A 57,671-nucleotide genomic window follows, 5' to 3' on the forward strand; every position below is an offset into this window, starting at 1 on the left:
CGAATTTTCTTCTTGCCATAATAAACCTTTCCACGATTTCTCTTAACTTTGTGTCTAGTTTATTATAACCTTTCCAAATGTCGGCAATTACTTTTATTTCTTTATTTTTTGGTTATGGTTCTCGTTTAGGATTAACTTGGCTTTGGCAACATAATTACTTACCAGCGGGTAGAAAACATATTGCATGGGTTTTTAGAAAAAAATATTTAAGAAAACAAAAAGAAATCATAGACCAAGTTCAAGAAATTTTGAACAGTGAGATGATTATAAATTCCGAACTTCCTAATGATTATATGAATACTAAAAGTCTTAATTATATTATTGATTGTTTGAAGGCGGGGGAAGTTAGTACCTTAGAAGGGGCAACAAATTTATTAGAATTAGAATCACGTGATTCTCATGTCTATCATCTGATTAAGACTGAAAAAAATACAATAACCAGAGCACAACTATTAATTAAAAATGATGAAGAGGAAAGGAGTTAAATGAATAAAATTAAAAAAAGAATTTTAGGATTGTTCTTAGTGATTTTTGCTATCGGAATTTTTCCAAATATTACGTTTAACCCTTTTTCTTCCAATCATGATAAAATATTTAATCAAAATAAAGTTTTTGCCGAAGAGATAAATCCAGTTGCTTCAAAAATAATGCCTACACCAAGTACTATTAAACAAGAGACTGTGACAATTAATTTTCTTAATGTAGATAACCCAGCAGTTAAAGTTCAAAAGTCTGAGATGATGACTGTTAATGTTGGAGATTATGTATGGGTTGGTCTAGAAACTCTACCAATGGCTTCAACAAAATCACTTCATCATATTTACTATATCCCGAAGATTTCAAACTATTCGTATCAATATGATGATGCAGTTACCCCACTTCTAGTAACTGAGAACTCAGCGACAAATGTAATCAATCTATACTATAAAAGAGATACTAGCCAGGTAACTATTAATTTCTTAAATTCGGATAATGTGCCTATTCAACCTTCTGAAACAATAACTGCTAATGTTGGGGATTACATTTGGATTGTCTCGCTTGGTGTAAATTCTGAACAAGAGAAATTTGGAATTCAATGGTACTTCGCGCCTGAACTTGATGGATATTCGTTTCAATCAGGAACTCCAATTAAAGTAAGCAAAGATTCAGGAAGTAATGTAGTTAACCTTTATTATGATACTAAGTACTCTTTTGAGTATGAATATGATAAGAGAACCCCTAATCAATCTTCTCCTTTGCCAGCCTCCTTTGTTGCAAAAAAAGATGATATAATAATGTCTAATCTTCCTGAGGGCTATTTCATTTCAGAAGTGATAGATAACAATGGAAAATCTTATGCAAATCCTGAAGTAGCGATTAGTCAGCAGCAAGATAGTAGTCCACAATCATTTAAAATCATTGTTTCTGCAAAACAAAGTAACTTAAAGCTCACGGTTAACAAACCAGAGGGTGGCGAATTTATAAAAGAATTTTCGGGTCTCTATGGAGAAATTTATCAAATACCAATTGATGAGATTTTAACTGCGAATGGGAAAATATATCACGTCATTATTAAAATTCATAAAGTTGATTGGAAAAATGGAATCACTAGAACAATAATTGAGGATCCTGAGGAGATTGCTTCATTATTAAAGGGAAATTTACTAGTCGGAAAATATGATAGTGCAACTACTTCAATAAGTATTTCTTATAAAGAAAAAGCTGCGATTATTCCAATTCCACCTGCTAATGGAAAAGGAGAGGATAAATCTCCACAAGTCCCTTCAAAAAATTCAGAGGAAAGGATAACTGAAAAGAAAGAAATCTCTCAGGTTTCCGTAAATCAATCCAAAGAAAAAGTGGAGGAGAAACCTAAACAATCAACTACTGTTCGGGCAAATGATTTACCAGAAAAACTATTAAAAGCTCCATTAGCACCTCCCCGTCCTTCTTTTCCGGCGACACAAGGTGTGATTGCGAATCGTTCAATAACAGATAATATTAATCAAAAAGCACATATTCTTAAATTAAGAATTGCTGGAGCAGCTGGTTTAGCGGCTGGGACAGCATCGGCTTATGGAATCTTACGTGCCTTAAAAATGATGTTGCAACATTTTGGAAAATTAAGCAATTTAATTAAATAAGAGTAAGTCATCTCTTATTCATTCCAATAAAAAAAACACCGTAAGGTGTTTTTTTTATTGTTAGGCATTTAAAACTTTTGATAAAAAGTCTTGTAAACGAGGATGTTTAGGAGTGTCAAAGAGTTCTTCAGGAGTACCATCTTCTAGGATTACTCCACCATCAGTGAAAATCACACGATTAGCAACTTTACGAGCAAAGCCCATTTCGTGAGTAACAATCAGCATTGTCATTCCTTCTTCGGCCAATTTTTGCATAACGGCTAGAACGTCACCAACCATTTCAGGGTCAAGCGCTGAGGTTGGCTCATCAAAGAGCATAACATCAGGGTTCATTGCGAGGGCACGAGCAATCGCAACACGTTGTTTTTGTCCCCCAGAAAGCATTTCTGGCATCGCGTCTTTTTTATCTACCAAGCCAACTGTTTCAAGAAGTTGCATGGCTTTTTCATTTGCATCATCTTTAGATAATTTTTTCAACTCAATTGGGGCATAAGTAATATTTTGCAAAACAGTCATGTTTGGAAAAAGATTGAAATGTTGGAAAACCATTCCAACGTTTTGACGAACGAGATTGAGATTTGTATTTTTATCAGTCAGGTTAAATCCGTCAATAATAATATCGCCAGAAGTAGCTGTTTCAAGCCCGTTTAAAGCTCTAAGAAAAGTTGATTTTCCCGAACCTGAAGGTCCAATGATGCAGACTACATCGCCTTTTTCAAATTTTGTAGTAATTCCTTTTAGAACTTCATTTTTTCCAAAAGATTTGTGAAGATCAGTGACTTCAATTTGAGTATTGATTCCCATGTTAGTATGTTCTCCTTATTTATTATTTCATTCTTTTTTCTACACGACGTCCAACCCACATCAAGAAGAGAAGAACAATCATGTAAACTAAACCAATTAATCCATAAACGCGGAAGGCTTGGAAGTTACGGGCCACGATGATTTGACCTGTTTGGAGTAATTCAACAAGTCCGATAACTGAAACCAATGTGGTATCTTTCAAAGTGATGATGAATTGGTTAATCAAGCTAGGAATTGTGATTTTAATGGCTTGAGGCAAGATAACCTTACGCATTGAAGTTAGGTATGTCACACCAAGTGAACGGCTGGCTTCCATTTGTCCAGAAGGGACTGCTTGGACACCAGAACGAACGATTTCTGCGATATAAGCAGAAGAGTTTAAGGTAAGGGCAATCACACCGGCCGTAAATTCATTGAGTGGAGATTGATGACCAGTAATGATTTGTAGAAGGTTAGGAATTCCGTAGAAGATAAAGATTGTTAACACTAAAAGCGGAATTGAACGGTTAAGGTCGACATAAATTCGTGCAATTGTACGAAGAATCTTGCTTGGAGCTACAGAGAAGAGTCCAAAGATAATTCCGACAATCATTGCTAGGATAAATGAGAGAACAGCAAGTTCAAGTGTAACGAGCAACCCGCGTCCGATTTGTTCCCAGTTGTTTTGCAAAATACCAAAGAAAGTATTTTCTTTTGCACTTGATTGAATGGTTTTAGCATCACTAGCTAAATATTTATCAATGATTTTATCATATTCACCATTGGCACGGAGATTAGCTAAACCATTATTAAACATTTCAATCAGTTCAGGATTGCTTCCTTTTTTAACGGCAAATCCATATTGACCGTCAGGGATTGGTTTAATTGGTGTAGTGAATTTTTGTCCTTGTTTAATGGCGTATTTGATGACAGGTTCGTCGTCCATTAAAGCATTGATAGAGCCGTTATTTAATGATGAATACATGGTTGTTGCATCAGTAAATGTTTTTACAGTATAACCGTATTCTTTTGCGTGAGCATTAAGATAATCGAAAGAGGCAGTACCGTTTTTAGCACCAAGTGTTTTACCTTTTAGGTCTTTCCATGATTTGATAGAATCATCAGTACTTGATGTAGCAATGGTTAAGTTGGATGAATAGTAAGGATTACCATAATCAAAAACTTGTTTACGGGCATCGGTAATTGACATCCCTGACATCATTCCGTCAGCATGACCAGATTGAACAGAGTCAACAGCTGCTTGGAAACCAATGAAATTCCATTTTAGTTTGAAACCTTGGTTCTTGGCGATGGCATTTAGTAAGTCAACGTCGATACCAGTGAATTGTTTGTTGTCATTTTGAAATTCAAAAGGGGCAAAGCTATTATCTGAGGCAATGGTATAAACATCTTTTTTCGGTGTTGCTTTTTTAGAAGCTGTTATTCCATATTTTTTCAGGATTTTATCATAATCTCCATTTGATTTCATTTCAGTCAATGCTTTATTGAAACCATCCACGAGCGTTTGGTTTTTGCCTTTCATCACAGCAAAACCATAACCTCCTGAAAGAGAGATAGAAGGGAAGTTTGTAGCTAAATCTTGACCTTGTTTCATAGCATAAGAGATAACTGGAACTTCATCCATTGCTCCTACGATGTTTCCTGAACTAAGTGCGGCAAACATATGAACACCATCAGAATAGGTTTTGATGGTATAGCCATATTTCTTTTGATTTTCTTGAAGCCAAGTTTGAGCGGCAGTTCCGTTTTTTGCTCCAACTGCTTTTCCTTTAAGTTCACTATAATCAGTAAGCTTAGAATCTTTGGTAGTCGCAATAGTTAGTGCAGATGTATAGTAAGGATTAGAAAAATCAAAAGTGTCTTTACGTTCATCGGTGATTGTCATTCCAGCAATTACACCGTCTACTTGTCCAGCTTTGAGATTTTGAAGTGCAGCATCAAAACCTGGGTAAGACATTTCTAATTTCCAATCATTGATTTTTGCAACTTCTTGCATAATATCAACGTCGATGCCTACCCATTTTTTCTGACCATTTTGAAATTCAAATGGTGCATAAGAGCTATCAGACGCGATTTTGACAGTCGTCTCGGCCTTGACCGAAGGCGCTACTAGGAAAGCTGTAACAGTGGCAAACATGAGTGCCAGAGCGAAAAATAATTTCTTCATTATGTCTCCTTGAATATGAGATTTGAACTTATCCCTTAATATAAAAAAATGAAATTAAAAAAATGTTCTTCTGAATAAAAATCGGAATAACATTCTTTTAGTTTCCTATATTTAGGAGACAAGCTCAGTTTATTTTATTCTGGGAAAATTATATCACAAAAATTGTCTAGAATCAAGTTGATGTTAGGTTTTCTGACATTTTGAATTTGTGAAATTTGAGAGTTCTCTGATAAAATATAAGAAAGTTGTTATTGTCAAAAAGTCCTTTTTGTTGTAAAATTGAACGAGTGCTTGATAGAGATATTTATGTATTCTATTTAAGTAAACAGAACTACTGTAAGAATTTTTAACTTTTGAAAAGGAATATTATGTTTGTACAACTTTCGATTTTTGGTTTCTTTAATGAATGGATGGCGAATTTTGCCCAGATGCCTAATGGTCATATTTGGATTTATGTTGTTTTAGGAGCGATTATCTTTATTGAAACAGGTTTAGTAATTTTTCCCTTTTTACCTGGGGATTCAATTTTGTTTTTCGTTGGTTCATTGGCGGCGATGTCAAACGGAAAATTATCAATCGGTTTACTTATTTTAGTGATGGGGATTATTGCCTTCGTTGCTAATCTATTGAATTATGAAATTGGACGACGTTTTGGCGATGTGATTCCAAAACATAAATGGCTTTCTCGCTTTTTAAAACCAGAATATATGGAAGAAGCTCATCAATTTTTTGAAAAATGGGGTTCTTGGGCAATCTTCTTAGGACGATTCATGCCAATCATACGGACGGTTGTTCCTTTTACGGCTGGTGCTGGGAAAATGCCGCATAAAAAGTTTATCTTTTTTAACTTTATCGGTGGATTTGCTTGGGTTATTGTCGCTTTGGGGGCAGGTTATCTATTTGGCGGAATTCCATTCGTTAAAAAACATTTTGAAATCATTATGATTGCGATTGTTTTTGTTTCATTATTGCCAGCGATAATTGGAGTTTTAAAGCGCGTTCTTAGAAGTCGCAAGGAAGCTTAACTTTATGATAAAATAGGACTTACAAAATTGTCAGTCCTTTTTTTATTGAATTGACAATTCAAAAACAAGAGAAGTTACTGACGAAGCCTTTAGCACCTGCTGGAAGAACAATCAAGTTCTTTGAGTGGGAGCTTAGGACATGACCAAAACGTTTGTCAGTAATTTTGGAGAATCTTTATGAAAATTGACGGTTACACGCGGATGGCTGCTGTGGTGGCAAACCCTATTAAACACAGCTTATCTCCTTTTATTCATAATTTGGCCTTTGATTTAACTGATGAAAATGGCGTTTATTTAGCTTGGGAAGTTGAGTCTAAAAAATTAGCGGCTATTGTTGAAAATGTTCGTAATTTGGACATGTATGGTCTGAATATCTCTATGCCTTATAAAGGTGAAATTATTAAATTTATGGATGAATTGAGCCCAGCGGCCGAACTAATCGGAGCGGTCAATACGGTAGTTAATCATTCAGGAAAATTAATCGGACATAATACTGATGGAATCGGATTTTTCAACAGTTTAAAAAAATATGATTTTAAGATAGAAAGTAAACAAATACTTGTTCTTGGCGGCGGTGGAGCAGCGATTGCCCTTATTGCTCAAGCAGCTTTATCAGGAGCTAAAAAAATAGTAGTGGCGGCGAGAAAATCTGCTTCTTATGGCCCTTTAAGTGAGAAACTGGCAAAGCTGTCAGCAAAAACAGGAGTAGAAATTTTACTGACAGACTTATCTGTAGCTGATAGATTACAAAAAGAGTTAAATCAGACAGATTTATTAGTGAATGCAACTTCTGTCGGAATGGACGGGGTGTCTTTTCCTCTAGAAAAAAGCTTGCTTCTTCCTGACAAACTCTTGGTGGTGGATGCTATTTATAAAGTAAGAGAAACACCATTTTTACGCTGGGCCAAAGAGCAAGGAGCACGAACAGAAAATGGGCTCGGTATGCTCATTGGACAGGCGGCGGAAAGCTTTTATTTATGGACAGGCAAAGAAATGCCTGTGGACAAAATTACATTAGAAATGGAGAGAGAAGCATGAAATTAAATGTAAATCTACCAGACCATCCCTATGATGCCATCATTGAAAATGGGGCCTTGGCTAATATAGGAAATTGGGTTTCTTCATTGTGGAAAAAGCAAAAAATTGTCTTGATTTCGGATAATCATGTCAACGGGCTTTATGGTCAGAAAGTTGTTGACCAACTTGAAAAATCAGGTTTTGAAGTAGAAACTTTTGAATTTCCAGAGGGTGAAGCCAGTAAAAATTTACTGACAGCCGAAAAAGCTTGGAATTTTTGTGCTGAGTTTGGACTGACACGTTCTGACGGAATTATTGCACTCGGTGGTGGAGTGACAGGTGATTTAGCTGGTTTTGTTGCTTCAACTTATATGCGTGGCATTCATTTCTTACAAATTCCAACCAGTTTAACCGCGCAAGTTGATAGTTCTATTGGCGGGAAAACAGGGATTAACTCTAAAATGGCTAAAAATATGATTGGGACTTTTACACAACCAGATGGGGTGCTGATTGACCCTGAAGTTCTGCAAACGCTCGGTCAAAGAGAGTTCCGTGAAGGACTGGGAGAAGTCATCAAGTGCGCCCTAATTGCTGATAAAGACCTGTGGAATTTACTGACAGACCTGTCAGCCAAAGAGCTACTGGAAAATTTTGTAAAAATTGAAGAAATTATTTATCGTTCTTGTGAAGTAAAACGAAAAGTGGTTGTTGATGATGAGCTTGATAATGGCGTGCGACTTTATCTAAATTTTGGACATACGATTGGGCATGCTGTCGAAAATACGGCGGGTTATGGAAAAGTCATGCACGGCGAAGCCGTTGCCATTGGGATGGTACAAATCAGTAAAATTGCTGAGAAAAAAGGTCTAATGCCTCTCGGAATTACTGATAAAATCCGAAAGATGGTCAAAAAATATGGTTTGCCTGATGACTATCAACCTTGGGACGAGGCGCTTTTGTTTAAAGCGCTCACTCACGATAAAAAAGCGCGTGGAACAATCATCAAAACAGTTATTGTCCCTGAAATTGGCACTGCCAAAATCAATGAAGTGACTTTTGAAGAAATGAAAGAATATCTCAAAAAATAAGTTGATTTAATTGAAAGAAAAAATCTTTCTAAAAAATACAAAATGTGGTAGCATTGAAAAACTCCCAGCTTAGATAAAAAAGCTGTTAAAACACTTAATTATAAGGAGAAACGATGTATATTTACCTAGCTTTTGCTTTAGTTGGTGGATTTTTACTTGCTAATCAAAATCCAATCAATGCGGATTTACGCAAAATTGTGGGCTCACCATTTTTAGCTTCGGGCATTTCCAATTTTGTGGGTTCAATTTTTTTAGGAATCATTACTTTAGTCACGACACAAGAACTTTTTCCAAGTTTTCAATTTGTCAGCAATCACCCAGCTTGGCTTTGGATTGGAGGGATTTTTGGAGGAATATTTCTGACTTCCAATGTCCTATTATTTCCTAGATTAGGGGCTGTTCAAACCGTAATTTTGCCAATTTTGGGCCAAATATTGATGGGGACATTCATTGATTCTTTTGGTTGGTTTCACGCGATGCAACTTCCAATGACTTTGATGCGTTTTATGGGAATTGTCATTACTTTAATTGGGGTCATTATTGCGGTTGTTCTACCAAATTTAAAAGAAAAAGAAGCCGAAAAGCCTAAAGGTAATTTGCTGGGTTGGCGAATTTGGGGAGTCATCGTCGGGGCAATGTCAGCTGCACAACAAGCCATTAATGGCAGACTAGGAGTCTTGCTTGGAAATACCGCACAGGCAGCTTTTGTTTCTTTTCTTATCGGATTTTTAGCCATTTTCATTGTGTCACTTTTTGTAGACCGCCGATTGCCGAAAATTTCAGATTTGAAAAAAGCAAAACCATGGAATGGAATTGGTGGGTTTTTAGGGGCTTCATTTGTCTTTGCAACAGTCGTTGCTGTTCCACAAATCGGAGCCGGTTTAACAATTATGATGGGCTTAATCGGACAAATTCTCGGCAGTATGCTTGTTCAACAATTTGGCTGGTGGCGTTCAAATAAATATCAAATTCAAGTCTGGCAAGTGATTGGAATTTTGGTCATGTTAGCAGGAATTGTATTTATTAAATTTTTATAATGTAGCTAGTAATATGGAAAAGGGGTTCACGCTCACTAACTTCCTGCTCCTATTAAGAGCGAATGAAGCGTAGGATAGCTTGCCAGTTTACTGGCTTACAGATATGCTAGTTGCTCCACCTAGAAATGATAATTTTCCGCTGAGTGAGTAATAAGGGATCTAGGAAGTTCGCCATAGTGACTTCCGTGCTGAGCCTTCATGCTTTAGCGTGATATAAGTGATACTTATAAAAGAACTTAGAAAAAATTGGGGATAATCAATAAAAAATGTTTACTCAAAAATCATTTGAAATTTTTAGTATAGATGGCTTGGAAGCTAGAATGGCCGAAATTCGTTCGGAAATTCAGCCTGTTTTTTCGGAAATTGGGCAAAAGTTACTGACAGAACTGTCAGCAAAAATTTCAAATCAAGAATTTTACTTTCATATTGCTCAACATCGTAGAAGAACAGCGAATGCTCCAGAAAATACTTGGTCAGCAATTTCAACTAAAGCCCGTGGTTATAAAATGGAGGCCCATTTTCAATTAGGAATCTGGGAAGATTATGTTTTTATTTATTTATCAATGATTGACCAACCTAAAAAGCAAAAAGAATACGCTGAATTACTGACAAATCTGTCAGTAGAAAAAATGTTGACAGAAGATTTCATCATCTCAAAAGACCATACAAAAGCAGAAGTTTTCCCTCTGTCAGCATTTTCAGAAGCAGCTGAGCGTTTAGGGAAAGTAAAAAAATCAGAATTAGAAATTGGACGTCTTTGGCCTAAAGAACGATTTGATGGCAAAGAAGATTCCAAAATCTTAGCAGAAATGTTAGAAACAATTGACCAACTTTTGCCGATTTATCAAAAGTTAATGGAGGTCTAATCTAATGACGACATTTATTTGGGATTTAGACGGAACACTAATTGATAGTTATGATGTTTTTTTAGAAGCTTTGTCAGAGTCATTTGCAAACTTTAAGCTACCATTTGACCGGCAAACAGTATATAATTTTATAAAGGAAGAATCAGTTAATTCATTACTCGAAAAACAAGCTGTTTCTTTTGAAAAAATCAAAGAAGATTTCACAAAAAATTCGACATTTAAAAATGACAAAATAAAATTAATGGTAGGTGCTAAAGAAGTTTTGGACTGGACTCAAAAAGAAAACATTCAAAACTTCATTTATACTCACAAAGGCAAAAATGCCTTTGATTTACTCAAACAACTTGGAATTTCGTCCTATTTTTTGGAAGTTGTTACCTCTGAAAATAATTTTAAAAGAAAACCAAATCCTGAGGCAATCAATTACTTAGTAAAAAAATATAATTTAAAGACTGATGAAACCTACTATATTGGTGACCGAAAATTGGATATTGAAGCCGCGCATAATAGCGGTCTTGGCTCAATCAATTTTCTTTCGTCAGCAAATTCACAAGAAATAAAAAAATTGACAGATATTATTGAAATTTTTGAAAGAAAATAAAAGATAAATTACTATAATTGGAGGTATAATATGCGTTACTTTACAGCGGGAGAATCCCACGGACCAAGACTTACAGCAATTATTGAAGGAGTACCAGCTGGACTTTCTTTGTCAGCGGAAGATATTAATATTGAACTAAAACGACGCCAAGGAGGCTATGGACGTGGTGGACGTATGAAAATTGAGTCTGACCAAGTTGAAATTACCTCTGGAGTTCGTCATGGAAAAACAATTGGTAGCCCGATTACGCTCAACGTGACAAACCGTGATTTTAAAAATTGGGAACAAATTATGGCAGCCCAAGATGTTGAGGATAAAATCAAAAAACAACGCCGTTTGACTAAACCACGTCCTGGACATGCTGATTTAGTTGGTGGAATGAAATATGAATTTGAAGACTTACGAAATGTTTTAGAACGCTCATCTGCGCGTGAAACAACAATGCGTGTTGCGGTTGGAGCTGTAGCTAAAAAACTTCTTCATGAATTAGAGATCGAAGTAGCCAACCATGTGGTCAACTTTGGTGGAAGAGAAATTTCAAGTCCAGAACACTTAAGTGTTCAAGAAATTCGCGAAACTGCTGGCCTAAGTGATTTATCTATCTTTGATGAAAGTCAGGCCGAAGACTTACGGACTTACATTGACAAAATCAAAAAAGCGGGCGATACAATTGGTGGAATCATTGAAACCAGAGTCGAAGGAGTTCCTGCTGGACTTGGTTCTTACGTACAATATGACAGAAAACTTGATGCAAAAATTGCGGGTGCAGTCGTTTCCATTAATGCCTTTAAAGGGGTTGAATTTGGACTTGGATTTGAAGCAGGAAAACGTCCAGGGAGTCAAGTAATGGATGAAATTATCTGGTCTGAAAACAAAGGCTATACTCGTTCAAGCAATCAATTAGGTGGATTTGAAGGTGGAATGACAAATGGCGAACAGCTCATTGTTCGTGGAGTGATGAAACCTATCCCGACGCTCTACAAACCACTGATGTCTATTGATACTGAAAGCCACGAACCTTACAAAGCTAGTGTCGAGCGTTCTGATCCAACCGCACTTCCTGCTGCAGGTGTGGTAATGGAAAATGTCGTTGCAACGGTCGTAGCTCAAGAAATTTGTGACAAGTTCAATTCTGATACCATCAATGAGTTGAAAAAAGCACTGGTTGACTACAAAAAACGTTTATCAGAATACTAAAAATTAAAAAGCCTATTAAGGCTTTTTTTGTATTCAAAAAAAAGTAACTTACGAATTTGTAAGTTTTCAGACCGAAATTTCTTGTTACAATAAATTTATCAAGAAAACATAAGGAGAACACAATGAAAAAAATACTTTTTGGAATAATCGCACTCATCTTAGTAGTCGGTGGAGCAGGATTTGCTTGGTATAAAGTCAGCTACGGCGGTGGAACTTATTATGTACAAATTACCAAAGACGGAAAAGAACAACAGGATACAGCAAATGGTCAAAAATATACAAGATATTCATATCAAATGAATGCTTATAAAAAAGACGGTAAAGAAAAGAAAGTTGAATTTACGGCAGACCATAATCTTCGTAAAGAAGCTTATTTGGAATTAAAAGTTAATTCCGTTAAAGGTGTCACTTCATGGGAAGAAGTAAAAAAAGCAGAAGTTCCTAAGGAAGCACTCAAGAAAATTAATAGCAACTCATAAACCTAAGATTCAAAAAGAAAGCAGGAGAAAGAACCATGACATTTTTACAAATCAACCTTACGCTAATGACAATTACAGTAATACTTGCCACGTTAATGGGCTCTTGCTTACTTTATACGATGAAGACTATGAGAGCACGTCTAGCTAAATTAAACGAAAATAATCAAACAGAAAGATAAGTATAGGAGAAAATATGTTACTCGAAGTAAAACATCTCAAAAAAGTTTTTAAAACAAGATTTTCAAAAGAAGAAACAACTGCTCTAGTTGATATTGATTTTGGAGTAGAAGAAGGCGAATATATCGCGATAATGGGAGAATCTGGTTCAGGTAAAACGACCTTGCTGAATATCTTATCAACCCTAGAAAAACCAACTTCTGGACAAGTTCTTTTAAATAAAGAAGACATTACAGCCATTAAAGATAAAGAAATTTCCGCATTCAGACGTGACCATCTCGGCTTTGTATTCCAAGATTTTAACCTACTAGACACGCTTAATGTCAGAGATAATATTTACCTTCCGCTCGTTTTATCAAAATCAAGCGTAGAATTAATGAAGAGTAGACTAAAAGTTCTCGCTCCAAAACTTAATATTGAAAATCTCTTAGAAAAACAACCTTTTGAGCTTTCAGGTGGTCAAAAACAACGTGTAGCTGTGGCTCGGGCATTGATAAGTCAACCTGATTTAGTACTTGCCGATGAACCTACAGCGGCTTTGGACTTCAAAAACTCAGAAGATTTGCTCAATCTTTTTGAGGAAATTAATGACAGTGGTCAAACCATTATCATGGTAACTCACTCAAGCTTAGCTGCGAGTCATGCTAAACGTGTTCTTTTTATCAAAGATGGTGTCCTCTATCATCAACTCTATCGAGGTGAAAAAACCTCTACGGAGTTTGCCAAAGAAATCACACTTTCAATGACCGCATTCCTAGGGACCTCAGAAGAAGAGGAGGGATCATTAAATGCTTAGTTTAAAGCTTGCGGCCAATAATATTAAAAAAGGTTTTAAAAGCTTTGCTCCATTTTTAATGGCCTCAATCACGATGTTTGTCATGATTTTCGTTACTGCATCCATCGCTTTATCTCCTTCAATTCATAAGTTGAAAGGAGGAGAAGCCCTTTCGCAAATTATGGGCTTTGCCTTAATTGTTTTATCTATTTTTGCAGTACTTATTCTAATCTATAGCTATCGTTTCCTTCAAACTCAACGTTCACGAGAATTTGGACTCTATGATATTCTTGGTTTTGGTAAAACGAGAATTGTTGGTGTAGCCTTTTTAGAATTGATTTTGAGCTATCTCATTACCATAGTCGCTGGAACAGTTTGTGGGATTGCATTTTCAAAATTTCTATTTTTGATTTTTGTAAACATGATTGGTGGAAATTATTTTAATCTAGTCATTAGTCCTACGGCGATTATCTTACTTGCTTTTCTCTTTCTTATTTTCTTTTTAGTCTTAATGATGATTGGTGTTTGGATTATCTGGCGCTCTTCAAGTTTAGACCTTTTAAGAGAAGAATCTAAAGGGGAAAAAGAACCAAAATCAAATCTATTTTTTGCAATTGCTTCAGTAATTCTTCTGGCTGCTGGTTATTACATTGCCTTAACTGTCGATAACCCTATTTCAGCCCTAATGAAATTCTTTATTGCTGTTTTACTTGTAATCTTTGGAACTTACCTTTTCTATATCAGTTTCACTGTGTGGTATCTGAAATTAAAGAAAAAACGCGCAAGTTATTATAAACCAAATAATTTCATCACAACGAGCTCAATGCTTTACCGAATGAAAGCCAATGCTGTTGGGCTTGGGAATATCACTATCTTATTATCGATGACGATTGTAACAGTCGTTATCAGTTGGGGAGTTTTCCTTGGAACAGAAAATGTAGTTAAAACATTTTACACAAGAGAAGCTCAAGTCTTCACTGTTTCCCCAAATGAAAACAGACAAGAAGATATTGAACGGATTAAGAGCGCTGCAGACAGTAAAAAGATAGAGATAAAAAATATTTCTGACCTATATTTTGTCCAAGATTTAGCAGTAGACAGACAAGAAACGGCTAATGATAAATTTGCTACATCAACTAAACAAGGGGTTATGTTTGACAAGAGTACTTACTACGCAACTTTAACAACTGCTCAAACCCTTAAATCTTTAGGAAATAAAGAGATTCCTACTTTAAAAGATGACCAAGTTTTAGTTGTAAATTTAGCTAAAAATAATAAAAATAAAACCTCAGAGAACCAATTGCAGTCACTTCAATGGTATGGTGATAATTACCAAGTTAAAGATACCCTTAAAACAGTTAAAGACTTTCCAGCGAGTGGTGTTACAACGATTTCTTCTAAAGTGATGATGATTGTCTTTGCGAATGACCAAGCCTTTGACAAAGCGCTTGCTAATTATAATAAAGTAATTAGTGCCGGGCAAGAATTTTCAAATCTTGCTTCATCATCAATCATTTTTGATATTAAACCTGTTGATGAAAAAAGATTTACTAAAGCTTTCAAAGAAGAGTTTAATGATAACAAAGATTTAACAATCTCTTATCGTAGTGAAGCTTTGCAAGACCAACGTGCTAATGTTGGAGGTTTAGTTTTTGTTGGATTTGTTTTAGGAATTAGCTTTATTCTCGGAGCAGCTCTCATTATTTACTACAAACAACTTTCTGAAGGGGCACAAGACAAACGCTCATTCAAGATTTTACAAGAAGTTGGACTCTCAAAAGAAGAAGTTCAAAAAACAATCAAATCACAAGTTCGTATGATTTTCTTCCTCCCATTAGTGATTACAATCTGCCACTTTGCAGGTGCTTATCTCATGGTTGAGAAAATAATCATGTTGTTCGATATTAATGACCGTTCGGCTATTCTGACAATTTCATTAGGAACCATTGCGATTCTTGCTTTGATTTATTATCTTATTTATAAAGCGACAAGTCGTGTTTATTATAAGATTGTTGAAAGATAAAAAGGAAAACAGGCACTTAGATAGGCCTGTTTTTTTTATATCACCTCAATATAATTTAAAATGATAACTCAAAAATCATGATAAAAAATAAAACATTCTTAAAGGATTGAAAAGCGGATAAATAATTTAAAGATACAACTTTGGAATATTTAGATTACTTAAATGTAAATATTGACATAAAAATGAATTAATTATATAATTGGCATAGCAATTTGGAAAACTACTAAATTAAATCCTTATGAAGCAAAAGAGGCTCTTTCATAAGGAGCAAGATCAAAATTCCAAAGCTAATCTAACCAACGAGGATTGCCTATGAAATACATCAGCATTCATGAAAAAGATTATGTCGCAAAACAGCAAAAACTCGCGAAGTCAGCCGAAAAAAAGACCTCGCATTTTCGCGCATGGAAAGTCGGGAAGTCATGGCTCTATGCTGCAGCAACTTTGACCTTAGTCTTGTCAAACACTCAGCTTGCTCAAGGGATTGTCGTGTCTGCGCAAGCGATAAAGTCCCTCGCCCAAGAGGAAGAACCAGTCGCAAATGCTGACGATTTGACCCCACCCCTTCAGTCTTCAACGACGGTCAATGACAGCTCACAAACGCAAGGCACGTCGCCAACCATCTCCAGCACTAACAGCACATTGGGTCCTGACCACACTGCTGGCGTTTTAGATGATGCTACAGGTGCTTCATCCTCATCAGGTTCTACAAATATGAGCTATGGGTCATTAGTAACGACAGGCTCAGACTCTGGAGCGACAGGGAACTCTACTCAGGTTACAGGAACTTGGGCAAGCTCACAGTCCACAGGATACAATGGGAATGCTTCGGGCTCTTTCGAGTCTGGTTCGGGTCAAACCTTGAGTTCTTCAGGTTCGGCAACTACATTTACTACAAACCCCAACTACCCAGGCTGGATAGGTACGGCTATCACAAGCTCAGGCTCATCAGGCTCCTCTTTTGCTGGTTTAGGAACTGGAAATGTGGATATCAACTTTTCTTCTAATCAAACCGGAAGTGCAATCACAGGAATCTCTAATAACCCAACTTCGCCAACTCTGACGGTTACCTCAACAGACACAAACGGCTCAACAGGGACAGCCACCACTCAACTTACTGCGCCAGCAACAACAGGCTCAAGTATTACATCATCAACAGGTTCGACCAGTTCAGGGGTTACCTTTACCCTTGGTTCTTCGTCAGGTTCGACACTCTCCTACATCGCAACGGGTTATACAAATTCAGATGCACCTGGTTATTCCTTAAATGACGGTGGATGGAATAGGAACCAATATTCCGGTTTTGTGGCAACAGGAACGACACTTTCAGGCGCCACAGAGCAGACAGGTGCGACAGGTTCTTGGACAACGGCAACCACAGCGACCGCCTCATCGACCATCAGTACCGCTTCGACCTTGACAGCACAACCACCGACTGACTCGACAAGTAGCAGCGATACCTTGGGTGGCGAAACCAACGCCACAGGCACGACCAGCTGGACCCACTCGAGCTGGACTTACTGGGCAAGCTCAGGCACGACCGCCTCAAGCGGCTCAACCGTCAACTCCACCTTCACAGGCTCGACCGCCTCATCAGCGACCATGGACAGCGATGGCAACTGGGTTTACGGCGCACCGACTGATACAGCGGCGACCGCTACAACGCAAAACTCCGAAGAATCCTCAGGCTCTTGGGGATTGACCGCTGAGTCCTCGACCGCATGGTCTGAAGCGACAAACATTACAACAGTGACAGAAACTTCATCGAGCACCAACTCGACCAGTACGACCGGTTCGACAAACGGTCCTTCAGGCTCAAGCTTTACCTCAAGCACATCACAAAACTCAAATTCGACAGGTACGACGAACAGTTCGTCATCTTCTAGCTCTACTGGCTCGACTTGGACGACAGGCTCCACAGGTACGACCAACTCAACCTTTAGTTCTACCTTCTCAACAGCCAGCTCAACCACGAACTCAACAGGAGGTACAGGCACAACAGCCAGTACATTGTCTAGCACAGGCACGACAGACTCTACCTTCTCATCGACAGGTACGACTGGGACAAGTTCAAGTGTCAGCAGTGGTTGGTCCGAAGCGACAAACACAGGTATTACCATCACCAATAGTTCAAGTTCAAGCAGTACAGGTGTGACATCCAACTCGACTGGACCAACAAGTTCAACAGGCACCTCAAATTCATCAGGTTCAACGTGGACAAACACCTACTCATCAGGGACATCTAGCTCTTCGTGGACTTCTGGGACGACTTTTAGTACAACTTCTAGTGAAAGTTCTGCTACCACGAACTCAACAGGAGGCACAGGGTCAAGTACTTGGACAACACAAACAACGGGTTCAACAAGTACCACAGGTTCAAGTAGTAATACATGGGTAAGTTCTTCGACAGGCTCATCCTCTATTCCACCTACTAGCCCGACGAACTCGACAGATTCAACTCCACCGACAACTCCGACGAATCCAACGAATCCGACGAATCCGACGAATCCAACGAATCCGACGAACCCAACAACTCCGACGAATCCAACAAACCCAACGAATCCAACAACTCCGACGAATCCGACGAATCCGACGAACCCAACAACTCCGACGAATCCAACAAACCCAACGAATCCAACAACTCCGACGAATCCGACGAATCCGACGAATCCAACGAATCCGACGAACCCAACGAATCCAACAAACCCAACGAATCCAACAACTCCGACGAATCCAACAAACCCAACGACTCCGACGAATCCAACAAACCCAACGAATCCGACGAATCCAACGAATCCGACGAATCCAACGAACCCAACAGGTTCGAGTTCAACTCCGACAAATTCGACCGGCACGACAGGTTCCAGCTCAACACCAACGAATTCAACCGGCACGACAGGTTCCAGCTCAACACCAACGAATTCAACCGGCACGACAGGTTCCAGTTCAACGCCAACGAATTCAACCGGTACGACAGGTTCCAGCTCAACGCCAACGAATTCGACAGGTACAACAGGTTCAAGCAGTAGTCCGACTACTTCTACAGGAATGACGACAATGGTGAGCAATAAAACGCCATCTTCGTCAGGCGCTGTTTTGCCAAAAACCGGAGATAATTCCTTAGATAATACGCTCACAATGGTTGGTGGTGCAGCAGTCATTGCGACAGCCGCAGGATTATTGTTTAAAAAACGCAAAGAAAAAGGTAAATTTAAGAAAAATTAAATTTGTATAAAAAAGAAAGCTCTCCAAAAAGGAGCTTTCATTTATGAGAGGAAAATATGGCAACAGAAGAAGAACGTCTAAAAAAACATAACGATGACCCAGATTTTTTATCTTTGGTACGCGCCGCCGATGAAATGTATATGCGCAATGCAAATAAAGCCAATCATGTTTCTTTGAAACGTGCGATTGAACTTTATCAATCAGCATTTAGCTATCTTGATGATAGTTTTGAGTTTGATAATTGCGAGCTTTATCGTAAAATCGGTGATTGCTACTATGCGATGGACGATATGGACAAGGCGCGAGTAAATCTGGAAAAAACCTTAGATTATTCAACAAGCAATGCGAGCATTTATATGCGTTTGGCAAGTATTTATTACTCTTTTGACCAAGATAAGGGCATTGAGTACAACGACCGCGCCTTTCAGTTGGATAATAACTTCTCAAACTATGGCGGACGAAATTTCCTGACAATCAAGACAGATGCTTATACACAATTAGGAATTAAAAATAAACTCGAAGAGTATGCCAGCGATTGGCCAATGAAATTTCAAGCCAATGGTACAGTCTATACTTATGAAAAACCTGCAGATGCCCAAGCACGCAAAGAAATGTTAAATAAAAAATTGCGGATTGGTTACATTTCATCAGACTTTTATAATCATACGATGATGAGTTTCATCCTGCCTTTGTTGGAACACCATGATACAAAAAAATATGAGATTATCTTATATTCGGCGGTTGACCGTCAGTATGATGATACGACAACACGAGTTATGGCTTGTGGCAATCGTTTTGTGGACGTAAGCAAGTTAAATAATTTTGATTTGGCCAAGCGGATACATGATGATGAAGTCGATATTTTAGTGGATTTGGGCGGGTTTACGCATAATCGTAGCTTCGCGATGCTTTTCAAACCCGCACCAATCCAAGCACAGTATATGGGCTTCCTCAATACTTATGGTTTCAAAGAAATTGATTATATCATGTGTGATGAGTTTACGATTCCAAAAAATAAAGCGGATTTATATACTGAAAAACCTTTGTATATCGAAGCAGGAATGGACAGATTTAACTTCACACGCAAAAATATTGATTTGCCAGAAGTGACTCCATTACCTATGGAAAAAAATGGTTACATTACTTTTGGAAGTTTTAACGATATTTCTAAAATCACGACGTCAACGATTCGTTTGTGGTCGAAATTATTGCTTGCTGTGCCAACGGCCAAACTTTTGATTTATCGTTACGGTCCACAGTTGACCGATGATAAGATTGCCCAACTCAAAGAACGTTTTAGAAAGCTTGGAATTTTAGAGTCGCGTTTGGAATTCTCACGGGAAGTGCCTGACATGCATTTTAAAGCTTATCTGAAAGCAGACGTGGCACTTGACCCAACCCCATTTGGTGGACTTTCAATTACGATTGAAGCATTACATATGGGCTTGCCTACTTTGACCATGCCAGCTGAGGGCATGCAATCACGAGGAACAGCGCGGATAAATCGAATGCTTGGTATCGATCCAGCTTTTAATGCTTTAGATGAAGAAAGTTTTTCTCAAAAAGGGAAAGCATTAGCCAATAATCTTAAAATTTTACAAGATTATCGAAAGACCTTGCGTGAGACTGTTGAACGTTCTTCTTTAAAGAATGACTTGGATGGCTTCGCTCGTTCTGTTGAAACAGCATACGAAAAAGCTTGGGCAGATTATGTAGATGTCAAATTTGAGAATGATAAATAATACTTAATACTCGTCTTCAATGAAAGACGAGTATTTTTGTATAAAAAAATAATTCATAAATTAATGTCTAATCATCAAAAAATCATGCATGAGCATATCATAATGACTTTTGGTATAATAAAAGAAATAAAAGGTGATTGAATTTTTCCTAATAAAATATGGACACTTTTTTATAATAATCCCTATTAAATTTTTTTACTAGAAAGAAAATAATGACGATTTATCTTCACTCGATTCAAATTGGAGTTTTACTCTTTTTCATTTTCCTATTTTTATCTTTAATTCCATATTTGATTGTTCAGTATCGCCGTTATGGTCGGATTAATTTTTGGCGCTTTTTTGTTAACTTTTCTTTTATTCTTTATTTGATTTGTGCCTATGCGATGACAATTTTCCCTCTTCCTCCTGTTAAAGAAGTTGCTCAAATGACAGGTCCAAAACAAAATTTAGTTCCTTTTGAATTTATTCACCAGTTTATTTTATATAGTCCTTTTAGGATAGATGAACCATCAACTTGGATGTTGGCTCTCAAAGATTCAACGTTCATTCAACCCTTCTTTAATTTACTTTTGACATTACCTTTTGGATTTTATTTGAAATATCTCTTTAAACGTTCGTTTAAACAAACTTTTATATTAAGTTTTTTATTGACTTTATCTTTTGAACTTATTCAACGTTCAGCGCTTTTTGGACTCTATCCTCGTCCTTATCGTTTGTTTGATGTTGATGATCTAATGATTAATACGCTTGGAAGTTTAATTGGGTTTGGAATTGCGGTCATTTTTAGTCGATTTTTGCCAGATTTGGATGCAACTAAGGTTGAAAGTTCAAGAGTTAGCCTCTCAAGACGTTTTATTGCCTTTTTAGTTGATCTGGTTCTTATCTTTATTATTGGAAGTCTTTTTATGCCAACTGGTTATTATTCAGAATTACTAATTTTAGGAATTGTTCCGATAGCTCTTAAGGCAACGCCAGGGCAATTATTATTAAGAATACAAATTAAAGGTAAAAATCGATTTAGAATTGCCTTACGTCAGTTTTTATCCTTTGGGAATTTCGCTTTGATTATCGCTTCAGGATTCTTTCTACAACGTTCAGGAACGATAGCTGAGGACCAATTGGCTCAAAACTTTTTACTTATCTTACTCTTTTTAGGATTAAGTCTTTTGCCATTACTGGATGTTTTAATTGCTTTTCTCTCGAAAACAAGAAAACTCTGGTATGAAAGAGTGAGTGATACTCAAATCGTAGCAAAATTGAAAACAGGAAAGGAATAAATATGACTAAAATATTTATAGTAGAAGATGATGAAATTATTGTAAAAGCAATTAAGATTGCCTTGGAAAAAGAGTTTCAAGTAAGAAGTGTCTCTAATTTTCGAGCAGTTAAACAAGAAATTATGGAGTTTGAAGCAGATTTAGTGCTGATGGATATCGGACTACCTTTTTATAGCGGATTTTATTGGACCAACGAATTAAGAAAACTTTCCCAAATTCCCATTATCTTTATATCATCTGCTTCAGATGACATGAATCAAGTAACAGCGATGAATCAAGGGGCAGATGATTTTGTGACAAAACCTTTCTCTCTGGAAATTTTAAGCGCTAAAATCAAAGCACTCTTACGCAGAAGTTATTCTTTTTCTGGAATTGAAAAATTAGAGTTTGCAGGATTTGTTTTGTCTGAAAATACTTTGAGCTTAACCCAAAATTCTGAAAGACAAGAAGTTGAACTGACCAGTTCTGAAAATAAAATTTTAACCCTATTGTTCCGTGCTAATGGCGAGGTAGTTACTAAAGAGAAAATTTTACAAGAATTATGGCAAACAGATGAGTTTATCGATGCTAATACTTTGAATGTAAAAATGACTCGTTTGCGTAAAAAGCTTGGAGAAGTTGAATTTGATAAACATATAATGACAAAAAGAGGAAGTGGCTATGCTTTGGTTTAAATATTTTAAGTCTAAAATTCCACAAATCGGTGTTTTTTTACTTATGTCAGCCATATATATTGTGACTTTTTGGCTTTGGCATTTACCAATGATGGCTTTTTTTAATAGTACTTTATTTGCCTTAATTATTTTTGTAATTTATTTAATTTCTTCATATTTCCGCTGGAAAGCAATGCGAGAAGCGGTAGAGCGAGTGATGAAAGATAATCAGGCTCTACAAAAAAAATTGGACCAACAAAATCTTGCCGAACGGGAGATGGAAGATATTATTAGAGTCTGGTCGCATCAGATGAAAGTTCCATTAGCCGCCATTGATTTAATGACACAAACACAAATTGATCCTAAAGAATTGAAAAATCAGGTTTTTTCTTTAGAAAACTATCTAAAGATTCTTCTTGAGTATCAAAGAATTAATAATTTGGCTACCGATTTTAGATTTGAAAAGGTGAGCATGTCCTCACTGGCAAAAGAATTAGTAAAAAAATATAGTAGCTTCTTTATCCAAAAAAATCTTTCCATTCAAATCGAAGGGGAATGGTTGGTAAATAGCGATCAACGCTGGTTAAGTTTAGCTATAGAACAACTGCTTAATAATGCTGTAAAATACACTAAAGAAGGTGGAATTTTAATTCAAATCAAACCAGGTGAAATCAGAATTCAGGATACAGGGATTGGAATCTTAAAAGAAGATGTTCCACGTCTTTTTGAACATGGATTTACAGGTTATAATGGTCGGATTCAGCAAAAATCAACAGGTCTTGGACTCTATCTAGCAAAACTTATTTTGGATAAACTAGAATTTCAAATTGCAATAAGTTCTGAAATTGGTGAGGGAACTTGTGTGATGATTAAGAAAGAGTAAAGAATGAAAAAGATATTAATTATAGGTCTCGGACTGATTGGAAGTTCTATAGCCCTAGGCATAAAAAAAGCCCATCCTGAGTTTGAAATTCTTGGTTCGGACCGTGAAGAGGTTGAAAATATTGCTCAAAAACGTGGGATTATTGATTCTAAGGTCGAATTAGTTAAAGGAACCCAAGAAGCAGATATTATTATTTTAGCTGTACCAATTTCAGCGACTCTGGAGCTTTTAAAGCAAATTGCAACGTTTGATTTAAAAGATGGACTTTTGATTACTGATGCTGGTTCAACCAAGAGTGAGATTGTCGAGCTAGCTAATCAACTTTTTTCTGGGACAAAAGTAAAATTTATCGGAGGACATCCGATGGCTGGCTCTCATAAATCAGGAGTAATGGCAGCAGATATTAATTTATTTGAAAATGCTTATTATGTTTTGACAGAAGAAAGTCAAGAATTAAGAGAATTACTTAAGGGACTTCATGCTAAATTTATTATTTTAAATGCCAAGGAACATGATAAAGTAACGGGGCAAGTGTCTCATTTTCCACATATTTTGGCTTCAACTCTGGTCTGGCAATCAGACGATTATGCTAAAGAGCATCCTTTAGTCAAACATTTAGCTGCTGGAGGTTTTCGTGATTTAACGAGAATCGCTGAGGCTGACAGCTTAATGTGGACTAGTGTTTTATTATCAAATCCAGAAATTACGATTGACAGAATTGAGAATTTTAAAAAACACTTAGATGAAATTGCTTTAAAAATTACAAAAAGAGATTCCCAAGCTATTGAACACTTTTTTGAAGAAGGTAAAAAGATTCGACAAGCCATGGAAATTCATAAAGGGGCACTGCCAAACTTTTATGATTTGTTCATCTCGGTTCCCGATGAAAAAGGAGTTGTTTTACGAGTTTTAGCACTCTTACAGGATTTTTCGATTACAAATATCAAAATTAATGAAGAAAATCGTGAAGATATTCATGGTCAACTGCAAATCTCTTTTAAACGAGCAGAAGATTTGCAAGAGGCGCGTGAAATTATTGAAAAAGCAACTGATTTTACAGTTGTTTGATAAAGGTTAAAGAACTGACATTCTTAGTCTTAAAATCTTAGGAAGAAATGATAAAAATAAGAGGGCCTTGAGCGCCCTTTTATGCTATAATAAATACTAAAAAATGTTTAGGAAAATAAAATGAAATTAAAAATAAATTCACAAGGGTTAAAAGGACATTTAAAGGTTCCAGGAGATAAATCAATTTCACATCGAAGCATTATGTTTGGCTCAATTGCCAAAGGAAAAACAATCATTCATGATATTTTGCGTGGTGAAGATGTGTTATCGACCATTGAAGCATTTCGAGCTTTAGGAGTTGAGATTGAGGACGATGGTCAAGTTATTACTGTGCATGGTCAGGGGATTTCAAAACTTAAGGAGCCAGAAAAAGCACTGGATATGGGAAATTCTGGAACTTCAACTCGTCTTTTATCGGGTATTTTAGCAGGGCTTCCTTTTGAAACTACGTTGTTTGGGGATGATAGTTTATCCAAAAGACCGATGGACCGTGTCGCAACTCCGCTTCAAATGATGGGGGCTGAAATAGTTGGACAAACTGATAAGGTTAAATTACCGATGACAATCAAAGGAAGTGCCCATTTAAAAGCAATCGATTATGTCCTTCCAGTCGCTTCGGCCCAAGTAAAATCGGCGGTAATTTTTGCTGCTTTACAAGCAGAAGGATTGACAAAAGTTGTTGAGAAGGAAAAAACACGCTCACATACAGAAGAAATGTTAGTTCAATTTGGTGGAAAAATTACTGTTTCTGATAAAACCATTCTTGTTCCTGGCGGGCAAAAACTTATGGGGCAAGAGGTGACGGTTCCTGGTGATATTAGTTCAGCAGCCTTTTGGCTTGTAGCTGCCTTAGTTGTTGAAAATTCAGAACTTATCTTGGAAAATGTGGGAATTAATGAAACAAGAACGGGTATTTTAGAAGTCATTCAGGCAATGGCTGGCCAGTTGGAAATTTTAGAGCAAGATGAGGTGGCAAAAGCCGCGACTCTAAAAGTAAAAGCGAGTCAACTTAAGGGAACTGAAATATCGGGTGATTTAATTCCAAGATTAATTGATGAATTACCAATTATTGCGCTTTTGGCTACACAAGCCGAAGGTAAAACAATTATTCGCGATGCGGCTGAACTTAAAGTTAAAGAAACCGACCGGATTGCTGTTGTGGCTGATGCACTCAATAGTATGGGGGCAAATATTGAACCAACAGATGATGGAATGATTATTCAAGGTGGAACAAAATTGCATGCTCCAGAAAATGCAATTAATACTTTAGGCGATCACAGAATTGGGATGATGGTTGCAATTGCTGCACTTTTGGTTAAAAATGGTGAAATTGAACTTGAACGAGCTGAAGCGATTCAAACGAGCTATCCAAGTTTCTTTGATGATTTAGAAAAATTGTCAGGAAATCTTTAAAATTAAGTGATTGGAAGTACAAAATGAGTATCATTTTAATTGGATTTATGGGTGCCGGAAAATCAACGGTGGCAAAACTTTTAGCAGAAGAATTTACTGATTTAGATCAATTGATTGAAGAAGAGATTGAAATGCCAATTGCCACTTTTTTTGAATTATTTGGAGAAGCTGATTTTCGTAAAATTGAAAATGAGGTTTTTGAGCTTGCTGTTCAAAAAGATATTATTATCGCAACTGGTGGAGGAATCATAGAAAATCCAAAGAATTTAAATGTTCTTGATAGAGCATCACGAGTTGTATTTTTGACTGCTGATTTTGATACTTTATGGAAGCGAATTTCCATGGATTGGCAGAATGTTCGACCTTTAGCTCAGGACAAAGAAGCTGCTCAACTTTTATTTGAAAAAAGAATGAAAGACTATGCAAAAGTAGCTGATTTAACGATTGATGTTACTGATAAGAGTCCAGAGCAAATTGCAGAGCTGATCAGAGAAAAGTGGGAGATAGAGTAGGATGAAAATTGCATATTTAGGTCCACGAGGTTCTTTTTGCTCAGTCGTAGCCGAAGCAGCTTTTAAATCTGAGGAGTTGTACTCTTATGCAACTATTTTGGATGTCATTGAAGCCTATAATGAGGGCGAATGTGATTTTGCACTAGTTCCTATTGAAAATTCGACTGAAGGAACGGTCAATATGAGCATTGATAAAATTTTTCATGATTCAAATGCCAAGGTTGTGGCCGAGTTTGTTCTTCCAATTTCTCAAAATTTATTGGCGGTTTCTAAAGAACAAAAAATTGAGCATATTTACTCTCATCCTCAAGCTTTGGCTCAAACGAGAGTTTATTTGAGAAAATTTTATCCTCAGGCGCAGGTGGAAATTACTGAGTCCACTTCGGCAGCGGCCGAGTTTGTGAAAAATAATCCGGACTTGCCCGCAGCAGCGGTGGCAAATTCTTTTGCAGCTAAAATGTATGATTTGGAATTCATTGCTAAAAATATTCAAGATTTGGCGGGGAATTCGACTCGATTCTGGTTACTAGGAAAAGAAAAGCAATCCTTTGATTTAAATCAAACAAAGGATAAGGTGACTTTGGCTTTGACGCTACCTGACAATTTGCCAGGAGCATTGCACAAAGCAATTTCTGTTTTTGCTTGGCGTGATATTGACATGACTAAAATTGAGTCACGTCCTTTAAGGACACGTTTGGGACAGTACTTTTTTATTATTGATTTAGAAAATAATGCAACGAACAGTTTGAAGATTCCTTATGCTCTTGAAGAATTGACAGGCTTGGGAGTAAATGTTCGATTGTTAGGAAATTATTCAGTATATTCATTAGGTGAGGTGTAAAGGTGAGAATTTATTTTGTACGACATGGTAAAACGGAGTGGAATTTGGCACGGCGTTTGCAGGGACAAAAGGGAGACTCACCTTTATTGCCAGAATCTTATGAGGCAATTAAACGCGTTCATAAGTTTTTAGAACCGATTGAATTTGACAAGGTTTTATCAAGCCCTCAAAAAAGAGCTTTGACAACGGCAGATTTACTGACCAATCAGTCTGTAAGTACTGACAAGAGATTATCAGAATGGAATTTTGGTGAATTAGAGGGTTGGTTCATTCGTGATGCAATCGCTAAGTACCCTAAGGAAATGCATGATTCTCGCTTTGAATTAGATCAATTTGATGGAAGGGCTTTTGGGGCTGAATCAGTGACTTCAGTTTTGTCACGCTTTGATTCTTTGGCTGAGGACTTATTGAATTCTAAAATGGACAATGTACTTTTAGTTGGTCACGGAGCTTCTGGGACGGCTGGAATGCGACATTTGGCTGGATTCCCAATCGCTGAATTACGTTCTGTTGGTGGTCTAGCGAATAATACAGTTACAGTTTTGGAATCAAATGGTAGCAATTTTGATTTGAAAATTTGGGATAAACAGCTATGACGGATAAAACTTATGTTACAGGCTCAATTGAAGCTATTTTTTTCTCTAATCCAAGCAATTTTTATAAAGTTTTATTAATTGAGATTGATGAAACAAATGCTGAATATGATGATTTTGAAATTGTGGTCAATGGGACAATTGGCGATGTGGTCGAAGGGGATTCTTATACTTTTTATGGGCAATTAACCCAGCATCCAAAGTATGGGGAACAATTGCAAGTCAGTCAATATGAAAAGGCTGTGCCAACGTCTGGTGCTGGTTTGGTCAAGTATTTTTCATCAGATAAATTTCCAGGGATTGGTAAAAAAACGGCAGAGAAAATTGTTGAAACTTTTCCTGAAAATACGGTAGATTCTATTTTAGAAGCGCCTGAGAAATTGGATGGTTTATTAACTCTAGCCAGAAAAAATTCATTTATCAAACGTTTGCGTGAAAATCATGGTATGGAAAAAGTGCTGACCAAGCTTGCGGAGTATGGCTTGCCAAGTAAACTCACTTTTCAAATCTATGAGTTGTACAAAGAGGAAACGATTGAAAAAATTGAGGAAAACCCTTATCAACTTGTGGAAGAAGTTAAAGGAGTGGGCTTTAAAACTGCCGATAAGATTGCGAGTGAACTAGGGATTGAAGCGGATAGTCCAAATCGTTTTCGAGCGGCTTTGATGCACGAGGTAAATACGCATTCGCAAGCAACGGGTGACACTTATATTGAAGCTAAAAACTTGCTGGAATTGACGATTGATTTACTTGAAGAAGCCAGAAATATTGAGGTCAATCCAGCTGAAGTTGCTGCGGAAATCAACGGTTTAATTATTGATGGAAAAGTACAGCAAGAAGGAACGAAAATATTTGAAAATTCCTTGTTTTTTGCTGAAGACGGTATCCGAAAATCACTGACAGCCTTAACTAATCGTTCGGGAAAAGATTTTGCTGACGAAAAGTTACTGACAGTTTTGGAAGAGGTAGAAAAAGATTTAGAGATTACTTATGATGAACTTCAGAAACAGGCCATCATTGGAGCGATGAATCAGCAATTTTTCATTTTGACTGGGGGACCAGGAACGGGGAAAACAACGATTATTAATGGTTTCATTGAAACTTATGCCCGTCTTTATCAGTTAGATTTAGACCCTGACCATTATAATGATGACATTTTTCCTATTTTACTGGCGGCACCGACTGGTCGCGCTTCAAGACGGATGAATGAGTTGACTGGACTTCCAGCAGCAACCATTCATCGGCACTTAGGCTTAGGGCAAGATGAGGCAGAAGATGCGCTTGGTAATGAGTTGTCAGGTTCACTTTTGATTGTCGATGAATTTTCAATGGTTGATACTTGGCTAGCCAACAAACTTTTTCAAGCCATTCCTGGTTCAATGAAAGTCCTTCTCGTTGGCGATGCTGACCAACTTCCTTCTGTGGGCCCTGGACAAATTTTTGCAGATTTATTAAAAATTCCAGAAATTCCGTCAGTAAAATTGGATAAGATTTTTCGTCAGGGAGATGATTCAACGATTACCGATTTGGCTCATCATATTAAAGATGGACAATTACCTGCAGATTTTACGGTGAAAAAAACTGACCGTTCTTATTTTGAAGTGAGTGCTAATTTTGTACCACAAATGGTGGAGCAAATTGCTAGTGCTTGGCAAAAAAGAGGAAATAATCCTTTTGAATTACAAATTTTAGCGCCCATGTATAAAGGGGCCGCTGGGATAAATGCAATGAATATTCTCTTGCAAAATCTCTTTAATCCGCTTAATGACCGACTTGAATTTGTTTTGGGTGATATGAAATTTCGTGAAGGAGATAAAGTATTACATTTAGTCAATGACGCTGAGGCCAATGTATTCAATGGAGATTTGGGACAAATTGTTGAATTGATTGCAGCAAAATATACTGACAGTAAACAAGATGAGATTGTGATGGATTTTGATGGTCAAGAATTGACCTATCCCAGAGCTGAATGGTATAAAATTACGCTTGCTTATGCCATGTCTATCCATAAATCCCAAGGTTCGGAATTTTCAACGGTCATCGTCCCGATGGTCTCTTCTTATTCACGGATGTTAGAGCGAAATTTACTCTATACAGCAATAACGCGGGCAAAGCAAAGCTTAATTTTATTGGGTGAAGAGCGTGCCTTTGCTCAGGCTGTGGCGCGTGAAGGAGCCAATCGAAAAACTTTTCTCGTTGAGCGTTTTAAGGATGATCAGCCTGCCGCAGAAAATCTGTCAGTAGATTCCTTAACTAAAAAAGTTACTGACAAGAAGGAAATATCTAACAAAGAGAAAAATTCTGGATCAGCAGCAGACTTAGACTTAGAAAATTTTTCTGTCAGAAAAAAAACAGGACCAAAAGTTGAGGAAATTTCATTATTTGATGAAGAAACTGAAAGTTTGGGGAATGGAATTCTAACAGAAGCGCTAATTTTATCTGGCAATTTTGATCCCTTAATTGGATTGACTGAGCAAGATTTTGCGATTTTTAATAAATAAATAAAAAGACTGACAGAAATTTCTGTCAGTCTTTTTATCTTCGTCAGTAATTTTGGATATAAAAAAATCTGTCAAAGAGACAGAAATTTTTTCTTAGCCAAGTTTAGCAGCAAGACGTGCTTTATCGCGTGAAGCTTTGTTAGCGTGGATAAGGCCTTTAGATGCAGCTTTATCAATTGTTGAAGAAGCAGCTCTGTAAAGTTCTTCTGAAGGTGCAGCTTCAAATTTTTTGATAAGAGTACGCATTGCAGATTTTTGTTGTGCATTGCGTTCGTTCGCGATTTTATTCAATTCAGCACGTTTGATTGCAGATTTAATGTTTGCCATTTTAGTCTCCTTTTATTACTTTTCATAGAAAAGCGGTTGATGTATGTCCCAGGTGGGCACACTACACCCTCCAAGATTTTTCTAATACCTATCAATTATACAGGAATTTTGAATTTTTGTAAACTCTTGACCTTTATTTTTTTTGAAAAAAGTCGAAAAATACTTTTGAAAAATAATAAATAAATAAAAGCTGAAATAAGATAAAGAAGCGAATTTTCAAAATTTTACAAGCATTAAAAATAAATTTCTAAGCATTTAAAAAGAAAAATTTAATCTAAAAAGAGAGGATATTGTATTGACAAAGAGAATTAACGTGTTATAATCAAGTCATGAATTTAGATGAAAAGCCGTGGTTTAACGACGCAGAATATATGAGTTATGTCGGTCATCTGTTAGAAATGGATGAGCTAAAAAAGCTTGATGGGATTACACATCACTATACTTCAACACGCTTGCAACACTGCTTGCGGGTAAGTTATGTCTCTTATCTCATTGCGAAAAAACGTGGCCTCAATGCCAAAGCAACAGCTAGAGCTGGACTTTTGCATGACCTTTTCTATTATGATTGGCGCAATACAAAATTTGCTAAAAGCCATGCCTATGTGCATCCGCATATTGCTTACCGTAATGCGCGCAAGCTGACGACTCTGTCAGACCTTGAGAAAGATATCATCATAAAACATATGTTCGGTGCGACAATCAATCCGCCACGCTATAAAGAAAGTTGGATTGTTACTGCTGTTGATAAATATGTAGCTACCCTTGAAGGGTCAGTTAACCTTAAATACAAATGGAATCGTCGTAAGCATTTTAAACGTTTACCTTATTTCAGTATTGACTAAAAAAAGAAAATAAAAGCCTATCAATTGATGGGCTTTTTTAATTTACTGACAGTTTTGTGAAATTTTTCTAGGGAGCTTGTCAGTAAAAAGAAACAAGTCTCATCAGAGATTCTTCAGACTATGTTAGAATTATAGTGTAAGATATAGATTCCGCATCAATAAAATAAGGAGGTGAGTCTATGAAAAAAGTAAAGGTATTTTATAATGAAAATTCGGGAAATAATGATGAAGACAAAGTTTTAAAAAAGATTAAGGATTTTTTTGCGAGACCAGAAAACTCAGACTCCCAAGTTGATTTTATTAATCCAGAAAGTCCTGAGGACGCCATTCGTTTGGCCAAAAAAGTAAGTCAGGAGCAAACCGATTTAGTGATTGCTCTTGGAGGTGATGGCACAATCAATAAAATTTGTGGCGGTGTGTTTGAAGGTGGAGCCAAACCGATTTTAGGAATTGTACCAAATGGAACGGTCAATAATTTGTCAAAATCACTTCATATCCCACAAGATTTAGAAGAAGCACTTGATAATTTAAATCATGGAGAAATTCAAAAATTTGATATTGCTAAAGTCAATAATGATTATATGACTTCTAGTCTGACCATGGGAATTTTGGCAGATATTGCTCAAAATGTGAGCGGTTCTGAGAAGAAAAAATTTGGCCCTTTAGCTTATCTTAAGGACGCCTACAAGGTGATTCGCTATAATAAAACGTATCGCATCAAAGTTAAGTATAATGGAAAAACGAAATCATTAAGAACAAAACTATTATTGATTACAATGACGGATACGATAGGAGGAATGCAAGCTTTAGCACCAAAAGCCAAAGTGGACGATGGACTTATCCGCGTTTATTCACTGAAAGAAATTAATTTGTTCAATATCCTCTTTCATTTGAATAAACTTCGTAGAGGTAAATTTGAAGACTTTATGGAAATGACTCATTTTGACACGGATCATTTAGAAATTCTCACACATTCAAAGAAAAAGAAAGACAATCCTTATTCAAGAATTGATGGGGATAAAAGTGACCCGCTTCCATTAGATATTAAAGTTTATCGAAAAGCGCTGACAACGCTTGTTCCTAAAAAGGAATAAGCCTTCGGTCAGTAAATAATAGAAATAAAAAATCAGACCTAAGACTGATGACAAAAAGACCAAATTTTGATAAAATAGTCTTAGAATTAAATTAAAAAGGGAGGCCAAATATAATGAAAAATATGAATGACAATGATGTTATCTTTGACCAACGAAGCGACGGATTGAATGCATTTTTTAGTAAGATTTATGCATTGATGGGAGCAGGAGTCTTAGTTTCTGCATTAGTTTCTTGGATCATGATTACATTTTTCTTAGATAACATGAGAGCAATTCTCCAAAGTGGAAGTTTATTCTTCCTTGTACTCTGGATTATTCCACTAGTGATGGTGGTATCACTTCAAGGTTTAGCAATGAAAAACTCAAAAATGGCATTACCGATTTTTATCGGATATGCAGCATTTATGGGATTCTTGATTAGCTTCACTCTTTTGATGTATACCGCAACTGATATTACCTTAGCTTTTATTACAGCATCAGCAATGTTCTTTGGTTTATCTGTTTATGGACGATTTACTAAACGTAATTTATCTGGTATGGGTAAAGCTTTGGGCGTCGCAGTTTGGGGCTTGATTGTCGCAATGTTGCTTAATCTCTTCTTTGCTAGTACTGGACTTACAATCCTTATTAGCCTAGTAGGTGTTGTGATTTTCTCAGGTTTGATTGCTTGGGATAATCAAAAAATTACACAAGTTTATAATGCACACAATGGACAAGTGAGTGATGGTTGGGCAATTTCAATGGCACTTTCACTTTACCTTGATTTTATCAATATGTTCCTCTTCCTACTCCGTCTTTTCGGTATTGCAGGTGGAAATCGCGATTAAAAATAAAAATTACTGACAAAGATTCTGTCAGTAAAAATAATAAAAAAGCTCTGCTATCAGCAGAGCTTTTTTATTTTATAAATCCTTAACAATCACATAGTTAATTTCTAGAGGACCGTGAAGACCGACTACAAGTTGCATTTCAATATCCCCAGAATTTGAAGGACCAGAAATAAAGTGAATAGTGGAACCAGGCTTCTTGTTTTTATCAAACCAGTCAGCAGCTTGAGTAGAACGAGGCAGCATCCGACTTAATGGAATCACAGAAATATAATGCGTAGGTAGAAAATGCAATGACCGCCCCTGACCAGCTTCAGACTCGACCACGATGGTTGCCGATTCAGCAAGGAAAAATTTGGGAACAGCTACAACAACATTAGAATTTTGAGCGGCTGTGATATTTTCATCACGAAATTCTTTGCCGATTTTCCATTTCACCAAGTTCTCAGAATTAACATTTATCCCTAAATTTTTAAATTCATCTGTTGTAGGAATCATGACTTGTCCACCACCAGATTTATCAATTAATTGACGAATGACTTCATTCATTTCAGAAGAAGTTGTTTCAACTAAATTTGCGGAGACTCGTTCGGATTGAACCTTGGCAATTTCTAACAATTTATCAGAAGTCAAATCAGCTAAATGAGTCTCAGGCAAATCTGAAATTGGCACATAAGGCTCAAAGGGAAGTTCCACACCACCACGTTTTTCAAACAAAGTTTCCAAGAATTTTGTACGATTTTCAATAGTTCCAGTCATTTTTATTTACCTGCCTTATGTTTTTTATACCACTGACGGAATTGCTCTTTGTGCGGAGGGGCAATTGGTAAATCGCGCACATCCGTCCAACCTTTGGCTAATGCTGGCGCTTTTCTGACCGCACCATATTCAAAAATTGAACCTTCAACAGTGACTTCTTTAGCTTTAGGTAAGACATTCAGACCCGTATGCGCCATATTGATAGCCATGCCAAACAAAGCTGGACTGCTCGTTCCTTTCCCAATCGTATTCATTTCAAAATTAACAAAAGAGCCGTCATGATGCATATTGAGATCATCTTCCATGACCTTACGATGTTCAATCAAAAGTTCATGCAAAGGAATTTTGACAGGACAAGTTTCGGTACAAGCCCCACAAAGCGTTGAGGCGTAAGGTAAATCGCCATATTGCTCATAACCACCTAAAACAGGCGATAAGACAGAACCGATTGGACCCGGATAAATCGAACCATAAGCATGTCCACCAATTTGACGATAGACTGGGCAAACATTCAGACAAGCCCCGCAGCGGATACATTGTAAAACAGCTTCAAAAGCAGTTCCAATCGCATTAGAGCGTCCATTATCGACAATTACAACATGGAAATCCTCAGGACCATCAGATTCATCGTCAGCCTGCTGACCCGCAAAAGTAACATAAGTTGTCAGTTTTTGGCCAACAGCCGAGCGAGCCAGCATATTATCTAAAATTTCAGCTTCTTTGATAGAAGGCACAATCCGTTCCATTCCCATCAGTACAATCTGTGTCTTAGGAATTGAAATCGTCAAATCAGCATTTCCTTCGTTCGTTGATAGATTAATATCCCCCGTATTGGCAATGGCAAAATTACAACCGGTAATCCCTACTTCAGATTTCAAGAAAAGTTTACGCATGGTATCACGCGCACAACGTGCCAGATTGACAGGATTATTATCGCCTTCATAGCCTAATTTTTTAGCAAAAATTTCGCGGATTTGATCACGATTTTTATGTAAAGCAGGAAAAACAATATGTGAAGGTTCGTCCCAGTCAGCTACTTGCAAAATAAATTCGGCAAGGTCGGTTTCTAAAATATCCATATCGTCAGCCAGTGAGACCAACATTGGATCAATATCCACTTCGGTAGTCACCATTGATTTTGATTTGACAATCTTTTTGGCATTCTTTTCAAGAACAATGCGTTTAACATAATCATTGGCTTCTTTAGCATCAGCAGCAAAGAAGACGTGACCACCACGAGCGGCCACATTATCTGAAAACTCTGTCAGATAATGGGGGAGATATTTCAAAGTATGTTGACGAATTGATTCTGCGATATTGCGCCATTCCTGCCAATTGCCTAGTTCATCACGTGCTGATTCTCTCTTGTCCCATTGAGCATCTTGTGCTTTAGCCACCGCAGCCTTGGCAAATTGGTCTTTTTTACTTTCTTCTAAACGTTCAGCGAAAGTTTTTGTACTTGTTGAAAGTCCCATTTTCTCCCCCTATGCTCTTATGAATTCTGGATTTTTCACAGTATCGATTCGTTCCAAATCAACATTTGTGTTTAAAATTTCGGCGATATGCATCACTCTTATTTTTTTGCCTTCACGATTTAGTTTTCCAGCAATATTCATCAAACAACCAAGGTCGGCAGAGATTAAAATTTCAGCACCTGTTGATAAGATATCATTTGTTTTTTCAGTGACCATCATTTCCGAAATTTCAGGAGATTTAACTGAGAAAGTTCCACCAAAACCACAACAATTTTCCAAATGAGGAAGAGGAAGAACTTCGAGTCCTTTGACCTTATCTAGTAGGATAAAAGGAGCTTCTCGTTCACCTAGAATTCTGGTCATGTGGCAAGAGCGGTGATAAGTTGCTTTTTCGCCATTAAATGTGGCACCAAGATCTTCAAGACCTAAAACCCGATAAAGAAATTGAGTGAATTCATAGGATTTATTCGCTAAATCAATTGCTTTTTGCTTATAAGGGTCATCTTCAGCGAACATATGGGGATATTCTGTAAACATCCCTGAGCAAGAACCAGCAATCCCAACGACATAATCAGAAGATTCAAAAGCATCAATCTGATTTTTGATTGTTGGCATGGATTCTTTAACTAATCCTGAGTTATAAGTAGGTTGTCCACAACAAATTTGTTCTTCTGGCAAATCCGTTTCAATCCCCAAACGTTCAAGGACTTCAACCATGGCAATTCCAACTTGTGGAAACATTAGGTCCATCACACAAGTGGAGAATATTGAAACTTTCATAAGTGCTCCTTAGTATTTTGAAATCTTTGTTAAATATTGGACATCTTCTAGAGATGTATGCTCTTTCATTATAAGCCGATTCATTTACATTTTCAAAAAATGGAGCTGTCAAAAGAATTTGACAGACTGTTGTTTATTGGGATAGATTAAAAAAATACCAGTCAGAGACTGGTATGAGCATTATTTATCGGGAGTTAAAAAGAGTTTTTCGAGTTGTCTAGCCACCCCATCCTCATCATTTGTCCAAGGAAGAATTTCACTGGCGTAAGGAGTGAGCCTAGCAGAAGCATTTTTCATAGCATAGGCTTGAGGTGCAAGTTTAAACATCTCAATATCATTATGTTCATCACCAAAAGCAATAAGATTTTCTAGCGGGATATCAAGAACTTTAAGAAGGTGATTAAGGCCTGAAGCTTTAGAGATTCCTTTAGGGACGACTTCTAAAATTCCATTTGGACCACCCCAAACGCCCACATCTATCTTGCCATTATAATGACGTTTCATTTCCTCAGCTAAGGCTAATTTATCTTTTTGACGAGTCGAAAGAAGTACCGCGTGGGGATTTTCGGTAACTCGGTCTGCTCGGAGACGGTTATAAGGTTGGAATTTTTCTACACCAAAAAGTTTAGGTTCAACCTTACGGAAAGTGTTTAGAAAGAACTTTCTACGATATTCAACAGCAAAAAAATGTAGATTAAAGTTTTGCTGATGACGCAGAAGATCAAAAATAAAAGAACGGTCAATATAATAAGACTTAGTGTGTTCCCAGTTTTTATCATTTGGCATTGAAATCAAAGCACCATTAAAATTGATGACCGGGCTAGTCAACTCAAGCTCACGATAAACATCCAAAGACATTCTAAAAGGACGTCCAGTTGTGATGCAAATAATATGTCCAAGTGATTCTACCTGTTTAAAAATATATTTGGTATAACGGCTGATTGAACGTCCATCGGACTGCAAAGTAGTACCATCTAAATCAATTGCAATCAGTTTACGTTCTTTGTAGTTCTCCATTCAAACTCCCCTTAGTCTAAAATTTAGTTATCAATTTATTCATTATAACATAGATATAAGCTGGAAAGGAATTACTCAAGTTCTACGAACAAGAAAGGGCTTTTCAAAAAATTCGTTCGTCATTACCGAACATTTTAAGGATTTGAAGTAATTTTTCTACTAAAAATCTTGTTTCCTTAATCAAAACTGATTAGAATAATAATATAATGTTTTTTATTTTATGACGTGTTTGCTTTTTAAGCAAAGACAACTTTTTATCAAAGGGTTGAAATTTTAATCTTAGACCCTAAAAGGAGAAATTATTCGTGAACAAGTTCTTTAAACTTGAAGAAAACGGCACAACAGTTGGCCGTGAAATAATGGCTGGATTGACTACATTCTTTGCCATGAGTTATATCCTCTTTGTTAACCCACAAGTTTTGGGGACAACAGGGATGCCTGTCCAAGCAGTTTTCTTAGCAACTATTTTAGCTTCTATTGTTGGGACACTTGCAATTGCTTTAATCGCTAATGTTCCTTACGCTCTGGCTCCAGGAATGGGCTTAAATGCTTTCTTTGCTTACACGGTTGTATTGTCACTCGGTTACACTTGGCAAGAGGCCTTGGCAATGGTCTTCATTTGTGGGATCATCAATATTATCATCACTTTTACTTCAATTCGTAAAGCAATCATTCTTGGAATTCCAGAAAGCTTGCAACATGCCATTGGTGGTGGGATTGGGATTTTCATTGCCTACATCGGGATTAAAAACGCTGGAATTTTGCGCTTCATCGCTGACCCAGGAACTTATGTGAACAATCACGGAACAATTACAGCAAATTCATCAATTGTTCCAGAACTTGTAACTTTTAATAACCCAGGAGTGTTGGTAGCACTTGTTGGGATTGTCGTGACAATGTTCTTTGTTATTCGTAAATGGCGCGCAGGTATTTTGCTTTCAATCTTAGTAACAACTATCTTGGCTCTTTTGACTGGCGTGGTTAAAGTTGATGTGAATACTTTATTTGCTGAAAATAATTTGGGGACTGCAATCAATCAAATGGGAACAACCTTTGGCGCAGCATTTGGTCCAAAAGGATTTGGTTCTTTATTTTCTGATTCATCACGTTATATTGAAGTATTAATGACAGTTCTTGCTTTCTCATTGACTTCAATCTTTGACCCAATCGGAACTTTCATCGGAACTGGTCGCGCGACAGGAATCTTTACTGATGAAGATTTGAAAGACATGGAAACAAGCCATGGTTTCTCCTCAAAAATGGACAAAGCCTTGTTTGCTGACATGATTGCTACTCCAATCGGAGCAATTTTCGGAACATCAAATACAACCGTTTATGTTGAGTCTGCTGCCGGAATCGGTGCAGGAGGACGTACTGGTCTTGCATCAGTTGTAACAGCAATTATGTTTGCTATCTCAAGCTTGTTCTTACCACTTCTTGCGATTGTTCCAACACAAGCAACAGCACCAATTTTGATTATCGTTGGGATGATGATGCTTGGTTCATTTAAAGAAATTAAATGGGGTGATTTGACAGAAGCGATTCCTGCTTTCTTCGCCTCAGTATTCATGGGACTTGCTTATTCAATCTCTTATGGGATTGCAGCTGGATTTATCACTTACATCCTTGTCAAATTATTCACCGGAAAAGTGAAAGAAGTTAAACCTGTCATTTGGGTCGTTGCTCTCTTGTTCTTAATTAACTTTGCAGTATTGGCTGTCTTATAAACAATAAAAACTCATCAAAAATATTTGATGAGTTTTTTTATTGAAATTTATGGATTACAAAACTAGAAGTGTAATCATCTTTTCAAATAAAACAAATTTATTAGTTATTTGAACAGGTTAAAATCCCAAAAGGAGTGCAAGATAAATAGGTTATTCAAAATAAAAGTAATAAAATTCGAATATTTAATAAATTGTGGTAAAATCAAATCATGAAAAAAATCATTTCTCTTATCGTGAGTTTTATTGCAGTCTTTGTTATTGGTATCTTCATTGGTCATTCTATTCTTCCTCCACACCCACTTGTAGCAGCAAAAGACCGTCCTATTTATCCGACGATTTATATTACTGGCTCAAGTGGAGCGGCTTCAACGATGGATACAATGATTAATAGCATAACTGTGGACAAAGACACTCGTGCTAAAAAAGGACTGACGATTGTCGTTGATACAGAACATAATTATTCACTCAAAGTGACTGGAACAATTGACAAACGTAATGAATATCCGACGATTGAGGTCGGAATGGTCAAAGGAACTAATAATTCCAATAAATATGAAGCCTCATTAATGGCTATCATGTCTTATCTCGGTAAGCACTATAACGTTGCTTATGCCAACGTTTTGGGCTATTCAGCTGGTGGCGGTGGTGTTTACCGGTATTTGATTGACCATGGTTATGACCGGAGCCTTCCGCCGATTAAAAAATTTGTTTCTCTTGATGGTCAGTACAATGCTTGTACGGCACAGCCTGACCAAACGCTGGCGCAAGTGCTTGCTGACGGACCAAAAATCAAAACAAAATATTATGAGTTTTGGTTGCAAAATTACGAACGAGTGGATAAAAATATCCAAGTTGTGCTACTAGAAGGAGCTTACGATACCGAAAAAGAAACTGATGGAACAGTTCCCTGGGCTGACGGCTTCTCGATTTATCCTTTGCTGATAAAAAATGGAAACTCTGCTACTCATTATCTAATTGAAGGACCAAACACTAAGCATACGGAAATGCCAGACAATCAAAAAGCAATAGGCTATGTTAAAACATTCTTTTATGAATAAGCTTTATTTAAAAACGATAAATTGTCTCTATTTGGGGACAATTTTTTATAAGGTATTTACTATAAAAGAACAGGCAGTCAGTAAAATACTTCGTTTAAATCATAGAGCCTGATGTATTGACAGTTGGCTTTAAGTAACGGTATAATTAAATTATGGATTTGAAAAATGGAATATTTATTTTTGGAACAGTTCTGACAATATTTTTTGCAGGACTGACTACTATTTTCTGGTGGAAAATCAGAAAGTTGAACGATTTACGGACCTTACGATTGGGGCGCTTATCCTTTTTTGCCTTACTTTTTTTGTGGGTGACGATAAATGGAATTATTGGTTCTGGATTAGCCTTGACAGAATTACAACAAAAAGTATTACTTTGGCTACTTTTTGCTGAAATATTTATAATATTATTATTGATACCAATGACAATAGGAATCGTTGTTCCCATTAGTATTGTTGTTTTAACGATTAAAATGTGGCGAAGAGAGTCAAAATCCATTGGTAATCTTTTATTACCTATTGTTGTTTTGGCATTTTTACTAATTGACTGGGTTTATCTGTCTATGGGAAGACTACCAGATAGTTGGATTTGGTTGAAGATTTTAGGAATTGTTTATCCAGTCCTATCAATTTATTTGGCTTGGCAGTTTGGTATTTTCTTTTTATCAAGTTGGGTTTATGGACGACGCGTTCGAAAACAAAAAGCAGCCTATCATGTTGTCTTAGGGGCAGGTCTTATTCAAGGAGAGCATGTTGGAAAATTATTAGGAAATCGAATTTTAGCAGCAGTCAAAGCTGTGCGAAATAATGAAACTATTTTAGTTTTTTCAGGCGGACAAGGTCCAGATGAAAAAATTTCAGAAGCGAGAGCCATGCAAAAATATGCAGTAGAAGTGCTCGGCTTTCCAATTGAGCGAACTATGCTTGAAGACCAATCTAGAACGACATATGAAAATTTGGTTTTTTCTTCTCGCCTAATTAAAGAAAAATTTATGTTCTTCACTTCCGATTATCATGTATTTCGGGCGGCGCTCTTTGCAGCAACTTTAAAAATTGATGCTCAAGGAGGAAAAGGAGGAAAAACAGCGATGTATTATCGTGTTCCTGCCTTTATTCGTGAATTTATTGCAGTTATGAATTATGAAAAGAGAAAACATATTAAATGGGTGGGAATCATTGTTGCTTTTTTCCTTGTTATTGCTATCTTTTCGCAAATCGGTTATCTTTGGAATAATAAATAATAGTAGAAAGTTACTGACAGACTGGTTAGTAACTTTTTTGTGACAAAATTATATTTTTCTCGTATAAAATAGTATGCTGACAGCAATTGATGAAAATAATAAAATAATAAACTTACTGGAATTAGACCGCAAAGAATTGACTGGAAAATTTTATTGTCCTTCTTGTCATTCAGAACTACTTATTAAAAATGGCCAGATAAAAGTTCTTCATTTTGCCCATAAATCTCTAAAGAGCTGCAATTTATGGTTGGAAAATGAGTCAGAACAGCATTTAGGTTTGAAAAAAATATTATATCAGTGGTTTAAAAAGACTGACAAAGTCGAAATAGAACGCTATTTGCCCGAACTTAACCAAAGACCAGATTTATTAGTCAATGACAAAATCGCTATTGAGATACAATGCTCTCATTTATCTATTAAGCGCCTCAAAGAACGTACAGAAAATTATAAGGCGCATGGCTTTAAAGTGCTTTGGTTGATGGGAAAGGATTTATGGCTGGCTGAACAGGTGACAGAACTTCAAAAAAATTTAGTTTATTTCTCGGAAAATAGAGGATTCTTTTATTGGGAGTTAGATTTTCAGAGGAAAAAATTAAGATTAAAATCTCTTATTCATGAGGATTTACGTGGCAGAATCATTTGCTTACAAGAGGAAATTCCTTTTGGAAAAGGACGACTTATTGCGCATTTACGCTTACCTTATTTGGCTCAAAAACTGGTGAAAATTCCTACTTTTACAGATCCTAAACTTTCTAGTTTTATTCGTCAGCAATTATACTATCAATCACCAAAATGGATGAAAATTCAAGAAAAATATTATCAAAAAGGAGAAAATTTACTGACGAAAAAATTTGAAGGTCCATACATTGCTCCACTAGGTTTAAATTTACTAGAGAGTTTTACTGACAAAATGACAATCACAACTTTTACTCAGATTGATCAAAATGTTAAGCTTTACTACGAAAATTTTTTTATAAATTTCCAAAGAAATAGCCTTGAAATGCTCTATCCTCCCCGTTTCTATGCTATAATGGGAAAGCAGAAGAAGGAAAAATAATAGGATTTTATTATTTTATTTTATTCTCATTATTAATAAGAAATAAGAGTTTTAAGCTAAAAAGGAGTACCAATTATGGTAAAAAATAGAAATGAAATCCCTGAAGCCTTGACTTGGGATTTGACAACAATTTTTTCAACAGATCAAAAATGGGAAACAGAATTAGAGAAGGTAAAAAAAGAACTTTCGCTTGTTGAAACAAATGATAAAGGTCATTTACTTGATTCAGCAGAAACTTTACTGACAATTACTAAAAATATGCTATCAATTTCTCAAAAAGTTGAAAAGCTTTATGTTTATGCTTCAATGAAAAATGATCAAGATACAAGAGAAGCAAAGTATCAAGAATATCAATCAAAAGCAACGGCCCTCTATGTTAATTTTGGGGAAAGCTATGCCTTTTATGAACCTGAATTTTTAAAAATTACAAAAGAAACCTACGAACAATGGTTAGAAATCCTTCAGGAATTGAAAAATTACGATCATATGTTTGAACGTTTATTTGCTAAAAAAGAACATATCCTTAGCCAAAAAGAAGAAAAAATATTGGCGGCAGCGGGTGAAATCTTTGAAAGTCCTTCGGAGACTTTTGAAATTTTCGATAATGCAGATGTTAAATTTCCTTTTGTTAAAAATGAATTGGGAGAAAAGATTCAGTTGACACATGGTAATTATAGCTCTCTTATGGAAAGTAAAAACAGGGAAGTAAGAAAAGCGGCTTATGAAGCACTTTACAGCAATTATGAACAATATCAACATACCTATGCAAAAACTTTGCAGACCAATGTAAAAGTTCATAATTTCAATGCCCAAATACGCGCATATGACTCAGCACGTCAGGCAGCTTTGATGAGTAATTTTGTTCCAGAAAAAGTTTATGACGTCTTGATAGAAGGCATTCATCAACACTTACCACTTTTACATCGCTATATTGAATTACGTAAGAAAATCTTAGGAATTTCTGATTTCAAGATGTATGATATCTATACTCCATTATCTAATTTAGATTATAAATTCAATTACACTGAAGGAGTTAAGAAAGCGCAAGAAGTGCTTGCAGTTTTTGGTGAAGAGTATAGTCAGAAAGTTAAAGCGGCTTTTGATGAACGTTGGATTGATGTTGAAGAAAATGTCGGGAAACGGTCAGGAGCATACTCAGGTGGTTCTTATGATACCAAGGCATTTATGTTACTCAATTGGCAAGGAACATTGGACGATCTTTTTACATTGGTTCATGAGATGGGCCATTCTATTCACAGCACTTTTACAAGGGAAAATCAACCTTATGTTTATGGAGATTACCCAATCTTCTTAGCAGAGATTGCTTCAACTACCAACGAAAATATTTTAACTGAGACTTTGCTCAAAGAAAGTAATGATGAAAAGGAACGTTTTGCTCTTTTAAACCATTGGTTAGATAGTTTTCGAGGAACCGTATTTCGTCAAAGTCAATTTGCTGAATTTGAACAAAAAATTCACGAAGTCGATGCTGAAGGTGAAGTGTTGACGAGCGAATTTTTGAATTTTCTTTATGGCGAACTTAATGAAAAATATTATGGCTTATCTGCCAAAGAAAATCCTGAAATTCAGTTTGAATGGGCAAGAATTCCTCATTTCTATTATAATTTTTACGTTTTTCAATACGCGACTGGCTTTGCCGCAGCCTCATTTCTAGCTGAAAAAGTGGTGCATGGTTCGGTTACTGACCGTCAAAATTATCTTGATTATTTAAAAGCTGGTTCGTCAGCCTACCCACTAGACGTGATTGCCAAAGCTGGAGTTAATATGGAATCTACAGATTACTTAGAGTCTGCTTTTAAGCTTTTTGAAAAACGTTTGAATGAATTAGAAAAATTAGTTGAAAAAGGAGTCCATCTTTAAAAATGGTTGAAACATATAAAAGCACAAGTAACCCCATGATGAATCGACCAGTTGTCAAAGCCGAGTTAGTCGAATGGATGCGTTCAAGTCAAACACAAGTGACTGGAGAACTTGCAGAAGTCCTAAACTTTGCTAAAGAAAATAACATTCCAGTTATACCACATGAAACAGTTCTCTATTTTCAAATGCTATTGAGTCTGCTCAAGCCTAAAAGAATTCTGGAAATTGGGACAGCTATTGGTTTTTCAGCCTTAGTAATGGCACAAGAAGTTCCAGAAGCTGAGATTGTGACCATCGATCGTAATCCTGAAATGATTGAGCTAGCCAAGAAAAATTTAACTAAATACGATCACCGCAATCAAATTCAGCTTAAAGAAGGAGATGCTGCAGATGTTTTGCAAGAATTAAAAGGTCCATTTGATCTTGTTTTCATGGATTCAGCCAAGTCGAAATATGTTGAATTCTTACCTAAATCACTTGAATTGCTTTCAGAAAATGGTCTTATCCTAATGGATGATGTTTTTCAAGCGGGTGAAATATTGTTGCCAATCATGGAAGTTAAAAGAAATCAAAGGGCTTTGGAAAGAGGACTAAGAAAACTTTTTGATGAAGTGTTTGATAATCCAAGATATTTGACAAGCGTTCTCCCATTGGGAGATGGGTTATTAATGATAAAAAAATCATAAAAATACAGATAGAAGGAGTGGATGATTTAGAAAGTCTTTTGCATAAATAAAGCTTTCTTTGATTTTTTATGATATAATTACAACATCTTAAAAATAATACGATGTTATTAGTACATTATGACTATAAACATCAAATGATGCGAAGGAGAATATCTTGAAATTCAAAAAACTCGGATTAGTTATAACTACTGTCTTTGCCGGAGCCGCACTGGTAACCTTATCTGGTTGTTCAAGCAGCGATTCAGCAAACAAGGATATCATCACAATGAAAGGTGATACCATTCGCGTTTCTGATTTATACAAGGAAGCTAAACAATTTCCGTCACAACCTACAACTACGTTGCTTCAAAATTTAACTTTTGATAAAATTTTTGCTAAAGATTTTGGAAAAGAAGTCACTGATAAAGCTGTTAACAAAAAGGTTAAATCAACCAAGGATCAACTCGGAAGTCAATTTTCATCTGCCTTGCAACAACAAGGTTTGACTGAAGCAAGTTTCACACCATACATGCGTACACAAATGCTTGAACAAGCAGCGATTGACCATGAAATCAAAGAAACTCAATATACCGATGCTAATCTTAAAAAAGCTTGGGAATCTTATCATCCAGATGTAACTGCTTATGTTGTCTCTGAAACATCAAAAGATGCAGCAACAAAAGCTTTGGATGCGGCTAAAAAAGATGCTGCTGGGAAAGCAAGCTTTGAAAAAACAAATGCTGAAAGCAAAGTAACCTTCAACTCAACTTCAGCAACTGTGCCAACTGAAGTTCAAACAGCGGCTTTCAAATTGAAAAACGGTGAGTTCTCAGATGTGATTGAGTCTACTAGTTCATCAACTGGTACTACATCCTACTATATTGTTGAGATGGTTAAATCTTCAGAAAAAGGAAGTGACATGAATAAGTACAAAAATGAACTTAAAAATGTTATTAAAGCTGAAAAAGAACAAGATACAACCTTTGTCAGCGGAGTTATTGCTAAGTACCTCAAAAAGAATAATGTTACTGTGAAAGAATCTGATTTTGCATCAATCTTCTCACAATTCACTCAAACATCAAGTACATCTTCATCTAAATAATTTAAAAAAAATCAACTTTAAAGAGAGCTCAAAATGGTGAGAATGAGCAAGTTGATAAAAGTGCTTACAGCAGAGAGAACTGCTCTAACAACCAAAGTAAGATGATAGAAATTCTATCGTGAATAAGGGTGGTACCGCGGTATAACTGTATGCGCCCCTTTGTTTACGGTAGAATTTTATTGTTTTATTGTGAAAACAGTAACAAAGTATGCAAGATAAGTTTATTGCTAAGCTATAAACTTTTTATAAAAGGAGAAAATAATGAAAACCATGACTTCCGCAGAAGTTCGCCAAATGTTCCTCGACTTTTTCAAATCAAAAGGTCATACTGTTGAACCTTCGCAAAGTCTTGTTCCTGTGAATGACCCAACTTTGCTTTGGATTAATTCAGGAGTAGCAACACTAAAAAAATATTTTGATGGTTCAGTCGTACCTGAAAATCCAAGATTGACTAATGCTCAAAAAGCGATTCGGACAAATGATATTGAAAATGTCGGAAAAACTGCCCGTCACCACACCATGTTTGAAATGCTTGGGAATTTTTCAATTGGTGATTATTTCCGTAATGAAGCGATTGCTTTTGCTTGGGAATTATTGACAAGTTCTGAATGGTTTGAGTTTCCAGCAGAAAAACTTTATATCACTTATTATCCAGCTGATAAAGATACCTATAACCGCTGGGTTGAAGTTGGAGTTGATCCAAAACATCTTGTCCCAATTGAAGATAATTTCTGGGAAATTGGTGCTGGTCCTTCAGGTCCAGATACAGAAATATTCTTTGACCGTGGGGAGATTTACGACCCAGAACATGTTGGTTTGAAATTATTGGCTGAAGATATTGAAAATGACCGTTATATCGAGATTTGGAATATTGTTTTGTCACAATTTAATGCGAATCCAGCGATTCCACGTTCGGAATATCCTGAATTACCACAAAAAAATATTGATACGGGAATGGGGCTTGAACGGATGGTCTGCATTATTCAAGGTGGTAAAACAAACTTTGATACAGACTTATTCTTGCCAATTATTCGTGAAATTGAGAAACTCTCTGGAAAAACTTACAGTCCAGACAGTGAAAATATGAGTTTCAAAGTGATTGCTGACCATATTCGTTCACTCTCATTTGCTATTGGTGATGGTGCTTTGCCAGGAAATGAAGGACGTGGTTATGTTCTGCGTCGTTTACTTCGTCGCGCGGTTATGCACGGTAAAAAATTGGGAATTCAAGGTAAATTTTTAGCTTCACTCGTGCCAACAGTTGGTAAAATTATGCAATCATATTATCCAGAAGTGCTTGAAAAAGAAGATTTCATCATGCAAATTATTGACCGTGAAGAAGAAACTTTCAACCGCACGATTGATGCAGGTCAAAAATTGATTGATGAGCTTTTGGTAAATCTTAAAGCTGAAGGTAAAGATAGAATTGAAGGGGCTGATATCTTCCGCCTCTACGATACATATGGATTCCCTGTCGAATTAACCGAAGAATTAGCAGAAGATGAAGGATTCAAAATTGACCACGAAGGATTCAAAGTAGCTATGAAAGCTCAACAAGACCGTGCGCGTGCGGCTGTGGTTAAAGGTGGCTCAATGGGCGCTCAAAATGAAACTTTGTCTTCTATCGAAGTAGACTCAAAATTCCTTTATGAAGATAAAAAAGCCCAAGCAAAATTACTCGTGGCTATAAAAGATGATGAGCTTGTTGATGAAGTTACTGGCAAAGCTCAATTAGTATTTGACGTGACGCCTTTCTATGCTGAAATGGGTGGTCAAGTGGCTGATCATGGAGTAATTAAAGATTCTGAGGGTCAAGTTGTGGCAAATGTATTAGATGTACAACATGCGCCTCATGGTCAAAATCTTCATTCTGTTGAAACAGTTTCACCACTTAAAGTTGGCGAAACTTATACTTTAGAAATTGATGAAGAACGTCGTTCTGCTGTTGTGAAAAACCATACAGCGACTCACTTACTTCATGCTGCTTTGCATAATATTGTTGGGAATCACGCACTACAAGCTGGTTCACTTAATGAGGTGGAATTCTTACGTTTTGACTTCACTCACTTTGCTCAAGTAACCAAAGAAGAGTTGGCTGAAATTGAGCGTCAAGTTAATGAAGTGATTTGGCAATCATTAAAAGTTGAAACAGTTGAAACTGATATTGCTACAGCCAAAGAAATGGGTGCAATGGCTCTTTTCGGTGAAAAATATGGTAAAAATGTTCGTGTTGTAAAAATTGGAGATTATTCAATTGAACTTTGTGGAGGAACACATACGCAAACAACTTCTGAAATTGGTCTTTTCAAGATTATTAAAGAAGAAGGAATTGGTTCTGGTGTGCGCCGGATTATTGCTGTGACAGGTCAAAAAGCTTATGAAGCCTTCAAAGATGCTGAAAATACTTTGAGCGAAGTGTCTGGATTGGTTAAAGCACCACAAGCTTCACAAATCGTCGCAAAAGTTTCTAACTTACAAGATGAACTTAAAGCAGCTCAAAAAGAAAATGATGCTTTAGCTGGCAAACTTGCGGCCAGTCAATCAGATGAAATCTTCAAAAATGTACAAAGAGCTGGTTCTGTAAGCTTTATTGCGAGTCAAGTCACTGTTCCTGATGCCAATGGCTTACGTAATTTGGCAGATATTTGGAAACAAAAAGAATTGTCAGATGTCCTCGTTTTAGTCGCTACAATTGGTGAAAAAGTAAGTCTTTTAGTGGCTTCTAAATCGTCAGATGTAAAAGCGGGTAATTTAGTTAAAGAATTAGCACCATTTGTTGATGGTCGTGGTGGTGGAAAACCAGATATGGCTATGGCCGGTGGTTCAAATGCAGCAGGAATTCCTGAACTTTTGACGGCTGTTGCTGAAAAATTAGGATAAGACAAGAATATCGTAGATCATCTACGATATTTTTTCTTTTTTGGTCAGCAAGTATTTGTGGTAAAATGAGAAAAATACTTGAAAGAGAAGTCTAAAATGAAGATAGCGATTTTTGGGGATTCAATCACAAATGGATTTGGTATGGACGAAGGAGGCTCATCAAATATTCTGGCAAGATTAATTGAGAAAAAAGAGCCAAATGTTAGAGTTTTGCTTCATGGAATCAATGGAGATGATACTTATGGAGGACTTCTTCGACTAAAATATGTTGTCGAAGAAAAAGCTGATTTGAATTTCATTTTCTTTGGGGCAAATGATGCTTCACCTTATCATTTGATTCGGCCAAAAGAATTTAAGGATAATTTAGAGCAAATGATTGCACAGCTGGATGGAAAAAGAACAGTTCTAATTACTCCTCCTTTTTATAATGATGACGAACCGACGCATTATAGTCGGCTGTCTGAGGTTGAACTTTTTAGACAGGCAACAATTGATTTGGCAAAAGAAAAATCGCTCAAGTTGATTGATATTTACCAGGTCATGTTGGAACAAGAAAATCCAAAAGCCTTGTTAAGAGCTGATGGTTTACATTTTACTTTAGAAGCTTACCAGCTTTTGGCTGAGGAAATTTTGACTGTGATAAAAAATTTTATTCAATAATTTCTACAAAATCATTGGTAGGGTAACGCCGATGGGGATAACCTGCTTTTAAGGGTTTACCAAGAGGGAGCATTAGGATAGGTTCAAGGTTTTGAGGAATATTTAAAAATTCCATTATTTTTTGGAAATCAGTACCGCGCATAGGATTAGACTCGTAGCCAAATGCTCTGATTGTATGCATCAGATTCATGGCAAAAAGTCCGTTATCAAATCTGAGTCCTTCGTTACTGATATCCTCGGGATGAAGTTTTAGATAAGTATGTACTCGACTAGTTTTTTCTGTCAGCTGATTTTCTGAAATGATGTGATTTTCTAAATTGAATTTCATAATTTTTTGAATATCGTAGTTACTTTTGTCGCCAAAAATCAGAAATACTGCGGAGGCATCGGCAATTTGTTGTTGCTTGAAAGAAATATTTTTCAAGATTTCTTGTTTTTCCTTATTTTTGACAACGAAGACTTTCCAAGGTTGGAAATTGTTTCCTGAAGGGGCATTAGCCGCATGGCTAAGAATATCCATAATTTCTTGGTTACTGATTTGTGCTGTGGGATCAAAAGTTCTGACGGATTTGCGTCCATCTAAAAAGTCTAATTGTGTCATTCTTGTTCTCCTTGATTTATTGATGGAGTTATTATAATATAATAGAGTATAAAAAGATAGTACGCACTTTTTTGTTACTGTAAAAATGTTAAGGAGCACAAATGGATCAAGAATGTGGTGTGAGTAAAGTCATGGATATTTTTGGGGGAAAATGGAAATTAAAAATTCTTTGGATAATATGTAATCATGAAGGGATTCGTTTTAATCAATTGCGAAGAGAGGTTAACGGAATTACTAATGTGATGTTGACGAGGTCTTTAGAGCTTTTGATGGAACACAATTTGGTTATCCGCAAAGATTTTCAGACCATTCCACCACATGTTGAATATTATTTGACCAAAAAAGGAGAAGATTTAGTACCTTTTATGCAGCAACTAGATCTTTGGGGGCGAGAAAATCTGTAATTGCCTAACATTTTTGTGGTCTTATGGTAAAATTAAATTAAGAGATTCTTGGAGAATGATAAATATGGTAAAAAATACAGAAGATAAGCCGCTAGCTCAGAATAAAAAAGCACGGCATGATTATGAAATTTATGAGACTTTTGAGGCGGGAATTGTGCTGACAGGAACGGAGATTAAGTCGGTTCGGCAGGCAAAAATTCAGCTCAAAGATGGGTTTGCCAGAGTTCGCAATGGCGAAGTTTGGCTATCAAATGTTCATATTGCGCCATTTGAGCAAGGAAATATTTTTAATGTTGAGGAGTTGCGCACGAGAAAATTATTGCTCAATAAAAAAGAAATTGCTAAGATTGATAAAGAATTATCAGGAACAGGAATTACTTTTATTCCTTTAAAAGTTTATTTGAAAAATGGCTTTGCCAAAGTGCTGATGGGACTTGCTCGAGGTAAAAAAGATTATGATAAGCGAGAAAGTCTTAAACGCAAAGAGCAAAATCGCGATATTGCAAGACAGCTTAAAGCTTACAATCGTTAATAATTATTAAAAAAATACTGACGGCCTTGTCAGTATTTTTTATTTACTGACGGATTATTCTGTCAGTAAAATTTCAGTTTTTGTGAGATAGGAAATAAATTTTGTTCATATTATTTTTATAAGGAAAATATAAATGATAAAATTATTATAAATAAATTAAGGAAGGAGCATTGAAATATTTTGTTGAAACACTTTTAAAAGAGTGTAATATAAAGAATTTATAGAATAATGAAACTAATATAAAGGGTTATGTCTTTAAATAATGCAAATATTTTAAAACAGTAAATGATAAAAAAATAAGAAATGGAGAAGGATATGACAAAAATAATCGAAGTTATAGATTTAAGAAAATCTTTTAAAGAAAAAGAAGTTTTAAAGGGAATTAATCTGTCAGTAAATGAAGGTGAAATTTATGCTTTACTTGGTTCAAATGGTTCTGGTAAAACAACAATGATTAACATTCTATCAACTATTTTATCTAAAGATTCAGGACAGGCGTTTATTGATGGCTATGAAGTGGGGGGAAATCCTCAAGAAGTCCGTCAGTTAATTTCTCTGACGGGACAATTTGCGGCCTTGGACGAAATGCTGACAGGACGTGAAAATATTGAAATGATGGCAAAACTTGCTCGAGTGAAAGATTGGAAAGCTCGGGCGCAGGAATTGCTTACGCAAGTTTCAATGCATGAAGCAGCTGACGAGCGTGTCTCTACCTATTCAGGTGGGATGAAACGGCGCATTGACGTTGCAATGGGACTTGTTGCCCGACGTGAAATCCTCTTTTTAGATGAGCCAACAACGGGACTTGACCCAGAAGCGCGTAATGAAATTTATGAATTGGTAGAAGAACTGACAAAAACAGGAGTCACAATCTTCTTAACTACACAATATTTGCAAGAAGCAGAAAAACTGGCTGACCATATTGCGATTTTACACGAAGGAAAAATCAGTAAAGAAGGAAGCTTAGAAAAGTTACAAGAAGAACATTCACATCTGGGAGAAAAACCGTCATTGGAAGAAATTTTCCTTGATGTGATCATAAAGAAGGAGGTTTACGTATGATTAGAGATATTATGACTTTAACGGGGCGAAATATGAAGCGAATTCTCAGAGTTGGCGAAGCTTTGATATCGATACTTGTTATCCCAATCGTGATGTTTTTAGTGAACTATTATGTTTTCGCAGGTGGAGAAGGTGCTGCATTAGCCAATATTTATCCATTTATGGCGATTCTCTGTGTGCTGATGGGCATATCTTACACGGGACTTAGGGTTTATGAGGACAAGAAAAGTAATATGTTTGCCAGAGTCAAATCGCTGCCGATTCATCAATCGTCACTCCTTTGGTCGCACGTGATGACAACGGTCATTTGTACGTTGATGTCGCTGGCATCAATTACTGGTTTGGCTTTTCTATTTGGGATTGAGTCGCCTGCAAATATTGGACATTGGGGATTGTTGGTATTGGGACTTTTAGTCTTTACAGCCGCCCTGTCTTGGATTATGATTCTTGGTGGCTTGATTGCAAAATCAACCTCAGCAGCTTCTGCATTCTTTTATATGTTCATGATTTTTGCATTCTTGACCCCAGGATTTATGGGGCCAGTAGCACTTCCAGATTTCTTATTGCCAATCGCAAATGTTCAACCAGTTACCATCATGGTTAATGGAATCACAGAACTTTTGGTTGGAGGAAATATTCATTTGGACTTAGGGCTTGGTTTTCTGTGGGCACTTGTGATTTTCTTAGGTGGATATGTGATTTCACAACGGTTGTATAAGGAAAAAATAAAATAAACTTGATAGAACTATCAGTAAAACTGGTAGTTTTTTTGATGAAAAAAAGTATTTACGTTCCATTTACCTTGTATTTACTAAGTGTTTACAAGCGGTTCGGTCTTTCGATGATAAAATAGTTTTGTAAGCAAAAAGCTTAACAACTTATTTAGAAATTAATTGGAGAAACTTCTCATGAAAAAGAAAATTCTTGTTGGTCTTATTACTGCTGGTGCATTGTTGACTTTGGCGGCCTGTGGTTCATCAAATGGTTCATCATCTAGCAGCTCAAGTTCTTCTGACAAAGCTTTGTCAGGAAAAATTATCGCTGGAGGTTCAACAGCTCTTCAACCATTAGCACAACAATCGTCAACAGAATTTATGGCTAAAAATCCTTCTGTTCAAGTAACTGTGCAAGGTGGTGGGTCTGGTGTCGGCTTGACCCAAGTGGCTGCTGGTTCTTTCCAAATTGGGAACTCTGACATTTTTGCTGAGGAAAAATCCGGAATTGATGCTTCAGCAATTACTGATCACAAAGTAGCAGTTGTTGGTTTTGCCCCAATTATTAACGCTAAAACTGATGTGAAAAATTTAACTTCACAACAATTGCAAGACGTCTTTACTGGTAAAGTGACAAACTGGAAAGAAGTGGGTGGTTCAGATCAAAAGATTACTGTTATCGGTCGAACTGAAGGTTCTGGAACACGCGTGAATTTCGATAAGTTTGCACTGGGTGGTGCAACAGAAGTTAAAGGACCAACACAAGATGCGTCTGGTTCAGTTGTTCAAATGGTAGGTCAAACACCAGGAGCCATCTCATATGTTGCACTTTCTTATGTTGATACAAGTAAAGACATCAAAGATATTTCGATTGATGGTGTTGAGCCAACTGAAGCAAATGTTGTAACTAATGACTATAAAGTTTGGTCTTACGAACATATGTACACGAATACTAAAAAAGAAACAGCGGCGGATAAAGCCTTCATCAAATATGTTTCTGAAAACAACAAAGATATTAAAAAATTAGGATATATTCCAATTAGCGACATGAAAGTTGAACGTGATGCTGACGGAAATATTACTAAAAAATAAGACGAAGGCTGATTCAATTTCGACAGAAATCAGTTTGTCAGTAAAATAATTAGGTATAAGAAGTAGTGGTTAATCGCATCATTCAAAGCAATAAAAATTTTCTTCTTCATAAATTAGAATTTTACGCTCAGCTACTTTTTTATAAAATCAATGCTTGGTGAATTTAAACAGGGTTTACTGAGCATTAGGCTTTAAATATATCTTCATATTCTTTCCCTAAAGACAGGAAGCTGCTCATTCTCTAAGAATTGAGCATTTTCCCGTATTATTTACAAAACATTTACATAAGAACGCTGTCATCAAGCGACCTTTGAGGGGGCATTATGTTATAATTAAGCTATGAAGAAGAAAATTTTTATTGCTTTGATGGCCAGTGTAAGTTTATTTACATTGGCAGCTTGTGGTTCTGGAAATAAACAGGTCACGGCTGGTGGCTCAACTGCTTTGCAGCCAATGGTTGAACATGCTTCTATGTCATATATGAAGCAAAATCCTGATGAAATTATCATGGTTCAAGGGGGCGGTTCTGGTGTTGGTTTAGCTCAAGTTGCTGCTGGTTCTTTTCAAATTGGTAATTCTGATATTTTTGCCGAAGAAAAGTCAGGAATAGCGGTTGATAAAATTATTGACCATAAAGTTGCTGTTATTGGTTTTGCACCAATTATCAACAAAAAGTTAAAAGTAAAAAACTTGTCTCAACAAGAACTGATTGATATTTTCACTGGGAAAATCACTAATTGGAAAGAAGTTGGGGGCCAAGATCAAAAAATTACAGTTATTGGTAGAACTGCTGGTTCAGGAACGCGTGTGAATTTTGATAAATATGCGTTGAATGGCGCAACAGAAGTGAATGGTCCAACTCAAGATGCTTCAGGTTCTGTTGTTCAATTAGTAGGGCAAACGCCAGGGGCTATTTCTTATGTTGCTTTTAGTTACACTGATAAACCGGGAGTAAAAGCAGTCAATGTTGACGGTGTCGCTCCGACTTATGACAATGTGAAGACTAATGCATGGAAAATCTGGTCATACGAGCACATGTACACCAATAAATCTCGTAAAAATACGATTGAAAATAAATTTATCGAATACGTTCAAAATGATAAAAAAACACTTGAGCAATTAGGCTATATCCGTGTCTCTGAGATGAAAGTTGACCGAGACGCAAAAGGAAATGTTGAAAAAATCAGGTAATCACCTTTAAATTTTGTGATAAAAACAAATTAGAACTGATAATAGTCAGCTTTAATATACTTTAAAAATAAAGTTTTAAGTGAAAAAAATTTGCATTATCAAATAAAATATAAATCAACAAAAAATAGTTAGGTCCTTATGGAAAATTCAAAAATCAAAGAAAAATTGCTTTCAAGCAATAAAAATTCAAGGCTTGAAAAATTTGGTAAGAGTTTGACGTTCTTATGTATTGCCCTCATTGTCTTCGTTGTAGGCGCAATCCTCGTCTTTGTTGCTCAAAAAGGTCTGTCAACTTTTTATTCAGATGGCGTAAATCCTTTCCGCTTCCTCTTTGGAACCAACTGGTCACCAGGTAATCTTGGACCAGATGGTAAACCTGCAGTTGGGGCTTTGCCAATGTTTGCGGGTTCATTGATTGTTACGGTACTTTCTGCACTTGTTGCCACACCTTTTGCGATTGGTGCAGGAATTTACATGACAGAAATCTCACCAAAATATGGTAAAAAAATCTTGCAACCTGTCATTGAACTCCTTGTAGGGATTCCGTCAGTAGTTTATGGTTTCATTGGTTTGACCGTTGTCGTGCCTGCCATTCGTAACGTTTTTGGCGGAACAGGTTTGGGACTTTTGTCAGGTGTGTTTGTGCTCTTTGTCATGATTTTGCCAACTGTAACTTCGATGACTGTGGACGCCATGAAAGCTGTCCCTTCTTATTATAAAGAAGCATCACTCGGACTTGGTGCCACTCGCTGGCAAACGATTTGGCGTGTTCTCTTACGTGCGGCTACACCAGGAATTTTGACTGCGGTTATCTTTGGAATGGCGCGTGCCTTTGGTGAAGCTTTGGCTATTCAAATGGTCGTTGGTAATGCGGTCATGATGCCAAAAGATTTGATTTCACCAGCTTCAACCTTGACATCAATCTTGACTTCAGGAATTCCTAATGCAACACCTGGTATTCAATTGAATGCACTTTGGTCACTTGCCTTACTCCTTTTGATTATGTCACTCTTTTTCAACCTCGCAATGCGTGCTATTGCTAAGAAAGGAAGTCTTAAATAATGAACGCTAAACGCTCTGACAAGATTGCCACTGGTGTCCTTTACGTCCTTTCTGGCATCATTGTGCTTATCCTCGCTTTTTTACTGGCATATATTTTAGTTAAAGGTTTGCCAGTTATCTTTAAAGACCCTAAATTTATCATCACCGCGTCAAATCCGTTGACAGGTGGTGGGATTGCAGTTCAACTATTTAACTCTGTTTATCTATTGATTGTAACGCTGATTATCTCTGTTCCCCTATCGCTAGGTGCTGGGATTTATCTGTCTGAGTATGCAAATCAGAAACATTGGTTAACTGGTGTTGTTCGCTCAGCCATTGAAGTATTGTCTTCACTTCCTTCAATCGTTGTTGGGCTTTTCGGGATGTTAATTTTCGTTTTACAATTTGGTCTCGGTTTCTCTGTTTTATCTGGCGCTTTAGCATTGACCGTTTTCAATCTTCCTTTGATGACCCGTAATGTTGAAGAATCACTTCGAGCAATTCCAACTTCACAACGTGAAGGCGGTTTGGCACTCGGAATGTCTCGCTGGGAAACAGCAACACAAGTTATTTTACCAGCGGCAGTTCCTGGAATTATCACAGGGGTGATTCTTTCATCAGGACGTGTCTTTGGTGAGGCAGCGGCTTTGATTTATACTGCTGGACAAACAAATTTGCCGATTAACTGGGCAAACTGGAATCCGATGAGCTTGACTTCACCTCTGTCACTTTTCAGACCAGCTGAAACCTTGGCTGTTCATATCTGGGCACTTAATACTGAGGGAACAATTTCAACGGCGCAACAAATTTCTGCAGGAGCCTCAGCGGTATTGATTATCTTTGTCCTCCTCTTTAACCTGGGTGCTCGTTTCATTGGGAATCGAATTCACAAGAAATTAACCTCTTCAAATTAAGAAAACTTATAAGTTTAACAGAAAGAATAATTATGGCAACAACATATGACTGGACTCAGCGCAAAATTATGGTGCCTGAGAAAGAAGAAATAGCATTATCAACCAATGATTTGCGTGTTTTCTATAATGGAACAAAAGAAGCAATTCATGGTGTGACAATGTCATTTCCCAAAAATGAAATAACTGCACTTATTGGCCCTTCTGGTTCTGGTAAATCGACTTATCTGCGTGCATTAAATCGAATGAATGATACGATTGATGGAGCACGCGTAACTGGTGAAATCAATTATGAAGGGGTCAATATTAACGACAACAAAGTAAATGTCTTTGAAGTTCGTAAGCAAATTGGGATGGTTTTTCAAAGACCCAATCCATTTCCTAAATCAATTTATGAAAATATTGCCTTCATTCATCGCCGCGATGGGGTGAGAGATAAGAAAAAATTGGACGAGATTGTTGAAACCTCACTGAAGCAAGCTGCTTTGTGGGAGCAAGTCAAAGATAATCTTAATCAATCGGCTTTGGCTATGTCTGGCGGACAAGCGCAGCGTTTGTGTATTGCACGTGCCTTGTCAGTAAAACCAGAAATTATCTTGATGGATGAACCGGCTTCTGCCCTTGACCCAATTTCAACCATGCAAATTG

General features: G+C 36.7%; 52 protein-coding genes (1 of these 52 running past the window's edge). 44 read left to right on the top strand and 8 right to left on the bottom strand.

Translation table 11 applies throughout. From position 1 onward, the window contains the following. Positions 1-77: 77 nt before the first annotated feature. Together RSC39_RS03525 and RSC39_RS03530 are read left to right on the top strand one after the other, a co-directional pair. Positions 78-485 (top strand): hypothetical protein, encoded by a 408-nt coding sequence (locus tag RSC39_RS03525; RefSeq protein ID WP_332535146.1) that lies wholly within the window; start codon positions 78-80, stop codon positions 483-485. Continuing rightward, positions 486-2,123, top strand: a complete 1,638-nt coding sequence (locus RSC39_RS03530) for a hypothetical protein (protein WP_332535148.1) — start codon at positions 486-488, stop codon at positions 2,121-2,123. Positions 2,124-2,183: 60 nt separating this feature from the next. Here the strand turns inward: RSC39_RS03530 and RSC39_RS03535 are convergent, their stop codons facing one another. Both RSC39_RS03535 and RSC39_RS03540 read right to left on the bottom strand, forming a co-directional pair. Next, the gene (locus RSC39_RS03535) at positions 2,184-2,927 is read right to left on the bottom strand and encodes an amino acid ABC transporter ATP-binding protein (RefSeq protein ID WP_063282160.1); all 744 of its coding nucleotides are present in this window, start codon (positions 2,925-2,927) and stop codon (positions 2,184-2,186) included. Between the two features lie 22 nt (positions 2,928-2,949). Further along, positions 2,950-5,094, bottom strand: a complete 2,145-nt coding sequence (locus RSC39_RS03540) for an amino acid ABC transporter substrate-binding protein/permease (RefSeq protein ID WP_332535150.1) — start codon at positions 5,092-5,094, stop codon at positions 2,950-2,952. A gap of 368 nt (positions 5,095-5,462) precedes the next feature. On the opposite strand from RSC39_RS03540, the gene RSC39_RS03545 reads away from it, so the two are divergent. The 21 genes from RSC39_RS03545 to RSC39_RS03645 all read left to right on the top strand — a co-directional run bounded on the left by RSC39_RS03545 (position 5,463) and on the right by RSC39_RS03645 (position 30,087). Further along, entirely contained in the window at positions 5,463-6,119 is a 657-nt protein-coding gene (locus RSC39_RS03545; protein WP_014735117.1) for a DedA family protein, read from the top strand. Between the two features lie 177 nt (positions 6,120-6,296). Beyond that, entirely contained in the window at positions 6,297-7,157 is an 861-nt protein-coding gene (locus RSC39_RS03550; protein WP_332535152.1) for a shikimate dehydrogenase, read from the top strand. Further along, on the top strand, positions 7,154-8,224 hold the full coding sequence (gene aroB, locus RSC39_RS03555; protein ID WP_332535154.1) for a 3-dehydroquinate synthase: 1,071 nt from the start codon (positions 7,154-7,156) through the stop codon (positions 8,222-8,224). The genes RSC39_RS03550 and aroB overlap by 4 nt, the downstream gene beginning before the upstream one ends. A gap of 113 nt (positions 8,225-8,337) precedes the next feature. Continuing rightward, positions 8,338-9,261 (top strand): DMT family transporter, encoded by a 924-nt coding sequence (locus RSC39_RS03560; protein ID WP_332535156.1) that lies wholly within the window; start codon positions 8,338-8,340, stop codon positions 9,259-9,261. A 266-nt stretch (positions 9,262-9,527) separates the two neighbouring features. Beyond that, positions 9,528-10,127 carry a DUF1054 family protein gene (locus RSC39_RS03565; RefSeq protein WP_011835681.1) on the top strand — a complete coding sequence of 200 codons (600 nt, stop codon included), beginning with the start codon at positions 9,528-9,530 and terminating at the stop codon, positions 10,125-10,127. Between the two features lie 4 nt (positions 10,128-10,131). Further along, entirely contained in the window at positions 10,132-10,728 is a 597-nt protein-coding gene (locus tag RSC39_RS03570) for an HAD family hydrolase (RefSeq protein ID WP_332535158.1), read from the top strand. A gap of 30 nt (positions 10,729-10,758) precedes the next feature. Continuing rightward, positions 10,759-11,925, top strand: coding sequence for a chorismate synthase (gene aroC / locus RSC39_RS03575; protein ID WP_332535160.1), 1,167 nt, complete (start codon positions 10,759-10,761; stop codon positions 11,923-11,925). Positions 11,926-12,047: 122 nt separating this feature from the next. Continuing rightward, on the top strand, positions 12,048-12,404 hold the full coding sequence (locus RSC39_RS03580) for a YxeA family protein (protein ID WP_332535162.1): 357 nt from the start codon (positions 12,048-12,050) through the stop codon (positions 12,402-12,404). A 193-nt stretch (positions 12,405-12,597) separates the two neighbouring features. Further along, the gene (locus RSC39_RS03585) at positions 12,598-13,377 is read left to right on the top strand and encodes an ABC transporter ATP-binding protein (RefSeq protein WP_011676745.1); all 780 of its coding nucleotides are present in this window, start codon (positions 12,598-12,600) and stop codon (positions 13,375-13,377) included. Further along, a complete protein-coding gene (locus RSC39_RS03590) occupies positions 13,370-15,379 on the top strand; it encodes an FtsX-like permease family protein (RefSeq protein WP_332535164.1) in 2,010 nt (669 codons plus the stop codon). The genes RSC39_RS03585 and RSC39_RS03590 overlap by 8 nt, the downstream gene beginning before the upstream one ends. Before the next feature lie 312 nt (positions 15,380-15,691). Continuing rightward, positions 15,692-18,604: an LPXTG cell wall anchor domain-containing protein gene (locus RSC39_RS03595; protein ID WP_332535166.1), complete on the top strand. Its 2,913-nt coding sequence runs from the start codon at positions 15,692-15,694 to the stop codon at positions 18,602-18,604. A gap of 56 nt (positions 18,605-18,660) precedes the next feature. Further along, positions 18,661-20,346, top strand: coding sequence for a hypothetical protein (locus RSC39_RS03600; RefSeq protein WP_063281041.1), 1,686 nt, complete (start codon positions 18,661-18,663; stop codon positions 20,344-20,346). 212 nt (positions 20,347-20,558) lie between these two features. Next, on the top strand, positions 20,559-21,623 hold the full coding sequence (locus RSC39_RS03605; RefSeq protein WP_332535169.1) for a VanZ family protein: 1,065 nt from the start codon (positions 20,559-20,561) through the stop codon (positions 21,621-21,623). A 2-nt stretch (positions 21,624-21,625) separates the two neighbouring features. Next, positions 21,626-22,297 (top strand): response regulator transcription factor, encoded by a 672-nt coding sequence (locus RSC39_RS03610; protein ID WP_011835677.1) that lies wholly within the window; start codon positions 21,626-21,628, stop codon positions 22,295-22,297. Then, the gene (locus RSC39_RS03615) at positions 22,284-23,159 is read left to right on the top strand and encodes a sensor histidine kinase (protein ID WP_021037673.1); all 876 of its coding nucleotides are present in this window, start codon (positions 22,284-22,286) and stop codon (positions 23,157-23,159) included. The genes RSC39_RS03610 and RSC39_RS03615 overlap by 14 nt, the downstream gene beginning before the upstream one ends. Positions 23,160-23,162: 3 nt before the next feature. Continuing rightward, positions 23,163-24,227, top strand: a complete 1,065-nt coding sequence (locus RSC39_RS03620; RefSeq protein WP_332535172.1) for a prephenate dehydrogenase — start codon at positions 23,163-23,165, stop codon at positions 24,225-24,227. Between the two features lie 120 nt (positions 24,228-24,347). Continuing rightward, positions 24,348-25,640 carry a 3-phosphoshikimate 1-carboxyvinyltransferase gene (gene aroA / locus RSC39_RS03625; protein ID WP_332535175.1) on the top strand — a complete coding sequence of 431 codons (1,293 nt, stop codon included), beginning with the start codon at positions 24,348-24,350 and terminating at the stop codon, positions 25,638-25,640. Between the two features lie 23 nt (positions 25,641-25,663). Continuing rightward, entirely contained in the window at positions 25,664-26,152 is a 489-nt protein-coding gene (locus tag RSC39_RS03630) for a shikimate kinase (RefSeq protein ID WP_332535177.1), read from the top strand. Between the two features lies 1 nt (position 26,153). Then, positions 26,154-26,993 (top strand): prephenate dehydratase, encoded by an 840-nt coding sequence (gene pheA / locus RSC39_RS03635; protein ID WP_332535179.1) that lies wholly within the window; start codon positions 26,154-26,156, stop codon positions 26,991-26,993. A 2-nt stretch (positions 26,994-26,995) separates the two neighbouring features. After that, positions 26,996-27,589, top strand: coding sequence for a histidine phosphatase family protein (locus RSC39_RS03640; protein WP_063281048.1), 594 nt, complete (start codon positions 26,996-26,998; stop codon positions 27,587-27,589). Continuing rightward, positions 27,586-30,087 (top strand): ATP-dependent RecD-like DNA helicase, encoded by a 2,502-nt coding sequence (locus tag RSC39_RS03645; protein WP_332535182.1) that lies wholly within the window; start codon positions 27,586-27,588, stop codon positions 30,085-30,087. Before RSC39_RS03640 ends, RSC39_RS03645 begins: the two co-directional genes overlap by 4 nt. Positions 30,088-30,180: 93 nt before the next feature. Here RSC39_RS03645 and rpsT read toward each other — a convergent pair whose 3' ends face one another. Beyond that, positions 30,181-30,414, bottom strand: coding sequence for a 30S ribosomal protein S20 (gene rpsT, locus RSC39_RS03650; RefSeq protein WP_011676734.1), 234 nt, complete (start codon positions 30,412-30,414; stop codon positions 30,181-30,183). A gap of 329 nt (positions 30,415-30,743) precedes the next feature. On the opposite strand from rpsT, the gene RSC39_RS03655 reads away from it, so the two are divergent. The 3 genes from RSC39_RS03655 (at position 30,744) to RSC39_RS03665 (ending at position 33,177) form a co-directional block, all read left to right on the top strand. Beyond that, on the top strand, positions 30,744-31,256 hold the full coding sequence (locus RSC39_RS03655; RefSeq protein ID WP_011835669.1) for an HD domain-containing protein: 513 nt from the start codon (positions 30,744-30,746) through the stop codon (positions 31,254-31,256). 179 nt (positions 31,257-31,435) lie between these two features. After that, positions 31,436-32,350, top strand: coding sequence for a diacylglycerol kinase family protein (locus RSC39_RS03660; RefSeq protein ID WP_021037666.1), 915 nt, complete (start codon positions 31,436-31,438; stop codon positions 32,348-32,350). 113 nt (positions 32,351-32,463) lie between these two features. Beyond that, positions 32,464-33,177 carry a Bax inhibitor-1/YccA family protein gene (locus RSC39_RS03665; RefSeq protein WP_021165613.1) on the top strand — a complete coding sequence of 238 codons (714 nt, stop codon included), beginning with the start codon at positions 32,464-32,466 and terminating at the stop codon, positions 33,175-33,177. A 75-nt stretch (positions 33,178-33,252) separates the two neighbouring features. Here the strand turns inward: RSC39_RS03665 and RSC39_RS03670 are convergent, their stop codons facing one another. The 4 genes from RSC39_RS03670 to RSC39_RS03685 form a co-directional block, all read right to left on the bottom strand. Next, positions 33,253-33,936: a lactate utilization protein C gene (locus RSC39_RS03670; RefSeq protein WP_332535185.1), complete on the bottom strand. Its 684-nt coding sequence runs from the start codon at positions 33,934-33,936 to the stop codon at positions 33,253-33,255. A 2-nt stretch (positions 33,937-33,938) separates the two neighbouring features. Then, positions 33,939-35,411, bottom strand: coding sequence for a LutB/LldF family L-lactate oxidation iron-sulfur protein (locus RSC39_RS03675; RefSeq protein WP_021037663.1), 1,473 nt, complete (start codon positions 35,409-35,411; stop codon positions 33,939-33,941). Positions 35,412-35,420: 9 nt separating this feature from the next. After that, on the bottom strand, positions 35,421-36,191 hold the full coding sequence (locus RSC39_RS03680) for a (Fe-S)-binding protein (RefSeq protein WP_332535188.1): 771 nt from the start codon (positions 36,189-36,191) through the stop codon (positions 35,421-35,423). A gap of 180 nt (positions 36,192-36,371) precedes the next feature. Continuing rightward, positions 36,372-37,208: a Cof-type HAD-IIB family hydrolase gene (locus RSC39_RS03685; protein WP_063281054.1), complete on the bottom strand. Its 837-nt coding sequence runs from the start codon at positions 37,206-37,208 to the stop codon at positions 36,372-36,374. 305 nt (positions 37,209-37,513) lie between these two features. Between RSC39_RS03685 and RSC39_RS03690 the strand changes: the two genes are divergently transcribed. The 9 genes from RSC39_RS03690 (at position 37,514) to RSC39_RS03730 (ending at position 49,476) form a co-directional block, all read left to right on the top strand. Then, on the top strand, positions 37,514-38,935 hold the full coding sequence (locus RSC39_RS03690) for an NCS2 family permease (RefSeq protein WP_012898314.1): 1,422 nt from the start codon (positions 37,514-37,516) through the stop codon (positions 38,933-38,935). A 209-nt stretch (positions 38,936-39,144) separates the two neighbouring features. Continuing rightward, complete coding sequence (locus tag RSC39_RS03695) at positions 39,145-39,993, top strand: alpha/beta hydrolase (protein WP_063281055.1); 849 nt, start codon at positions 39,145-39,147, stop codon at positions 39,991-39,993. A gap of 152 nt (positions 39,994-40,145) precedes the next feature. Further along, positions 40,146-41,231 (top strand): YdcF family protein, encoded by a 1,086-nt coding sequence (locus RSC39_RS03700; RefSeq protein ID WP_332535193.1) that lies wholly within the window; start codon positions 40,146-40,148, stop codon positions 41,229-41,231. Between the two features lie 73 nt (positions 41,232-41,304). Further along, complete coding sequence (locus RSC39_RS03705) at positions 41,305-42,288, top strand: competence protein CoiA family protein (protein WP_332535195.1); 984 nt, start codon at positions 41,305-41,307, stop codon at positions 42,286-42,288. A gap of 75 nt (positions 42,289-42,363) precedes the next feature. Beyond that, positions 42,364-44,169: an oligoendopeptidase F gene (gene pepF, locus RSC39_RS03710; protein ID WP_332535197.1), complete on the top strand. Its 1,806-nt coding sequence runs from the start codon at positions 42,364-42,366 to the stop codon at positions 44,167-44,169. A 2-nt stretch (positions 44,170-44,171) separates the two neighbouring features. Next, positions 44,172-44,855: an O-methyltransferase gene (locus RSC39_RS03715; protein WP_063281059.1), complete on the top strand. Its 684-nt coding sequence runs from the start codon at positions 44,172-44,174 to the stop codon at positions 44,853-44,855. A 154-nt stretch (positions 44,856-45,009) separates the two neighbouring features. Continuing rightward, positions 45,010-45,936: a peptidyl-prolyl cis-trans isomerase gene (locus RSC39_RS03720; RefSeq protein WP_063281060.1), complete on the top strand. Its 927-nt coding sequence runs from the start codon at positions 45,010-45,012 to the stop codon at positions 45,934-45,936. A 261-nt stretch (positions 45,937-46,197) separates the two neighbouring features. After that, complete coding sequence (gene alaS / locus RSC39_RS03725) at positions 46,198-48,816, top strand: alanine--tRNA ligase (protein ID WP_332535200.1); 2,619 nt, start codon at positions 46,198-46,200, stop codon at positions 48,814-48,816. Between the two features lie 96 nt (positions 48,817-48,912). Further along, entirely contained in the window at positions 48,913-49,476 is a 564-nt protein-coding gene (locus tag RSC39_RS03730) for a GDSL-type esterase/lipase family protein (protein ID WP_332535203.1), read from the top strand. Here the strand turns inward: RSC39_RS03730 and RSC39_RS03735 are convergent. After that, positions 49,466-50,077: a nitroreductase family protein gene (locus RSC39_RS03735; RefSeq protein ID WP_021213529.1), complete on the bottom strand. Its 612-nt coding sequence runs from the start codon at positions 50,075-50,077 to the stop codon at positions 49,466-49,468. The two genes, RSC39_RS03730 and RSC39_RS03735, sit on opposite strands and share 11 nt — an antisense overlap. A gap of 101 nt (positions 50,078-50,178) precedes the next feature. On the opposite strand from RSC39_RS03735, the gene RSC39_RS03740 reads away from it, so the two are divergent. The 9 genes from RSC39_RS03740 to pstB all read left to right on the top strand — a co-directional run. Next, positions 50,179-50,481, top strand: a complete 303-nt coding sequence (locus tag RSC39_RS03740) for a helix-turn-helix domain-containing protein (protein ID WP_063281064.1) — start codon at positions 50,179-50,181, stop codon at positions 50,479-50,481. A gap of 64 nt (positions 50,482-50,545) precedes the next feature. Then, positions 50,546-51,013: an SsrA-binding protein SmpB gene (gene smpB / locus RSC39_RS03745; protein WP_011676717.1), complete on the top strand. Its 468-nt coding sequence runs from the start codon at positions 50,546-50,548 to the stop codon at positions 51,011-51,013. Between the two features lie 315 nt (positions 51,014-51,328). Further along, positions 51,329-52,075, top strand: coding sequence for an ATP-binding cassette domain-containing protein (locus RSC39_RS03750; protein WP_063281065.1), 747 nt, complete (start codon positions 51,329-51,331; stop codon positions 52,073-52,075). Beyond that, positions 52,072-52,809: an ABC transporter permease gene (locus RSC39_RS03755; protein ID WP_063281066.1), complete on the top strand. Its 738-nt coding sequence runs from the start codon at positions 52,072-52,074 to the stop codon at positions 52,807-52,809. The genes RSC39_RS03750 and RSC39_RS03755 overlap by 4 nt, the downstream gene beginning before the upstream one ends. 174 nt (positions 52,810-52,983) lie before the next feature. Continuing rightward, on the top strand, positions 52,984-53,880 hold the full coding sequence (locus RSC39_RS03760; protein WP_042748003.1) for a phosphate ABC transporter substrate-binding protein: 897 nt from the start codon (positions 52,984-52,986) through the stop codon (positions 53,878-53,880). A 339-nt stretch (positions 53,881-54,219) separates the two neighbouring features. Continuing rightward, positions 54,220-55,071 (top strand): phosphate ABC transporter substrate-binding protein, encoded by an 852-nt coding sequence (locus RSC39_RS03765; RefSeq protein ID WP_332535208.1) that lies wholly within the window; start codon positions 54,220-54,222, stop codon positions 55,069-55,071. A 138-nt stretch (positions 55,072-55,209) separates the two neighbouring features. Beyond that, positions 55,210-56,133, top strand: a complete 924-nt coding sequence (pstC, locus tag RSC39_RS03770; protein WP_011835652.1) for a phosphate ABC transporter permease subunit PstC — start codon at positions 55,210-55,212, stop codon at positions 56,131-56,133. Continuing rightward, the gene (pstA, locus tag RSC39_RS03775) at positions 56,133-57,026 is read left to right on the top strand and encodes a phosphate ABC transporter permease PstA (RefSeq protein WP_011676713.1); all 894 of its coding nucleotides are present in this window, start codon (positions 56,133-56,135) and stop codon (positions 57,024-57,026) included. Before pstC ends, pstA begins: the two co-directional genes overlap by 1 nt. Before the next feature lie 32 nt (positions 57,027-57,058). Next, positions 57,059-57,671, top strand: the 5' portion of a protein-coding gene (pstB, locus tag RSC39_RS03780) for a phosphate ABC transporter ATP-binding protein PstB (protein ID WP_011676712.1). Its footprint extends 197 nt past the window's final position; the window shows 613 of its 810 coding nt (coding positions 1-613); it begins with the start codon at positions 57,059-57,061; its stop codon lies beyond the right edge, outside the window.

Origin of the sequence: Lactococcus sp., assembly GCF_036648155.1 — a bacterium.
GTDB lineage: Bacteria > Bacillota > Bacilli > Lactobacillales > Streptococcaceae > Lactococcus > Lactococcus cremoris.

Excerpts from the sequence above, each read along its gene's own strand:
- RSC39_RS03525 (WP_332535146.1), top strand. The coding sequence starts at position 78 with ATGTCGGCAATTACTTTTATTTCTTTATTTTTTGGTTATGGTTCTCGT.
- RSC39_RS03530 (WP_332535148.1), top strand. The coding sequence starts at position 486 with ATGAATAAAATTAAAAAAAGAATTTTAGGATTGTTCTTAGTGATTTTT.
- RSC39_RS03535 (WP_063282160.1), bottom strand. The coding sequence starts at position 2,927 with ATGGGAATCAATACTCAAATTGAAGTCACTGATCTTCACAAATCTTTT.
- RSC39_RS03540 (WP_332535150.1), bottom strand. The coding sequence starts at position 5,094 with ATGAAGAAATTATTTTTCGCTCTGGCACTCATGTTTGCCACTGTTACA.
- RSC39_RS03545 (WP_014735117.1), top strand. The coding sequence starts at position 5,463 with ATGTTTGTACAACTTTCGATTTTTGGTTTCTTTAATGAATGGATGGCG.
- RSC39_RS03550 (WP_332535152.1), top strand. The coding sequence starts at position 6,297 with ATGAAAATTGACGGTTACACGCGGATGGCTGCTGTGGTGGCAAACCCT.
- aroB (WP_332535154.1), top strand. The coding sequence starts at position 7,154 with ATGAAATTAAATGTAAATCTACCAGACCATCCCTATGATGCCATCATT.
- RSC39_RS03560 (WP_332535156.1), top strand. The coding sequence starts at position 8,338 with ATGTATATTTACCTAGCTTTTGCTTTAGTTGGTGGATTTTTACTTGCT.
- RSC39_RS03565 (WP_011835681.1), top strand. The coding sequence starts at position 9,528 with ATGTTTACTCAAAAATCATTTGAAATTTTTAGTATAGATGGCTTGGAA.
- RSC39_RS03570 (WP_332535158.1), top strand. The coding sequence starts at position 10,132 with ATGACGACATTTATTTGGGATTTAGACGGAACACTAATTGATAGTTAT.
- aroC (WP_332535160.1), top strand. The coding sequence starts at position 10,759 with ATGCGTTACTTTACAGCGGGAGAATCCCACGGACCAAGACTTACAGCA.
- RSC39_RS03580 (WP_332535162.1), top strand. The coding sequence starts at position 12,048 with ATGAAAAAAATACTTTTTGGAATAATCGCACTCATCTTAGTAGTCGGT.
- RSC39_RS03585 (WP_011676745.1), top strand. The coding sequence starts at position 12,598 with ATGTTACTCGAAGTAAAACATCTCAAAAAAGTTTTTAAAACAAGATTT.
- RSC39_RS03590 (WP_332535164.1), top strand. The coding sequence starts at position 13,370 with ATGCTTAGTTTAAAGCTTGCGGCCAATAATATTAAAAAAGGTTTTAAA.
- RSC39_RS03595 (WP_332535166.1), top strand. The coding sequence starts at position 15,692 with ATGAAATACATCAGCATTCATGAAAAAGATTATGTCGCAAAACAGCAA.
- RSC39_RS03600 (WP_063281041.1), top strand. The coding sequence starts at position 18,661 with ATGGCAACAGAAGAAGAACGTCTAAAAAAACATAACGATGACCCAGAT.
- RSC39_RS03605 (WP_332535169.1), top strand. The coding sequence starts at position 20,559 with ATGACGATTTATCTTCACTCGATTCAAATTGGAGTTTTACTCTTTTTC.
- RSC39_RS03610 (WP_011835677.1), top strand. The coding sequence starts at position 21,626 with ATGACTAAAATATTTATAGTAGAAGATGATGAAATTATTGTAAAAGCA.
- RSC39_RS03615 (WP_021037673.1), top strand. The coding sequence starts at position 22,284 with ATGCTTTGGTTTAAATATTTTAAGTCTAAAATTCCACAAATCGGTGTT.
- RSC39_RS03620 (WP_332535172.1), top strand. The coding sequence starts at position 23,163 with ATGAAAAAGATATTAATTATAGGTCTCGGACTGATTGGAAGTTCTATA.
- aroA (WP_332535175.1), top strand. The coding sequence starts at position 24,348 with ATGAAATTAAAAATAAATTCACAAGGGTTAAAAGGACATTTAAAGGTT.
- RSC39_RS03630 (WP_332535177.1), top strand. The coding sequence starts at position 25,664 with ATGAGTATCATTTTAATTGGATTTATGGGTGCCGGAAAATCAACGGTG.
- pheA (WP_332535179.1), top strand. The coding sequence starts at position 26,154 with ATGAAAATTGCATATTTAGGTCCACGAGGTTCTTTTTGCTCAGTCGTA.
- RSC39_RS03645 (WP_332535182.1), top strand. The coding sequence starts at position 27,586 with ATGACGGATAAAACTTATGTTACAGGCTCAATTGAAGCTATTTTTTTC.
- rpsT (WP_011676734.1), bottom strand. The coding sequence starts at position 30,414 with ATGGCAAACATTAAATCTGCAATCAAACGTGCTGAATTGAATAAAATC.
- RSC39_RS03655 (WP_011835669.1), top strand. The coding sequence starts at position 30,744 with ATGAATTTAGATGAAAAGCCGTGGTTTAACGACGCAGAATATATGAGT.
- RSC39_RS03660 (WP_021037666.1), top strand. The coding sequence starts at position 31,436 with ATGAAAAAAGTAAAGGTATTTTATAATGAAAATTCGGGAAATAATGAT.
- RSC39_RS03665 (WP_021165613.1), top strand. The coding sequence starts at position 32,464 with ATGAAAAATATGAATGACAATGATGTTATCTTTGACCAACGAAGCGAC.
- RSC39_RS03670 (WP_332535185.1), bottom strand. The coding sequence starts at position 33,936 with ATGACTGGAACTATTGAAAATCGTACAAAATTCTTGGAAACTTTGTTT.
- RSC39_RS03675 (WP_021037663.1), bottom strand. The coding sequence starts at position 35,411 with ATGGGACTTTCAACAAGTACAAAAACTTTCGCTGAACGTTTAGAAGAA.
- RSC39_RS03680 (WP_332535188.1), bottom strand. The coding sequence starts at position 36,191 with ATGAAAGTTTCAATATTCTCCACTTGTGTGATGGACCTAATGTTTCCA.
- RSC39_RS03685 (WP_063281054.1), bottom strand. The coding sequence starts at position 37,208 with ATGGAGAACTACAAAGAACGTAAACTGATTGCAATTGATTTAGATGGT.
- RSC39_RS03695 (WP_063281055.1), top strand. The coding sequence starts at position 39,145 with ATGAAAAAAATCATTTCTCTTATCGTGAGTTTTATTGCAGTCTTTGTT.
- RSC39_RS03700 (WP_332535193.1), top strand. The coding sequence starts at position 40,146 with ATGGATTTGAAAAATGGAATATTTATTTTTGGAACAGTTCTGACAATA.
- RSC39_RS03705 (WP_332535195.1), top strand. The coding sequence starts at position 41,305 with ATGCTGACAGCAATTGATGAAAATAATAAAATAATAAACTTACTGGAA.
- pepF (WP_332535197.1), top strand. The coding sequence starts at position 42,364 with ATGGTAAAAAATAGAAATGAAATCCCTGAAGCCTTGACTTGGGATTTG.
- RSC39_RS03715 (WP_063281059.1), top strand. The coding sequence starts at position 44,172 with ATGGTTGAAACATATAAAAGCACAAGTAACCCCATGATGAATCGACCA.
- alaS (WP_332535200.1), top strand. The coding sequence starts at position 46,198 with ATGAAAACCATGACTTCCGCAGAAGTTCGCCAAATGTTCCTCGACTTT.
- RSC39_RS03730 (WP_332535203.1), top strand. The coding sequence starts at position 48,913 with ATGAAGATAGCGATTTTTGGGGATTCAATCACAAATGGATTTGGTATG.
- RSC39_RS03735 (WP_021213529.1), bottom strand. The coding sequence starts at position 50,077 with ATGACACAATTAGACTTTTTAGATGGACGCAAATCCGTCAGAACTTTT.
- RSC39_RS03740 (WP_063281064.1), top strand. The coding sequence starts at position 50,179 with ATGGATCAAGAATGTGGTGTGAGTAAAGTCATGGATATTTTTGGGGGA.
- smpB (WP_011676717.1), top strand. The coding sequence starts at position 50,546 with ATGGTAAAAAATACAGAAGATAAGCCGCTAGCTCAGAATAAAAAAGCA.
- RSC39_RS03750 (WP_063281065.1), top strand. The coding sequence starts at position 51,329 with ATGACAAAAATAATCGAAGTTATAGATTTAAGAAAATCTTTTAAAGAA.
- RSC39_RS03755 (WP_063281066.1), top strand. The coding sequence starts at position 52,072 with ATGATTAGAGATATTATGACTTTAACGGGGCGAAATATGAAGCGAATT.
- RSC39_RS03760 (WP_042748003.1), top strand. The coding sequence starts at position 52,984 with ATGAAAAAGAAAATTCTTGTTGGTCTTATTACTGCTGGTGCATTGTTG.
- RSC39_RS03765 (WP_332535208.1), top strand. The coding sequence starts at position 54,220 with ATGAAGAAGAAAATTTTTATTGCTTTGATGGCCAGTGTAAGTTTATTT.
- pstC (WP_011835652.1), top strand. The coding sequence starts at position 55,210 with ATGGAAAATTCAAAAATCAAAGAAAAATTGCTTTCAAGCAATAAAAAT.
- pstA (WP_011676713.1), top strand. The coding sequence starts at position 56,133 with ATGAACGCTAAACGCTCTGACAAGATTGCCACTGGTGTCCTTTACGTC.